At 68.3% G+C, this 41,835-nt stretch carries 36 protein-coding genes (1 of these 36 cut by a window edge); 31 read left to right on the forward strand and 5 right to left on the reverse strand.

Going from position 1 to position 41,835, the window contains the following annotated elements:
* The 10 genes from MKD38_RS25275 to MKD38_RS25320 all read left to right on the forward strand — a co-directional run.
* On the forward strand, window positions 1-111 hold the 3' end of the coding sequence (locus tag MKD38_RS25275) for an MFS transporter (protein WP_252681218.1). It extends 1,506 nt beyond the left edge of the window; the window shows 111 of its 1,617 coding nt (coding positions 1,507-1,617); its start codon lies beyond the left edge, outside the window; its stop codon occupies window positions 109-111.
* A 165-nt stretch (window positions 112-276) separates the two neighbouring features.
* The gene (locus MKD38_RS25280) at window positions 277-1,494 is read left to right on the forward strand and encodes an ABC transporter substrate-binding protein (protein WP_252681221.1); all 1,218 of its coding nucleotides are present in this window, start codon (window positions 277-279) and stop codon (window positions 1,492-1,494) included.
* 8 nt (window positions 1,495-1,502) lie between these two features.
* Window positions 1,503-2,276: an ABC transporter ATP-binding protein gene (locus tag MKD38_RS25285; RefSeq protein WP_252681224.1), complete on the forward strand. Its 774-nt coding sequence runs from the start codon at window positions 1,503-1,505 to the stop codon at window positions 2,274-2,276.
* Window positions 2,273-3,010: an ABC transporter ATP-binding protein gene (locus MKD38_RS25290; protein WP_252681226.1), complete on the forward strand. Its 738-nt coding sequence runs from the start codon at window positions 2,273-2,275 to the stop codon at window positions 3,008-3,010. Before MKD38_RS25285 ends, MKD38_RS25290 begins: the two co-directional genes overlap by 4 nt.
* Before the next feature lie 12 nt (window positions 3,011-3,022).
* Window positions 3,023-3,907, forward strand: coding sequence for a branched-chain amino acid ABC transporter permease (locus tag MKD38_RS25295; RefSeq protein WP_252681230.1), 885 nt, complete (start codon window positions 3,023-3,025; stop codon window positions 3,905-3,907).
* Window positions 3,907-4,950, forward strand: a complete 1,044-nt coding sequence (locus MKD38_RS25300) for a branched-chain amino acid ABC transporter permease (RefSeq protein ID WP_252681233.1) — start codon at window positions 3,907-3,909, stop codon at window positions 4,948-4,950. Before MKD38_RS25295 ends, MKD38_RS25300 begins: the two co-directional genes overlap by 1 nt.
* A gap of 83 nt (window positions 4,951-5,033) precedes the next feature.
* Complete coding sequence (locus MKD38_RS25305; protein WP_133095365.1) at window positions 5,034-5,339, forward strand: non-heme iron oxygenase ferredoxin subunit; 306 nt, start codon at window positions 5,034-5,036, stop codon at window positions 5,337-5,339.
* A gap of 11 nt (window positions 5,340-5,350) precedes the next feature.
* Window positions 5,351-6,631 (forward strand): NAD(P)/FAD-dependent oxidoreductase, encoded by a 1,281-nt coding sequence (locus MKD38_RS25310; protein ID WP_252681236.1) that lies wholly within the window; start codon window positions 5,351-5,353, stop codon window positions 6,629-6,631.
* Between the two features lie 13 nt (window positions 6,632-6,644).
* Window positions 6,645-7,934: an aromatic ring-hydroxylating dioxygenase subunit alpha gene (locus MKD38_RS25315; protein ID WP_252681238.1), complete on the forward strand. Its 1,290-nt coding sequence runs from the start codon at window positions 6,645-6,647 to the stop codon at window positions 7,932-7,934.
* Between the two features lie 37 nt (window positions 7,935-7,971).
* Entirely contained in the window at window positions 7,972-8,487 is a 516-nt protein-coding gene (locus tag MKD38_RS25320; RefSeq protein WP_252681241.1) for an aromatic-ring-hydroxylating dioxygenase subunit beta, read from the forward strand.
* Between the two features lie 51 nt (window positions 8,488-8,538).
* Here the strand turns inward: MKD38_RS25320 and MKD38_RS25325 are convergent, their stop codons facing one another.
* Window positions 8,539-9,069: a MarR family winged helix-turn-helix transcriptional regulator gene (locus MKD38_RS25325; RefSeq protein ID WP_252681244.1), complete on the reverse strand. Its 531-nt coding sequence runs from the start codon at window positions 9,067-9,069 to the stop codon at window positions 8,539-8,541.
* Between the two features lie 109 nt (window positions 9,070-9,178).
* Window positions 9,179-9,862 (reverse strand): ankyrin repeat domain-containing protein, encoded by a 684-nt coding sequence (locus tag MKD38_RS25330; protein WP_252681247.1) that lies wholly within the window; start codon window positions 9,860-9,862, stop codon window positions 9,179-9,181.
* Between the two features lie 218 nt (window positions 9,863-10,080).
* Between MKD38_RS25330 and MKD38_RS25335 the strand changes: the two genes are divergently transcribed.
* The 11 genes from MKD38_RS25335 to MKD38_RS25385 all read left to right on the forward strand — a co-directional run bounded on the left by MKD38_RS25335 (window position 10,081) and on the right by MKD38_RS25385 (window position 24,435).
* Window positions 10,081-10,548: a nucleoside deaminase gene (locus tag MKD38_RS25335; RefSeq protein ID WP_252681249.1), complete on the forward strand. Its 468-nt coding sequence runs from the start codon at window positions 10,081-10,083 to the stop codon at window positions 10,546-10,548.
* 336 nt (window positions 10,549-10,884) lie between these two features.
* Entirely contained in the window at window positions 10,885-11,094 is a 210-nt protein-coding gene (locus MKD38_RS25340; protein ID WP_111521099.1) for a hypothetical protein, read from the forward strand.
* A gap of 66 nt (window positions 11,095-11,160) precedes the next feature.
* Entirely contained in the window at window positions 11,161-11,856 is a 696-nt protein-coding gene (locus tag MKD38_RS25345) for an intradiol ring-cleavage dioxygenase (protein WP_252681252.1), read from the forward strand.
* Window positions 11,857-12,135: 279 nt separating this feature from the next.
* Complete coding sequence (locus MKD38_RS25350; RefSeq protein ID WP_116332003.1) at window positions 12,136-13,290, forward strand: TRAP transporter substrate-binding protein; 1,155 nt, start codon at window positions 12,136-12,138, stop codon at window positions 13,288-13,290.
* A gap of 18 nt (window positions 13,291-13,308) precedes the next feature.
* The gene (locus MKD38_RS25355) at window positions 13,309-13,938 is read left to right on the forward strand and encodes a TRAP transporter small permease subunit (protein ID WP_252681255.1); all 630 of its coding nucleotides are present in this window, start codon (window positions 13,309-13,311) and stop codon (window positions 13,936-13,938) included.
* A complete protein-coding gene (locus tag MKD38_RS25360; protein ID WP_252681258.1) occupies window positions 13,935-15,863 on the forward strand; it encodes a TRAP transporter large permease in 1,929 nt (642 codons plus the stop codon). Before MKD38_RS25355 ends, MKD38_RS25360 begins: the two co-directional genes overlap by 4 nt.
* Window positions 15,864-15,897: 34 nt before the next feature.
* Complete coding sequence (locus MKD38_RS25365) at window positions 15,898-17,364, forward strand: MFS transporter (RefSeq protein WP_252681261.1); 1,467 nt, start codon at window positions 15,898-15,900, stop codon at window positions 17,362-17,364.
* A 445-nt stretch (window positions 17,365-17,809) separates the two neighbouring features.
* Window positions 17,810-19,210, forward strand: coding sequence for an HlyD family secretion protein (locus MKD38_RS25370; RefSeq protein ID WP_252681263.1), 1,401 nt, complete (start codon window positions 17,810-17,812; stop codon window positions 19,208-19,210).
* A gap of 23 nt (window positions 19,211-19,233) precedes the next feature.
* On the forward strand, window positions 19,234-20,577 hold the full coding sequence (locus tag MKD38_RS25375; protein WP_252681266.1) for a hypothetical protein: 1,344 nt from the start codon (window positions 19,234-19,236) through the stop codon (window positions 20,575-20,577).
* A gap of 2 nt (window positions 20,578-20,579) precedes the next feature.
* The gene (locus tag MKD38_RS25380) at window positions 20,580-22,541 is read left to right on the forward strand and encodes a glycosyltransferase (RefSeq protein WP_252681269.1); all 1,962 of its coding nucleotides are present in this window, start codon (window positions 20,580-20,582) and stop codon (window positions 22,539-22,541) included.
* A 40-nt stretch (window positions 22,542-22,581) separates the two neighbouring features.
* Window positions 22,582-24,435, forward strand: coding sequence for an efflux transporter outer membrane subunit (locus tag MKD38_RS25385; protein ID WP_305882535.1), 1,854 nt, complete (start codon window positions 22,582-22,584; stop codon window positions 24,433-24,435).
* A gap of 27 nt (window positions 24,436-24,462) precedes the next feature.
* On the opposite strand, the gene MKD38_RS25390 is transcribed toward MKD38_RS25385, so the two are convergent.
* Window positions 24,463-25,635 (reverse strand): acetyltransferase domain-containing protein, encoded by a 1,173-nt coding sequence (locus MKD38_RS25390; RefSeq protein ID WP_371925747.1) that lies wholly within the window; start codon window positions 25,633-25,635, stop codon window positions 24,463-24,465.
* 13 nt (window positions 25,636-25,648) lie between these two features.
* On the reverse strand, window positions 25,649-27,820 hold the full coding sequence (locus MKD38_RS25395; protein ID WP_252681274.1) for a TonB-dependent siderophore receptor: 2,172 nt from the start codon (window positions 27,818-27,820) through the stop codon (window positions 25,649-25,651).
* Window positions 27,821-27,918: 98 nt separating this feature from the next.
* On the opposite strand from MKD38_RS25395, the gene MKD38_RS25400 reads away from it, so the two are divergent.
* Complete coding sequence (locus tag MKD38_RS25400; RefSeq protein WP_252681275.1) at window positions 27,919-28,341, forward strand: Fur family transcriptional regulator; 423 nt, start codon at window positions 27,919-27,921, stop codon at window positions 28,339-28,341.
* Between the two features lie 208 nt (window positions 28,342-28,549).
* A complete protein-coding gene (locus MKD38_RS25405; RefSeq protein WP_252681310.1) occupies window positions 28,550-29,362 on the forward strand; it encodes an EamA family transporter in 813 nt (270 codons plus the stop codon).
* Between the two features lie 19 nt (window positions 29,363-29,381).
* Here the strand turns inward: MKD38_RS25405 and MKD38_RS25410 are convergent, their stop codons facing one another.
* On the reverse strand, window positions 29,382-29,963 hold the full coding sequence (locus MKD38_RS25410) for a GNAT family N-acetyltransferase (RefSeq protein ID WP_252681279.1): 582 nt from the start codon (window positions 29,961-29,963) through the stop codon (window positions 29,382-29,384).
* A 78-nt stretch (window positions 29,964-30,041) separates the two neighbouring features.
* Between MKD38_RS25410 and MKD38_RS25415 the strand changes: the two genes are divergently transcribed.
* The 8 genes from MKD38_RS25415 (at window position 30,042) to MKD38_RS25450 (ending at window position 41,810) form a co-directional block, all read left to right on the forward strand.
* A complete protein-coding gene (locus MKD38_RS25415; RefSeq protein ID WP_252681282.1) occupies window positions 30,042-30,515 on the forward strand; it encodes a winged helix-turn-helix transcriptional regulator in 474 nt (157 codons plus the stop codon).
* A gap of 329 nt (window positions 30,516-30,844) precedes the next feature.
* Entirely contained in the window at window positions 30,845-32,164 is a 1,320-nt protein-coding gene (locus MKD38_RS25420) for a NarK family nitrate/nitrite MFS transporter (RefSeq protein WP_252681284.1), read from the forward strand.
* A gap of 71 nt (window positions 32,165-32,235) precedes the next feature.
* Complete coding sequence (gene nirB, locus MKD38_RS25425) at window positions 32,236-34,797, forward strand: nitrite reductase large subunit NirB (protein WP_252681287.1); 2,562 nt, start codon at window positions 32,236-32,238, stop codon at window positions 34,795-34,797.
* Window positions 34,798-34,823: 26 nt separating this feature from the next.
* A complete protein-coding gene (gene nirD / locus MKD38_RS25430; RefSeq protein ID WP_252681290.1) occupies window positions 34,824-35,207 on the forward strand; it encodes a nitrite reductase small subunit NirD in 384 nt (127 codons plus the stop codon).
* Window positions 35,208-35,271: 64 nt separating this feature from the next.
* Window positions 35,272-36,513 carry an NAD(P)/FAD-dependent oxidoreductase gene (locus tag MKD38_RS25435; protein WP_252681291.1) on the forward strand — a complete coding sequence of 414 codons (1,242 nt, stop codon included), beginning with the start codon at window positions 35,272-35,274 and terminating at the stop codon, window positions 36,511-36,513.
* Between the two features lie 40 nt (window positions 36,514-36,553).
* Window positions 36,554-39,277: a molybdopterin-dependent oxidoreductase gene (locus MKD38_RS25440; protein ID WP_252681295.1), complete on the forward strand. Its 2,724-nt coding sequence runs from the start codon at window positions 36,554-36,556 to the stop codon at window positions 39,275-39,277.
* A gap of 145 nt (window positions 39,278-39,422) precedes the next feature.
* Window positions 39,423-40,430 carry a tripartite tricarboxylate transporter substrate-binding protein gene (locus tag MKD38_RS25445; RefSeq protein ID WP_252681297.1) on the forward strand — a complete coding sequence of 336 codons (1,008 nt, stop codon included), beginning with the start codon at window positions 39,423-39,425 and terminating at the stop codon, window positions 40,428-40,430.
* A 234-nt stretch (window positions 40,431-40,664) separates the two neighbouring features.
* Window positions 40,665-41,810 (forward strand): MFS transporter, encoded by a 1,146-nt coding sequence (locus tag MKD38_RS25450; RefSeq protein WP_252681299.1) that lies wholly within the window; start codon window positions 40,665-40,667, stop codon window positions 41,808-41,810.
* Window positions 41,811-41,835: the final 25 nt, after the last annotated feature.

Here is a 41,835-nt window from a genome sequence, read left to right on the forward strand (position 1 = left end):
AGCGGCGACGTGTACTTTGGCCTCTGGTATCCGGTGGTCATCGCCGGACTCGCCTTCGTCATCGGCATGGTGTTCGTGCCGGAGACGCGCGGGCGTGACCTGTCCACCTGAGCGCTGCTGACAGTGCATTGACACGGCGGAGAGGTCCGCCCTTTTTACCCATAAATCTCCAGCATACTGAATTATTTCCGACGCGAGCGCGGCGATGGCGCCCGCGTCGGGCGAATGCAGCCATCGCCAACTTCCATCCCTTCGCGCAGACAAACTGGAGCCCCCATGTCCACCTCTCGCATTCTCCGCACCCTTGCCGCGTCGTCCGCCCTGCTCGGCCTGGCGCAGGCCGCGCCCGCCCTGGCCGACGCCAGCGGCGTGAAGATCGGCGTCATCACCGATATGTCCGGTTCCTATGCCGACCTGTCCGGCAAGGGCTCGGTCGTTGCCGCCCAGATGGCCGTCGAGGAGTTCGGCGGCAACGCGCTGGGCAAGCCCGTCACAGTGCTGTCCGCCGATCACCAGAACAAGGCCGATATCGCCTCGTCGCTGGCGCGCCGCTGGTTCGATACGGACGGTGTCGACATGGTGATCGACTTCCCCAACTCGTCGACCGCGCTGGCGGTGCAGGAAGTCGCGCGCCAGAAGCAGAAGATCGATATCGTCTCCACCGGCGGCGCCATGGCGCTGACCAACCAGAACTGCTCGCCCACGGGATTCCACTGGACCTGGGACACTTACTCGGTGTCGTATCCGCTGGTGCGCCGCCTGATCGACCAGGGCCGCAACAGCTGGTACTACATCACGGTGGATTACGCCTTCGGCCAGTCGCTGGAAGCCGACTTCCGCAAGGCCGTGGATGCCGGCGGCGGCAAGAACGTGGGCAGCACCCGCCATCCGCTCAATGCCAGCGATTTCAGCAGCCCGGTGGTCGCGGCCTCGGCCTCCAAGGCCAAGGTGGTGGTGCTGGCCAATGCCGGCAATGACATGATCAACGGCGTCAAGGCCGCCGGCGAGTTCGGCCTGATCAAGGCGGGGCAGACGGTCATCACCCCGTCCACCTTCATCACCGATCTCAAGAGCCTGGGCCTGCCCGCCGCGCAGGGCCTGACCTATGTCGATCCGTTCAGGCTCGACCTCGACGCGAAGTCGAAGGACTTCGTCGAGCGCTACTACAAGCGCCACAAGGCGTATCCCACGCACGGGCAGATCGGCGTCTATTCCGGCGTGCTGCACTACCTGAAGGCCGTGGAGGCCGCCAGGACCGTCGAGGGCCCCGCGGTGGCGGACAAGATGCGCGCGCTGCCGGTCAACGATGCCTTCGTGCGCAATGGCAAGGTCCGGATCGACGGCCGCATGGTGCACGACATGTACCTGGCCCAGGCCAAGACGCCGGCGGAATCGAAAGGCCCTTGGGACCTGGTCAAGTACATCGGCACGATCCCCGGCGACGAAGCCTTCCGCCCCCTCTCCGCCAGCGAATGCGCGCTGGTCAAGAAGTGAGCGCGCCCATGCCTGAGCAAGACGTGATCCTGCGCACGCAGGGGCTGACCAAGGCGTTCAAGGGCTTCACCGCCGTCAGCGATGTCAGCCTGTCGGTGCGGCGGGGCTCGATCCATGCGCTGATCGGGCCCAATGGCGCCGGCAAGACCACCTGCTTCAACCTGCTGACCAAGTTCCACGCTCCCTCGTCGGGCTCCATCCATTTCAATGGTGCCGACATCACCGCGCTGCGGCCGGCGCAGATCGCCCGCATGGGCGTGATCCGTTCGTTCCAGATTTCCGCGGTGTTTCCGCAACTGACCGTGCTCGAGAACGTGCGCATCGCGCTGCAGCGCAAGCTGGGCACGTCGTGGCATTTCTGGCGCGGCAGGCGCTCGCTGTCGCAGCTGGATGCGCGCGCCATGGAACTGCTGGACGACGTGGGCCTGGCCGGCTTCGCGCACCTGGGCACGGCCGAACTGGCCTATGGCCGCAAGCGCGCGCTGGAGCTGGCCACCACGCTCGCCACCGATCCCGAGCTGATGCTGCTGGACGAGCCCACGCAGGGCATGGGCCACGAGGACGTCGAGACAGTGACCGCGCTGATCAAGCGCGTGTCGGCGGGACGGACCGTGCTGATGGTGGAGCACAACATGAGCGTGGTGTCGTCGATCGTCGATCGCATCACGGTGCTGCAGCGCGGCGCCGTGCTGGCCGAGGGCACGTATGACGAGATCTCGCGCGACCCGCAGGTAAAGGAAGCCTATATGGGAACCACGGAAGACCAGCAGGAGGCCGCATGACCGCAACCGCCACCCCGGCCCTGGAATTGAGCGGCCTGCATGCCTGGTACGGCGAATCGCACATCCTGCACGGCGTCGAGCTGGCGGTCCAGCCGGGCGAAGTGGTGACGCTGCTGGGCCGCAACGGCGCGGGACGCACCACCACGCTGCGCGCCATCATGGGCCTGGCCGGCACGCGCAAGGGGTCGGTGCGCGTATTCGGCCAGGAAACCATCGGCATGAAGACGCACCGCATTGCGCCGCTGGGGCTTGGTTACTGCCCCGAGGAGCGCGCGATTTTTGCCAGCCTGTCGTGCGAAGAGAACCTGATGCTGCCGCCAGCTTTCGAGGCAGCGCCGGGCGCGACGGGGCTGCGCGAGCCCATGTCCGTGGCAGAGATCTACGAGATGTTCCCCAACCTGCATGAGCGGCGCAAGAGCCCGGGCACGCGCATGTCGGGCGGCGAGCAGCAGATGCTGGCGGTGGCGCGCATCCTGCGCACCGGCGCCAGCGTACTGCTGCTCGACGAGATCTCGGAAGGGCTGGCGCCGGTGATCGTGCAGAAGCTGGCGAAGATGATCGCCACGCTGCGCCGGCGCGGCTACACCATCGTCATGGTGGAGCAGAACTTCCGCTTCGCGGCACCGTTGGCGGACCGCTTCTTCGTGATGGAGCACGGCCGCATCGTCGAGGCCTTCGGTGCCGGCGAACTGGAACGGAAGATGCCCACGCTCAATGCCCTGCTGGGCGTGTAAGGAGACCTTGTCATGGAATTGTTTGGAGTGCCCCTGCCCGCGCTGCTGAGCCAGCTGCTGCTGGGGCTGGTCAACGGATCGTTCTACGCGATCCTGAGCCTGGGGCTGGCAGTGATCTTCGGCCTGCTCAACGTCATCAACTTCGCGCATGGCGCGCTGTTCATGCTAGGCGCGGTGCTGGCCTGGATGGGACTGAACTACCTCGGCATCAACTACTGGCTGATGCTGCTGCTGGCGCCGCTCGCGGCCGGCGCGCTGGGCGTGGTGCTGGAGCGCACCATGCTGCGCCACCTGTACCGCTTCGACCATCTGTATGGCCTGCTGCTGACGCTCGGCATCTGCCTGCTGATCGAAGGCTTGCTGCGCTCGGTCTACGGCGTCTCCGGCCTGCCCTACCCCACCCCGGAAGCGCTGACCGGTGTCAGCCAGCTGGGCTTCATGGTGCTGCCCAACTACCGTGCCTGGGTGGTACTGGCTTCGCTGACGGTGTGCTTCGCCACCTGGTTCATGATCGAGAAGACGCGGCTCGGCGCCTACCTGCGCGCCGGCACCGAGAATCCGCGCATGGTCGAGGCCTTCGGCGTCAACGTGCCGCTGCTGGTGACGCTGACCTATGCCTTCGGCGTTGGCCTGGCGGCGCTCGCCGGCGTGCTCGCCGCCCCGGTGATGCAGGTGTCGCCACTGATGGGGCAGAACCTGATCATCACGGTGTTCGCGGTGGTGGTGATCGGCGGCATGGGCTCGATCCTTGGCTCGATCTTTACCGGCCTGGGGCTGGGTGTGTTCGAAGGCATGACCAAGGTCTACTACCCCGAAGCTTCGGCGACCGTTGTCTTCGTCGCCATGGTCTGCGTGCTGCTGGTGCGGCCGGCCGGCCTGTTTGGAAAGGAGAAATGATGGCAAGCACCACTAACGCAACGCGGCCGCTGCTCGCGTATGGACTGCTGCTGGCGGCCCTGCTGCTCGCGCCCTGGCTGGGCGCCTACCCGGTGCTGGTGATGAAGCTGCTGTGCTTCGCGCTGTTCGCCTGTGCCTTCAACCTGCTGCTGGGCTATACCGGGCTGGTGTCGTTCGGCCATGCCGCCTTCTTCGGCGGCGCGGCCTACGCCTGCGGCTACGCGATGAAGTCGCTGCAGCTCACGCCGGAACTGGCGCTGCTGGGCGGCACCGCCTTCGGCGCCCTGCTGGGGCTGGTGTTCGGCGCGCTGGCGATCCGCCGCCAGGGCATCTACTTCGCCATGATCACGCTGGCGCTGGCGCAGATGTTCTACTTCTTCTGCCTGCAGGCACCGGTCACCGGCGGCGAAGACGGCATGCAGGCGGTGCCGCGCGGCGAGCTGTTCGGCGTGCTGCCGCTGGCGTCCGACCACACCATGTACTACGTCGTGCTGGCGATCACCGTGGCTGCCTTCCTCGGGATCATGCGCATCGTCGACTCGCCCTTCGGGCAGATCCTGCGGGCGATCAAGGAGAACGAGCCGCGCGCGGTCTCGCTGGGCTATGACGCGGACCGCTTCAAGCTGCTGGCGTTCGTGCTGTCGTCGGCGCTGGCGGGGCTGGCGGGGGCGCTCAAGACGCTGGTGCTGGGCTTCGCCACGCTGACCGATGTCCACTGGATGATGTCGGGCTCCGTGATCCTGATGACCCTGGTCGGCGGCATGGGCACCCTGTCCGGCCCGCTGGTCGGCGCGCTGGTCATCGTCGCGCTGGAGAACAAGCTGGGCGATGCGGGCAACGCGCTGGCGGCGATGACCGGGATCGGCTGGTTCGATACGTTGGGCGAGTCGGTGAGCATGGTGACAGGGCTGATCTTCGTGGTCTGCGTGCTGACGTTCCGCCGCGGCATCATGGGCGAGATCCTGGCGCGGTCGCAGGCACGTCCGACGCTGCAGCACAATGCCGCGGCCACGCCAGGGACGGCACGCACCAGCCAGGGTTAACGAGGATATTTCGCCCCCAAAACATCAGTACACTGATACTCATATACTCAGCATACTGACAAATTAGATTCACGGAGATGAACATGGCATGGATTCACATCGATGCGGCCGACACGCTGCAGAACGACGAGGTGATGCCGCTGACGCTGGGCGATCGCCAGCTTGCCGTCTATCGCAGCGATGACGCGTACTTTGTCACCGACAACGTCTGCACGCACCAGTACGCGCTGCTGTCGGACGGCTACCTGGAAGACGGCTGCATCGAATGCCCGCTGCACCAGGCCCGCTTCGACATCCGCACCGGCAAGGCGATGTGCGCGCCCGCCACCGGCGATATCCGCACCTACCCGGTCAAGATCGAAGACAGCCGGGTGTGGGTCGAGTTGTAAGGGAGCCGGTCATGACACAGCACACGCCCATCCTGATCGTCGGCGCCGGCCAGGCCGGGGCCATGGCCGCCGCCGCGCTGCGCGGCCTTGGCCATGGCGGCCGCATCGTCATGGCAGGCGGCGAACGGCACGCGCCATACGAGCGCCCGCCGCTGTCCAAGTCCGTGCTCGCCGACGCCGCACAGGACGGCAAGATCGGCGTGCACCCCGCCAGCTTCTATGCCGACCAGGGCATCGAGCTGCGGCTCGGCACCTGCGTCACCGCGCTCGATGCCGCGCGGCAAGTCGCGCACCTGGCCGACGGCAGCGCCATCGGCTATGGCGCCTGCCTGCTCGCCACCGGCGGCAATGCCCGCGCGCTGCCCGCGCTGCCGCCCGGCACGCCCCATGTGCATTACCTGCGCTCGCTGGACGACGCGGCGCGCCTGCGCGACGCCATGCAGCGCGCAGGCGAACTTGTGGTGATCGGCGGCGGCTTCCTTGGCCTGGAGACCGCTTCGACCGCTGCAGGCATGGGCCTGAAGGTCACGCTGGTCGAGAGCGCGGACCGCCTGCTGGGTCGCGCGCTGCCGCCGGAGCTTGGCGCATGGCTGGCGGATCGGGTGCGGGCGCAAGGCGTGACCCTGCGTCTTGGTTGCGGCATCGCTCACTGCGAGGTCCAGGGCGATGGCGTGCAAATGCGGTTCGACGACGGCTCCGCGCTGCCCGCTGCGCTGGTGGTGGTCGCGATTGGCCTGACACCGGAAGTGGCGCTCGCCGCCGGCGCTGGCCTGGCGCTGCATTCGCAGAATGGCGGCATCCAGGTCGACGAAAAGTGCCGCACCAGCGCGCCGTCGATCTATGCCGCTGGCGACTGCTGCAGCCAGTACCAGCCGCTGTTCGGCGCCGAGATGCGGCTCGAGTCCTGGCAAAGCGCCAATGAACAGGCGCGCATCGCGGCGGCGGCGATGCTGGGCGTGGCGGCGGAGCCCGCGGCGCTACCGTGGTTCTGGACCGACCAGTTCGGATGCAACGTGCAGATGCTCGGCGCCGCGCATCCGGATCTCCGCTATGCCTGGCGCGGTATCGCGGCCCACGATGCCGCCGCCCCGAAGTTCATGCTGCTCGGCACCCGACACGGCCGCCTGCGCCATGCCATTGCCGTGAATGCCGGCGGCGACCTGCGCCAGCTGCGCGCACTGGTCGGACACGACGTCTCGGCGCACCTGGCACGCCTGTGCGACGACACATTGCCGCTGCGGCAGGTCGTGCGCGAACGGCAGGCGGAAGCAGACAGCTCCATCACACTCTGAGAGGACCCCACACATGTACCAGACACAAGCGGTGATCCAGCACACGCTCGGCAAGAAGAACCCGGCACTGGATGAATGCCGCTGGCCCGAGGACGGGCTGCACTACATCCCGGACTGGGTCTACACCAGCCAGGCCGTCCATGACCTGGAACTGCAGAAGATCTTCCGCGGGCGCTCGTGGAACTATGTCGCGCTGGAAGCCGAAATCCCGAACGCGGGCGACTTCAAGCGCTCGTATGTCGGCGCGACGCCGGTGGTCGTGTCGCGCGCCGAGGACGGCTCGATCAACGTGTTCGAGAACCGCTGCGCGCACCGCGGCGCCGAGTTCTGCCGCCACAGCCAGGGCAACACCAAGGAATTCGTCTGCCCTTACCACCAGTGGTCCTATGACCTGAAGGGCAACCTCCAGGGCGTGCCGTTCAAGCGCGGCGTGAATCGCGCCGGCGGCATGCCTAAGGATTTCCGCAACGAAGACCACGGGCTGGTGAAGCTGCACGTAGCGACGCGCAACGGCGTGATCTTTGCCTCCTACGCGCCCGACATGGAAAGCCTGGAAGACTACATGACGCCGGAGATCCTGAAGGACTTCGACGTGGTCTTCAACGGCAAGCCGCTCAAGGTGCTTGGCTATTACAAGAACGAGCTGCCGTGCAACTGGAAGATGTACCACGAGAACCTGAAGGACCCGTACCACGCCACGCTGCTGCACTCCTTCCTGGTGGTGTTCGGCCTGTTGGTGGCTGGCAATGAGTCGGCCATGATCGCCGACCCCGTGCATGGCCGCCACGGCACCATGGCATCGGCCAAGAAGGAAGACAAGTACGCGGCCGTCAGCGACGAGAACAAAAAAGAGATGCGCTCGTACCACGAAGGCATGCGCCTGGAGGACGAGCGCTTCCTGGAGTACGTGCGCGAGTTCGACTCGCCGTGGTCGGTGACGATGCAGACGATCTGGCCGAACCTGATCGTGCAGCGCGAGATGAACACGCTGGGCGTGCGCCAGATCGTGCCCAACGGCCCCGACAGCATGCTGATGCTGTGGACCATGTTCGGCTACGAGGACGACACCGAGGAAATGACGCAGCACCGCCTGCGCCAGGGCAACCTGATGGGCCCCGCCGGCTTCCTCGGGCTGGAAGACAACGAGGCGATGAAGTTCGTGCAGGAAGGCGTGCGCCGCTCCAGCAGCGACCTCAACGTGCTCAAGCTGGACGCGCAGCAGATCGGCACGTCTAGCTCGCTGATCTCCGAATCCGCGATCCGCGCGATGTACCAGTACTACCGCGGCGTGATGGGGTTCTGAACGCGGCCTGACGGGAATCCAAAAGCCTATGAAACCGATGAACTACTCCCTCTATCGCGAGAGCACCCTCGGCACCGCGCGCGCGATCGAACTGCGGCTGGAGATCGATGCCTTCCACGCGGACTATTGCGCGGCACTGGACGCCGGCATGGTCGAGCACTGGCCGGGCTTCTTCACCGACGATGCGCTCTACCGCATCACCGCGCGCGAGAACGCCGAACGCAACCTGCCGGTCGGGCTGGTGTATGCCGAAGGCATCGGCATGATGCGCGACCGCGCCGCGGCGATCGCCAGTACGCAGATGTTCGCGCCGCGCTACAACCTGCACCTGGTGACCAATACCCGGGTCAGCGATGAAACCGCCGACGGCGACATCGTGGCGCAGGCCAATTTCATGCTGTTGCAGACGCTGGTGGAGGGGCCCACCACGATCCATCTCGCCGGCACCTATCACGACCGCTTCCGCCGCCAGGGCGGCAGGCTGCTGCTGCGCGAGCGGCAGGTGGTGTATGACACCACCATCATCGCGAACGACCTGGTCTATCCGGTCTGAGCCACATCGTCATGCAACAAGGCGGGCCTTTGCGCCCGCCCCTTTTTTCGCCTACATGCTTCGCAATACCGTGCGACTGTACTGGTTATTGGCTTCCACCAGCGTCGCCAGCAAGTCCATGAAGACCTCGCGCTGCGCCGGCTTCAGCGGCGCCAGCATGCGTTCCTGCGCGCGCGCCATGTCGGCACGCAGCGACGTGACCACGCTCTTGCCTTCGCGCGTCAGGTGGACGTGGCGCGTGCGCCTGTCCGCAGGGTTTTCGTGCCGCTCGACCAGGCCGCGCTCTTCGAGCCGGCGCACCACATCCATGGTCGTGGTGCGGTCAAGGCCCACTTCCTGCCCCAGCGAGGTCTGGTCCAGTCCGGGCAGGACCGACAACACGGTCAGGATGGCGTACTGGACCGGCGTGACATTGGGCGACTTGCATTCCTCGAAGAACATCGCCACGTGGATCTGGTGAAGCCGCCGCACCAGAAACCCGGGACGTGCCCAGAGGAGCTCCTTGGCCGGATCCGCTTCCGGCGCCGCAGTTGCCGGGCTGCCGCTTCCACTCGTTGCACTGCGCTTTGCTCTCGAAGCCATCGCCTTCACCATTTTGTATGCACACTGACAGTATATATGAGGCAAGGTCACGGCGATCCTCCCAAATCGGTCGCAACCCATGGCACAAAGGTCCCTGAACGCCGCGGCGTCAACGCGCGCCGGCGTCGCGAAGAATGCGCTCGATCTGCGTATAGCCGCGCTGGCGCGCATGCTGCAGCGGCGTGACGCCGTCGCCGTCGGCCAGGTTCACATTGGCCCCGGCCTGGACCAGCAGGCGCACGATCTCGGTATGGGCGGCGCCGCCGTTGCCGAGGATGATGGCCTCGAGCAAGGCGGTCCACTTGAGCCGGTTCACGTGGTCCACCGCCACGCCGGCCGCGATCAGCATGCGCACGGTCTCGACATGGCCGCGCTCGGCAGCAGGGATCAGCGCGGTGCCGCCGTAGCGGTTGGTGCTGCGCAGGTCGGCGCCGTGCGCCAGTGTCAGCCGCAGGATCTCGTTGTGGCCGCGCGCGCCGGCATACAGGTAGGGACTGTCGTGGATCGCGTCCTGCGCGTTCACGTTGGCGCCGGCATCGATCAGCACCTGCGCCGCCTGCACGCGGTTGTGGTGCGTGGCCAGCAGCAGCGCGGTGCGTCCCTGCCCGTCGCGCGCGTCGATGCTGGCGCCCTGGGCCAGCAGCGCGCTGACCTGCGCGGCGTCGCCGCGCGCCGCGGCCTCGCGCAGTTGTTGCTCGGGCGTTGCGCTCGCGGCGGCGGGAACGGATGTCAGCATGGCGATGAACAGGGACAGGGACAGGGACAGGGAAATGAACAGGCGCGCCACCAGCATGTGGAATCCTTCAGGGATACATCGGCCGCATTCTGGCACGCCGCCCGCGCCACGCGAAGTTAAGGATTCGACTGCGCGCCAGTGCCAACGGCAATAGCAGCCGGCGCCCGAATACGCTCTATAACAACCCGCGCCACCGTGTCCGCGCACGCTGTCCTATAGTCGCGAGGCCCGCATCATGTCCGCCTGCGCGGGCCAGGCCTGACCGGAGACAACGCGTGTCGACAACCGAAGCCTATCTGCTGGATTCCATCCGCCTCGCCATGGAGAACGTGCGCGAGCGCAATACCTGGCCCTTCGGCGCCGTGGTGGTCAGGGACGGCACGGTGCTGGCCCGCGCGGTCAACGAAGTCGATGCCACTTGCGACCCCAGCGCGCATGCCGAGATGCAGGCGGTGCGCGCCGCCAGCCGCGCGCTGGGCAAGCCCGACCTGAGCGGCTGCACCGTGTACGCCAGCGGCTATCCCTGCCCGATGTGCCTGACCGCGATGTACCTGGCCGGGGTCGAGGCGGTCTACTACGCGTATTCCAACGAGGACGGCGCCCCTTACGACCTGTCGGCCGAGCGCGGCTACGTCGAGCTGGCCCGTCCGCTCGAGCAGCGCGAGATGAAGCTGGCCTACGTGCCGGCCCGCGACCACGGCGTCGACCTGTATGAAGCCTGGCGCGCGCGTCAGGCCCGGTAAGGGCGATATAGGGCATGACCGGGAGCGGACGGCTGCCGCTCCCTTTGCCCACGATGCAGGCATGGCCATCGCCTTGTCACGTGGGCCGGCTAGTATGGGAATGACGGCGCTGCGACAGTGGGTCACATGTAACGGCCGGCGGCAGCGAGGAACCGCGCGCGGAGCCTCCCGTCAAACCAATGGATTGCGAGACACCGGCAGCGCTGCTGCATTGCAGCGCAACATGTGCAGCGCATGTGACCCCGTCGTCCCGACGATCGTATTACGCCTCCCCGCCGGCGCGATGTCGCCGCGCAGACTCCCAGCAAACGCCCCCCTCTAGCCAAGGAGACGAACGTGCTGAGCCCGCATGAACTTGCCACGCTGCTATTGCTGAGCGATGGCCCCGATTCCCTCGATTCCACCGATTCCCGCCAGATCGATCCCATCGACCTCAAGGCCCTGGTCGACAAGCGATTCGTTCACCTCGAAGTCCTGCACGGCCGCCGCCAGGCGCCGCGCATCACCAGCCACGGCTATTCCATGCTCAAGGCCATGGGACGCTGAGGCGGCGGCCCTGGCCAACGCGCGGCAAGCGCCGTCCGGCCCACTCGCAACAGCACGGAGGCCACCATGACCACGGACCCGGCGCCTGATGCCGGGGTCCCGGCAGATCCCGACGCGGCGCGCCGCCGCTTCCTGCGCGACCTGGGCCTGATGGCCGCGGCCGGCATCGCGCCCGGCACGGCGGCGGCGGCAACGCCCGCGGCCTGCCTGCTGACGCCGGCCGCCACCGAAGGCCCGTTCTACCTGGACGATGCCCTGGTGCGCGCCGATATCCGCGACGGCCGTCCCGGCCAGCCCGTGCGGCTGCGCATCCGGGTGGTTGACGCCGGACGCGGCTGCGCGCCGGTGCCGGGTGCCCTGGTCAGCATCTGGCACTGCGATGCGCAGGGCCATTACAGCGGCGAAGGCCAGGCCGACCGGCAGGCGCGTTTCCTGCGCGGGGTCCAGCCGGCGGACAGCGACGGCGTCGCCACCTTCACCTCGATCTATCCCGGCTGGTACGCGCCGCGCGCCATCCATATCCACTTCAAGGTGCTGCTCGGGCGTGCGGAAGCGCTGACCAGCCAGCTGTATTTCAGCGACGCGCTCAACCGCGAAGTCCTGGGCAGCCATCCGGCCTACCGTGCGCACGGCGTGCCGGCGCGCGCCACCGTGCAGGACCCGATTGCGGGGCCGCGCCCCAACCTGATGGCAGTGCGCGAGGCCTCCGGCGCGCCGGGGATGCTTGAAGCCAGCTTCACGGTCGGCATCGCGCGCGCCTGAGCCGGCGGCACGCCGCTCGTGCGCGGCCACGAAGTGCGCCGGCGCACACCGCGCGGGTAATCCCTAGATTGTGGTTGCCTGTGCCTTTCCTACCATGAAGGGAATCACGGGCCACCTGCCCGGCATCCCTGCCCGTCGGCAGGCCTGCCGCGCGTCCGCTGGCCCCGCATGCTCCAGTTTTTCCCGACTTTTCCGGTGTTCGCGTCAGTGGCGAGTAGCCTCGGTCCCCACGGCCGGCATGCTCGCGGGTAGTCCCACACTCATCAGAGGGAGACGGTCATGGCATCCAGGGCGAGGAAATCAGAGGGACGGAGCAGCGGCCAGGGCAGCAGCGTATCCCGGCGCGGCTTCCTGGGCGGCGCCGCCGGCGCTGCCGCGGGGGCGGCCGCGATGGGCTTCCCGGCCATCGTCAAGGCGCAGGGGCCGGTCACGATGCGCTGGCAGAGCACCTGGCCGACCAAGGACATTTTCCACGAGTTCGCCGGCGACTTCGTCACCAAGGTGAACGACATGTCGGGCGGCGACCTCAAGATCGAACTGCTGCCCGCGGGCGCGGTGGTCAAGGCCTTCGACCTGATCGACGCGGTCAGCAAGGGCACGCTCGACGGCGGCCATGGCGTGATCGCGTACTGGTACGGCAAGAACTCGGCGCTGGCGCTGTGGGGCTCGGGCCCGGCCTGGGGCATGGACCCGAACATGCTGCTGGCCTGGCACAAGTACGGCGGCGGCAAGGAACTGCAGCAGGAGATCTACCGCAGCCTGAACCTGGACGTGGTGTCGTTCCTGTACGGGCCGATGCCGACCCAGCCGCTGGGCTGGTTCAAGAAGCCCATCACCAAGCCGGAAGACTTCAAGGGGCTGAAGTTCCGCACCGTCGGCCTGTCGATCGATATCTTCACCGGCCTGGGCGCCGCGGTGAACGCGCTGCCGGGCGCCGAGATCGTGCCGGCGCTGGACCGCGGCCTGCTCGACGCGGCGGAGTTCAACAACGCCAGCTCGGACCGCGCGCTGGGGTTCCAGGACGTGTCCAAGATCTGCATGCTGCGCAGCTTCCACCAGTGCTCGGAGCAGTTCGAGATCCTGTTCAACAAGAAGCGCTACGACGCGCTGCCGGCCAAGCTCAAGGCGCTGATCGCCAACGCGGTGGACGCGGCCTCGGCCGACATGTCGATGAAGGCGATCGACCGCTATTCCAAGGACTACCAGGCGCTGCAGCAGCAGGGCGTGAAGTTCTACGCCACCCCCAACTCGGTGCTGCAGGCGCAGCTGAAGATCTGGGACGAGATCGTGGCGCGCAAGGAAAAAGAGAACCCCATGTTCAAGAAGGTCAATGATTCGATGAAGGCCTTCGCACAGCGCTCCACGCGCTGGCAGAACGATACCAACGTCGACTACCGGCTGGCCACCAGCCATTACTTCTCCAAGCGCGGCTGAGCCCCCGGGACGCGCGCCGTGCAACGCCTGCTGCTGGGTATCGACTGGCTCAGCACCTTCGTCGGCCAGGCCGCCTCGTGGCTGATCATCGGGCTCACGCTGATGATCAGCTACGAGGTGTTCTCGCGCTATGCGCTGGGCGCGCCGCACGCCTGGGTGTTCGACGCCAGCAACATGTTGTACGGCACGCTGTTCATGCTGGCGGGCGCCTACACGCTGGCCAAGCGCGGCCACGTGCGCGGCGATATCCTCTACGGCTTCCTGTCGCCGCGGATGCAGGCCGGCATCGACCTGGTGCTGTACCTGGCGTTCTTCTTTCCCGGCGTGATCGCGCTGGCCTGGGCAGGCATCGACTTCTTCGAGGTCTCGCTGGCGCAGAACGAACACTCTTCCATCGCCGCCGACGGTCCGCCGATCTATCCGTTCAAGGCAGTCATCCCGGTGGCCGGCGCGCTGCTGCTGCTGCAGGGCGTGGCCGAGACCATCCGCTGCGTCATGTGCCTGCGCAGCGGCTACTGGCCGCTGCGCGAAGGCGATGTCGAAGAAGTCGACGTCGACAAGCTCAAGGAGATGGTGCAGGGCACGCCCACGGCCGAGCTGGCCGAATCCCCGCCCCCGCGCGACCAACCGCCGGGAGCCGGCCGATGAGGAAAGAACTGTGGTTCGGCGTGTCGCTGATGGTGCTGATCATCGGTGGCGTGGCGTGGTTTATGCCCGCACCGGGGGACTGGACCAGCGGGCACCTGGGCCTGCTGATGCTGGCGCTGATCGTGGTGGCTATCATGCTGGGTTTTCCCACCGCGTTCACGCTGATGGGCATGGGCGTGCTGTTTGCCTGGCTGGCCTACCGCCACGCCAACCCTGAAATCGCGGTACAGCAGACCCTGGACCTGATGGTGCAGCGGGCCTATGCGGTGATGACCAACGATGTGCTGATCTCGGTCCCGCTGTTCGTGTTCATGGGCTACCTGGTCGAGCGCTCGAACCTGATCGAGAAACTGTTCCGCAGCCTGCACCTGGCGCTGGCATGGATCCCGGGCTCGCTCGCGGTGGCCACGCTGGTGACCTGCGCGATCTTCGCCACCGCCACCGGCATCGTCGGCGCGGTGGTCACGCTGATGGGCCTGCTGGCCTTCCCCGCCATGCTGCGCGCTGGCTACAGCACCTCGCTGTCGGCCGGCGCGGTGACCGCCGGCGGCTGCCTGGGCATCCTGATCCCGCCGTCCGTGCTGCTGATCGTCTACGGCGCCACCGCGGGTGTGTCCGTGGTGCAGCTCTATGCCGGCGCCTTCTTCCCCGGCCTGATGCTGACCGGGCTCTACGTGCTCTACATCGTGCTGCTGGCCAAGCTCAAGCCCGCGCTGGCGCCGCCGCTGCCGGAAGCCGAACGCGTGGTGCCGCTGCCGCCGGTGGCGCGCACGCTGCAGGCGCGCGGCGCCACCCATGCCCTGCCGGCGCTGGGCGCGGGCCTGATGCGCGCACTCAAGGGCCCGCGCAATGCCGAGGTGCCGAGTGCCGTGTTCGCGCGCCAGCTCGGCATCGTGCTGCTGCCGGCGCTGGCGACGGCGCTGGTGATGGGGACGATCTACAGCGCGGTCACGGCGCCGGCCGCGAGCATCGCGGTCGAGGCGCCATTGTCGCTGGGCGGCGCGGAGGAAAGCAGCGCGGCGGTGGACGACCTGGCGGCGCCGCCATCGGAAGAACCGGCGGCGCCGGCCGCCGCGGCACCGGCCACGCCTGCCGCACCGGCCACGTCCGCCACGCCCGCCGCCACCGAGGCCGAGGCACGGCCGCCATCGACGCCTGCCGCCGCGGCCGTCGCGGCACCGCGCTGGTTCTGGATCACGCTGGCGGTGGTGGGCCTGCTGCTGGTGTATTTCTACTGGCGCTTCAGCTTTGCGCGGGTGGAAATCTTCAAGATGCTGCTGACGTCGTTCTTCCCGCTGGCGCTGCTGATCCTGGCGGTGCTGGGCTCGATCGTGTTCGGGCTGGCCACGCCCACCGAGGCCGCCGCGGTCGGCTCGCTCGGCGGCGCGCTGCTGGCCGCCGCCTACCGCCAGCTGAACTTCGGCGTGCTCAAGGAATCGGTGCTGCTGACCGCCAAGACCAGCGCCATGGTGTGCTGGCTGTTCGTGGGCTCGTCGATCTTCTCGGCCGCGTTCGCGCTGCTGGGCGGGCAGGCGCTGGTCGAGCAGTGGGTGCTGTCGATGAACCTGTCGCCGGTGCAGTTCATGATCCTGGCGCAACTGATCATCTTCCTGCTGGGGTGGCCGCTGGAATGGACCGAGATCATCATTATCTTCATGCCTATCTTTATCCCGTTGCTGGACAACTTCGGCATCGATCCGCTGTTCTTCGGGCTGCTGGTGGCGCTGAACCTGCAGACCGCGTTCCTGTCGCCGCCGGTGGCAATGGCGGCGTTCTACCTGAAGGGCGTGGCGCCGCCCCATGTCACGCTGAACCAGATCTTCCTCGGCATGCTGCCATTCATGGGCATCCAGGTGATAGCGCTGGTGCTGCTCTACGTCTTCCCTGAAATCGGCCTCTGGCTGCCGACCGTGCTGTACCGCTGAGCGGCGCGGCCCTCGTTTCCTATACTGGTTGGCGATGCCAACCGATACCGCCGTCGCCAGCCCGCCGCCCGATACCGCCTTCCGCACCGACATTCCCGGGCGGCTCGACCGTCTGCCGTGGTCGCGCTGGCACTGGCGCGTAACGATCGCGCTGGGCATCGCGTGGGTGCTCGATGGCCTGGAGGTCACGCTGGTCGGCTCGGTCGGCGCGGTGCTGGAGCGGCCCGATACGCTGGGATTGAGCGCGACCGAGGTGGGCTGGTCGGGCTCGCTCTACATCGCCGGCGCCGTGCTGGGCGCACTGGTGTTCGGCCGCATGGCCGACCGGCTCGGCCGCAAGCGACTGTTCCTGGCCACGCTGGCGGTCTACATGGTGGCCACGCTGGCGACCGCGTTCGCGCCCGACTTCGCCTTCTTCGCCGCCTGCCGCTTCTGCACGGGCCTGGGCATCGGCGGCGAATATGCCGCCATCAATTCGGCCATCGACGAACTGATCCCGGCGCGCGTAAGGGGACGCGTGAACCTGGCCATCAACGGCAGTTTCTGGCTGGGCGCCGCGCTGGGCGCGGGGCTCAGCCTGGTACTGCTCGATGCGCGCGTATTCGGCCCGGTGTGGGGCTGGCGCGCCTGCTTCGCGCTCGGCGCGGTGCTGGCGGTGGCGATCGTGCTGGTGCGCCGGCATGTGCCGGAGAGTCCGCGCTGGCTTGCCACGCACGGCCGGCTGGACGAGGCCGAGCGCATCATCGCCGCGATCGAGGCCGAAGTGCGCGCCAGCCGTGGGCCGCTGCCGCCGGTATCTCCCGATTGCGCGGCGGTGGCGATGCGCCGCCGCGCCGCCCCGGGCGTGGGCGAGGTCATGCGCCTGCTGCTGCGGCGCTTTCGCCAGCGCAGCCTGATCACGCTGGCGCTGATGGTGGCGCAAGCCTTCTTCTACAACGCCATCTTCTTCACCTATGCGCTGGTGCTGTCGCGCTTCTACGGCGTGCCGGAAGCACGGGTGGCGCTGTATATCTTTCCGTTCGCGCTCGGCAACGCGCTGGGCCCGCTGCTGCTGGGCCCGCTGTTCGACCACGTCGGGCGCCGGCGCATGATCGCCGCCACCTACGTGCTGTCCGGCATCGGCCTCGCGCTGACCGGCTGGGCATTCGTGCAGGGCTGGCTCGACGCGCGCACACAGGCGCTGTGCTGGTCCGCGGTGTTCTTCCTCGCCTCGGCCGCGGCCAGCTCCGCCTACCTGACCGCGAGCGAGGTGTTTCCGCTCGAAATGCGCGCGCTGGCGATCTCGGTGTTCTACGCCGTGGGCACCGGCACCGGCGGCTTTATCGCGCCGCTGCTGCTGGGCGCATTGATCGAGAGCGGCAGCCGCGAAGCGGTGGCGGCGGGCTACGGCTTCGGCGCGGCGCTGGTGATCGTGGCCGGGCTGCTGGCCTTGCGCTTCGGCATCGATGCCGAACGCCGTCCGCTGGAGCATATCGCGCCGCCGCTAGGCAGCGACGATTAGCGCATCTGCGCGAGCCCTCCGCAATGCCGTATTAAGCAGTGCTACAGCCTCCTCTTACACATTCTTACAGCAAGCGAAGGGGCAACTGACTAGCCTTAACTCACCCGCGGCGGCCTGAGTGCGTGAATCTTTGCTTCAGCGGGCCGCCATGTCTTGGCCAATCCACTGGCCATTGTTCAACTCTGCCTGGATGAAGCCGGGCAACTCTACGGGCTGCACGCCGCTGCATGCGGTATGTCGGTCCGATTGCAAGGTGCGCCGATACGGCCCAGCCACATCGCGCGTGCTGCAGACAACAAGCTGAATTGGGGACTTGCAAGCCGGGCCACGCGCGACAGCCCTTGCGCGACGCCACACGCTTGCCTGACGGATACGCTCGCCCGGCATCCATGCGCCGGATGCCGGCGGGGATGCTTTTTGACTTTGCTTGCCGGAGAACAACACCATGGCCGACCAGCGCAACAACCCGCCGCCGCGCCCCCACTCACTGACCCCGGCCCCGCTGCGCCAACCCTCTGGCGACGGGCTGGTGCAGCGCCCGCAGCCGGTCGCCGTGCCGCTGTGGCATATCGTGCCGCGCATGGCGGGCTACGGCGTGGTGCTGTTCATCATCTGGGCCGTGCTGACGATCATGTTTCCAAATGTGTTTACGCGCTCGTCGGAACGCGCGGTGGTGAACAACCCGGTCAGCCTGGTGACATCGCCGGTGGAAGGCGTGGTGATGAAGCAGATGGTGGCCGCGGGCCAGCCGTTCACGGCCAACCAGGCGCTGATGGTGGTGCAGAACCCCAACATCGACCGTTCGCTGCTGGTCGACCTGACCGGCAAGAAACTCGACAACCAGCAGCGCTATGACTCGGCCAAGGCGCGGCTGGAAAGCAACCGCCGGCTGATGGCCGCTACCGATCAGGACCTGCAGCGCTACAACGGCGCCGCGCAACGCGAGCACGCCGCGCGCGTGCGCGCGCTGGAAGCGCGCCTGGCATCGGCCAAGGCCCAGGAAGACCAGCAGCAGGAAGTGGTCAACCGCAACCAGGGCATGCAGTGGGCCGGCGCGGTCAGCGAGGCCTATACCAACGCCTCGCGCTACCAGCTGTCGATGCTGTCCAACGCCAAGGCCGCGGCCAAGGCCGAGCTCGACAACGCCATCGGCGAAAGCCAGGCGTCGCGCAACAAGATCTATGCGTCGTCCACCGACGGTCCCAGCGCCACGCTCGCGCAGCGCCGCCAGGTGCTGGGCGCGGAAGCGGCCCAGCTGACGGCAGAGCTCGAGCAGCTGGAAGCCTATGGCAAGTCCGTCGACACAATGATCGCCACCGAGCAGGAACGCATTGATCGTCTCTCCAACCTGGAGATCCGCTCGCCCGAACCTGGCACCATCGAAGACCTGATCGCGCAGCCAGGCACGCGCGTCGCCGCCGGCGCCACGCTCGCGCGCGCCAGCAACTGCGCGCAGACCAGCGTGGTGGCGGTATTCCCGCGCAGCCTCAGCGACAACCTGCTGCCCGGTGCGCGCCTGAACGTGCAGGTCGACGGCGTGCCCACGGCGCTGCCGGCCTCGGTGGCCGAGGTGCTGCCGCGCGCGCCGGATGGCGACCAGGCGCGCTACTTCGTGCCGTTCCCGCCGATCGAGAAGAACGAGATCTATGTCATCGCCAGGCTCGACCGCCCGCTGGGCAACCTGCCGGCAAAGGCCGGCGCGGCGTCCGGCAGCGCGGCAGCGCCCGCTACCGCGGGCACGGCCAAGGCGGCGGCGCCGGCGCAGTCCGGGCACTGCGGCATGGGCCGCTGGGCCCGCGTCACGCTGAACCAGAGCTGGCTGGGCCAGTTGCGGGCCTCGCTGTAAGCGCCCGCGCCAAGGAGAGCCGGATGCGATTGCCGATTTCGACCGCACGCCTGCCTCGCCTGGTCGCCGGCGCGCTGCTTCACGCCGTGCTGGCGCTGGCGCCGATCGCGGCGCGTGCCGCGGATCCCGCGCAGCAGGCCATGCTGGCCGAAGGCTGCAAGGCACTGGCCGATCAGGTCAGCCGCGCCGGCGGCAACGGCGCGCTGTTCCTGCCCAGCTACGAGCCCGCGCCCGGCGGCGAGCCGCTGGCGCCGGCGCTGCGCAATGCCGCCTTCGTCTACGACAACGCGCTGGCCGGCATTGCGCTGGTGGCGTGCAAGCGGCCCGCGGAAGCGCGCCGCATTGCCGATGCGGTGCTGCAGGCCACCCGCCAGGACCGCCACTTCCGCGACGCGCGCTTGCGCAACGCCTATCGCGCGGGGCCGCTGCCGGCAGGACCGGCGCCGTTGCCCGGCTGGTGGGACGAGCCCAGCAAGCGCTGGTTCGAAGACGCCTACCAGGCCGGCACCGCCACCGGCAACGTGGCCTGGGCCGCGCTGCTGCTGCTGGCGGTGCATGACGCCACCCGCGATGCGCGCTATCTCGACGGCGCCGCGGCGCTGATGGGCTGGGTGCATGCCACCGTGCCTGATCCGGCCGCGCCGGCCGGCTATATCGGCGGCTTCTTCGGCCATGAGCCCAAGCAGATCCGCCAGGGCTGGAAATCGACCGAGCATAACGTCGACACCTATGCGGCCTTCAGCTGGCTGGCCAGCCTGCGCAACGATCCGCGCTGGCGCGACGGCGCGGCGCGCTCGCGCGGCTTTGTCAGCGCCATGTGGCAGCCGCGCGAGGGCCGCTTCATCATCGGCACGCACGACGACGGGCGCGCGCCCAATGCCGGCCCGTCGGCGCTGGACGCGGTGCTGTGGCCGCTGATCGCCTTCCCCGACCCGCCGCAGGACTGGCGCCGCAACCTGGCCTGGGTCGAGGCCAGGCACCGCGCCGGCGCCGGCTACGGCTTCAAGGGCAGCCCCGACGGGATCTGGACCGAAGGCACCGGACAGGCCGCGCTGGTGCTGCAGGCCGCCGGACAGGCGCAGCAGGCTGCGCCGCTGTGGCCGCTGCTGCGTGCGCAGCGCGCGCCGTCCGGGATGCTCTATGCCACGCCGCAGGCGCGCGTCAGCACCGGGCTGTCGATCGGCCCCACCTCCACCACGGAGGACTTCCACTACTTCCACCTGCCGCACCTGGGCGCCACCGCGTGGGCGGTGCTGGCCGCCGCGCGCTGGAACCCGTTCCGCCCGGGCGGCTGCCTGGAGCCATCCTGCCCGCCGCCGGCGATTGCTGCCGCCGGCACCGCCAGTGCCACCCCCGACAAGGACTGACGATGTTCGCCCTCTTCCTGGAAAACCAGACGCTGCTGGTCATCAACGGCGGCGTGCTGCTGGCCATGGTGCTGCTGTCGCTGCTGTGCCGGCACGAGCGGCCGGCGGACCGCATCCTGTTCGGCGGCGTCACCGCGCTGCTGCTGGGCGTGTACCTGACCTGGCGCATCCGCGAAACCCTGCCCGACTGGCAGATGACCTTCGCCAGCGTATGGGCCCATGTGTTCTTCACCTTCGAATGCATCACGCTGGCCTATACGCTGCTGTCGATCGTGGTGCTGGCCCGCACCAGCAACCACACGCCCGATGCCGACGCGGGCGAAGCCGCGCTGCGCCGCGCGCAGCAGGTGCCGCCGGTGGACATCTTCATCGCCACCTACAACGAAGGCCTGGAGATCCTGGAGAAGACCATCGTCTCGGCGCTGGCGATCGACTATCCGGACTTCCGCGTCTGGGTGCTCGACGACACCCGCCGCGACTGGCTGCGCGAGTTCTGCGAGCGCGTCGGCGCCAACTACGTGACGCGTCCCGATAACGCCCACGCCAAGGCGGGCAACCTCAACAACGGCCTGCGCCACAGCGCCGCCGCCGGCGGTGCGCCCTACATCCTGGTGCTCGACGCCGACTTCGCGCCCCATCGCAACATCCTGCTGCGCACCGTGGGCCTGTTCGGCGACCCGCGCGTGGGCGTGGTGCAGACGCCCCAGTTCTACTACAACGCCGATCCGATCCAGTACAACCTGCGCGCCACCGAATGCTGGGTCGACGAGCAGCGCGCCTTCTTCGACGTGATGCAGCCGGCCAAGGACGCGTGGGGCGCGGCGTTCTGCATCGGCACCTCGTTCGTGGTGCGGCGCGACCTGATCGATCTGATCGGCGGCTTCCCCACCGGCACGGTGACCGAGGACATCCACCTGACCTACCGGCTGCTGCCGCACGGCTATATCACGCGCTGGCTCAACGAGCGCCTGAGCGTGGGCCTGTCCGCCGAGGGCTTGCCCGAGTACATCAGCCAGCGCAGCCGCTGGGGGCTGGGCACGATCCAGGTGGCGCTGACCGCCGACGGGCCGCTGCGCGGGCGCGGCTACACCGGCATGCAGCGCCTGCACTATGTGCACGGGTTGCTGCACTGGCTGTCGCGCCCGTTCACGCTGATGCTGCTGGCGGGGCCGCTGCTGTACTGGTACTTCGGCGTCTCCACGCTGTACGGCGAGCCGCTGCAGTTCCTCGCTTACGGCCTGCCTGCGCTGGTGGCGTACTGGGCGTACAGCATCTGGATCACCGGGCAGCGCGCGCTCCCGATCTTTACCGAGGTGACGCAGATCGTCGCGGCGCTGGCGGTGACCGCGTCGCTGGTCAGCGCGATGTTCAAGCCGTTCGGACGGCCGTTCAAGGTCACCAACAAGGGGCTGGACCGCTCCAAACTGGTGATCCACGGCAAGTTCGCCGCGCTCTACGCCGGCTTGCTGGGGTTCTCCGCGCTGGGGCTCGGCCGTGCGCTGATGGTGGACCCCGACGCGCAAGGGCTGGCCTTCAACACCATCTGGACCGGCGTCGCGCTGATGCTGTACCTGGCCTCGCTGCTGGTGTGCGTGGAGTTGCCGCGGCCGCGCAAGGAAGAGCGCTTTCCACACCATGCCGCCGCGCTGCTGCGCGTCGACGGGCGCGAGTACCGCGTCGCCACCAGGGACCTGTCCTGCAACGGCGTAGCCGTGATCACGCCGCTGGCGCCGGCGTTCCGCCCCGGCATGGAAGGCGCGCTGTGGCTGGCGCAGACCGGCTGGATCCCGTGCCGCGTGGTACGCCGCGACGGCCAGCTGCTGGGGATCTCGCTGCATACCAGCATGGCCGCGCGCCACGCGCTGATCCGGCTGCTGTTCACCGATCCCGCCCACAACATTGCCCGACAGGGGCAGCCCAAGCTGGCGATCTCGCGCTTCATGCGGCGCGCGCTGATGGGCTGACCTCCTGCTGCTCCCAGTCTTTCTCTCTCCGGAACCATCCATGCGAAGCCTGCCCCGCCCCCGCCGCCATGCCGCCCTGCCACCACGCCTGCTGCTGCCTGGCGCGCTGGTAATGGCGCTTGCCGCGTGCACGCTGGAGCCGCAATACCAGCGCCCCGAAGCCCCGGTCCCGTCGGCGTGGCCCGACGGCGCGGCCTACCGCACCTCGCAGGCCAAACCGGCCAATGGCACCGCGCAGCCGGGCCAGCCGGCGCAGCGCCCCGGTCCCTCCGCTGCCGACCTCGGCTGGCGCGATGTCTTCGTCGACCCGCAGCTGCGCCAGCTGATCGAGCTGGCGCTGGCCAACAACCGCGACCTGCGCATGGCTACGCTGGCCATCGACGAAGCGCGCGCGCTGTACCAGATCCAGCGCGCGGCGCAGTTCCCCACCGTGGAAGGCAGTGCCGGCATGGTGTCGCAGCGGCTGCCGCAACGGCTGCGCGCGGCGGGACAGTCGCCGCAGATCACCACCTACAACGCCGGCATCGGCCTGACCGCGTTCGAGCTGGACTTCTTCGGCCGCGTGCGCAGCCTCAAGCATGCCGCGCTGGAGGAATACATGGCCACCGAAGAGGCGCGCCGCAGCGCGCAGATCAGCCTGGTGGCCGAAGTCGCCAGCGCCTACCTGACGCTGCGTGCCGACCGCGCGCTGCTGCAGCTGTCGCAGGACACGCTCAAGACCCAGCAGGACGCGGCCGAGATGGTGCGGCGCGGGCGCCAGGTGGGCGCGATGGCGCAACTGGACCAGCATCGCGCGCAAACCCAGGTGCAGACCGCGCAGGTGGGCGTGGAGCAATACACCCGGCAAGTCGCGCAGGACGAGAACGCGCTGGCGCTGCTGATCGGCGGGCCGCTGCCCAAGTCGGTGACCGATGCCGGCGCGGCGCCCGCCAATCCGAATGCCCCGGCGCCGGATCCGCTCGACGCGCGCATGCTGATGCGCGAGTTCCCCGAAGGGCTGCCCTCCAGCGTGCTGGTGCGCCGGCCCGACATCCTCGACGCCGAGCACCGGCTCAAGGCCGCCAACGCCAATATCGGCGCGGCGCGCGCGGCGTTCTTCCCGCGCATCTCGCTGACCGGCGCGCTCGGCGTGGCCAGCAGCAGCCTGGCCGGGCTGTTCTCGGGCGGCATGGCGTGGGTCTTTGCGCCGCAGCTGACGGTGCCGATCTTCGATGCTGGGCGCAACCGCGCCGGCCTCGACGCGGCCAACGTGCGCAAGGACATCAATATCGCCAACTACGAGAAGACCATCCAGACCGCATTCCGCGAAGTGGCCGACAGCATGGCGGCACGCGCCACCTACGAGCGCCAGGTGCAGGCGCAGGAAGCGCTGGTGCGCGAAGGCAGCGAAACCCGTCGGCTGTCGGAGATGCGCTTCAAGAACGGCGTGGACGACTACTTCGGCGTGTTCGACGCGCAGCGAGAGCTCTTCACCGCGCAGCAGGCGCTGATCACCTACAAGCTGGCCGGGCTGACCAGCCGCGTATCGCTGTACAAGGCGCTGGGCGGCGGCTGGCGTGAACTGACCGAGGCCGCTCCGGTAGCGAGCGGCGGGACCAATGCGGCGCCCGCTGCCCGGCCGCAAGCCGCGGCGCGGCCCCAGGTCGCCGCGCAGCCTCAGGCCGTGGCGCAACCGCAAGCCGTCGCGCGACCTCAGGCAGTGGCGCAGCCGCAAGCTGTCGCGCAGCAACAAGCCATTGCGCAGCCGCAAGCCGTCGCACAGCAGCAGCCGGTCGCGCAGCCTCAAGCCGTCGCACAGCAACAACCCGTCGCGCAGCCGCAGCCCGCGACGCAACCGCAGGCGCCGGCCACGGCGACGGTGCAGCCGGCCGCTGCCGCCACTGCACCACGCTAAGGCTCGCGCGATGGGGCGCGGCGCTGGTCAGAAGTACTTCAGCCAGCGCCAGTCCCGCCGCGTCGCCTTCAGCGCCGCGAACCAGCGCACCGCCGGCCACAGCAGCAGCGCCAGCACCATTGCCGCCAGCCACAGCTGCCAGACATGGTCCAGGCCGAACACGCGCCCCTGGTTCAGCCCCCAGCGCTGCACACACAGCTGGTACAGGCCCTGCAGCACATACAGGTGCAGCAGGTAGAAGAACATCGGCACCGCGCCGAACACGGCCAGGCAACGCGCCGCCCGGCCGCCCTGCACGCGCTCCAGCCACAGCAGCAGCAGGCAGCCGGTGCCCAGCGTCAGCAGCAGGAACAGCAGCGACGGCGGGTACTTGATCACGTTGAGGAAGCTCATCGCGGTATGCAGCGCATCCGCGCCGGGCATCCACTTCTGTTCCTGTCCGTAGCCGTTGAGCGCGCGCAGCCACGCAAACCCTGCCAGCCCCGCCAGGCCGCAGGCGGCCAGCCTCAGGTGGCGCGCAGGGGCAGGCATGGCTGCGGCAAACCACGGCCCCGCCGCATAGCCCAGCGCGATCACGCCGATCCACGGCAGCACCGGATATGAGGTGCGCACGCGCAGGCCATCGGCCACCTCGATCCAGGTGCGGTCGTGCAGGATCGCCCAGGGCACGTGCCAGGCACTGTCAGCCGCGAAGTGCAGCGGGCTCAGCAGGTTGTGCCCCGCCACCAGTGCCACGCCTGTCGCGACCAGCGCCGCGCGCGGCAGCCACACCAGCGCGGCCAGCGCCATCATGCTCAGGCCGATGGCCCAGATCACCTGCAGGTAGATCACCTGCGGCGGCAGGCGCCAGGTCCAGGCAAAGCCCACCAGGGTCAGCTCCAGCAACACCAGGAACAGGCCGCGCCTGAGCAGGAAGCCGCTGACCGCGCGCCGGTCGTGCCCGGCGCTGCCGTAAAGCCAGGCCGAGACGCCCGCCAGCGCGATGAACACCGGCGCGCACAGGTGGGCCAGCAGCCGTGAAAAGAACAGTGCCGGCGAGGTGGCGGCGACATCCATCGGATCGGCGACCGGCACGTGCAGGAAGAACATGTCGCGCACGTGGTCCAACAGCATGATCAGCATCACCAGCCCACGCAGCGCGTCGATCGACAGCAGCCGGTGGGGCGGGCCAAGGGCAGTCCGCGCCAAGGATGACGGCATCATCGTTCCCTGCTCAGTAGCTCAGCTGCACGCCCAGCCGCACGCTGCGGCCCGCGCCTGGCGCCACCCACAGGCTGCTGTACGAGCTGGCGTAATAGGTCTTGTCGAACAGGTTGCCGAGGTTGAGCGACACGCGCACGCGGCGGCTGTATTGCCAGTAGCCGTGCAGGTCCACCAGCACATAAGCGGGCAAGGAGAAGCTGTCCTGCACGTCGCCCGGGCGTCGTCCGACATAACGCAAGCCGGCGCCTGCGCCATAGCGCTGCCCCACCGGCGCCGCGTCCTCATACATCGCCAGCAGGCTGGCGCTGGTACGCGGCACGTTTGACAACGGCGTGCCGGGGGCAAGGCGGGTGTCCTGCGTGATCTCGGCATCGGTCAGCGCGAAGCTGCCCGAGACGCGCCAGTGCGCGCCGAGCTGCCCGGCCACGTCGAGCTCGACGCCGCGGCTGCGGGCCTCGCCTGCGGCGACATAGAACGAGGGATCGGCCGGGTCGGCGGCCAGCACATTGCGCTTGCGGATCTCGAACACGGCCAGCGTGGCGCCGGTGCGGCGGTCGTCGCTGTCCAACTTGATGCCGGCCTCCAGTGCGCGGCCGCGCTCTGGATCGAACGGCTGGCCGGCGGCGTCGGTGCCGGCATTGGGGCGGAACGACTGGCTGGCGTTGGCGAACAGCGACAGGTTGTTGCTGGCCAGGTAGCTCACGCCCACGCGCGGCGACACCGCGTTGTGGTGCTGCGTGGTGCGGGTGCCGCGCAGGTGGTCGTCCAGCGACTGGCTGAAGCTGTCGAAGCGCACGCCGGCCAGCACGCGCCAGCGCTCGCCCAGGCTCAGCTGGTCCTGCGCGTAAGCGCCGACATTGTGCTGGCGCTCGTAGGTGTCCATGTTCCAGGCCAGCGGCGGCGCCGGCTGGCCATAGACCGGGTCATAGATGTCGATCGCGTACGGCGCCGCGGCGCTCGGGTTCCTGCGCAGGATCGCCATGGTGTTGCCAAAGCGGTAGGCGTCGACGCCCAGCAGCAGTTCATGCCCGACCGGGCCGGTATTGAACTTGCCGGTCACGCTGGCCTGCAGCGAGACATCGTCGGACTGGAAGTCGCGGTAGCGGTGCTGGCGCCACAGCGTGCGGCCGTCGGCGGCAAGCGCGGTGGCCTCGCTCGAATGTCCCGCCAGCGCGCCGCCGCGGTATGAAAGGCCGAGCCTGCCCTGCCACTGCGGCGAGAACTGGTGCTCCACGCTGAGCTGGTGCGACTGGCTGTCCAGGCGCAGGCTGCCGTCGCCGGGCTCGCCCAGGAAGCGCGAGCGCGGGATGCGGCCCAGCTGGCCGTTGACGGCGACCACGCCGCGGTCCATCGGCGTGGTGTAGCGCTGGAATTCCGCTGCGTACTGCAGGATGGTGTCGTTGCCGAGCATCCACGTGATCGACGGTGCGACCAGGTAGCGCTGGCTGTGGATGAAGTCGCGGGTGCTGCCCTGGTGGTCAGCCACCGCGATCAGCCGGCCGGCGATGTCTTCGCCCAGCGGGCCGGTGACGTCGGCGGTGGCGCGGTAGCCGTCGCGCGTGCCCAGCTCGAAGCCGTAGCGCTGCGCGGGCCGGAACTGCGGCTGGCGCGTGACCACGTTGAAGGTGCCGCCGGGCTCGCTGCTGCCGTACAGCGATGAAGTCGGGCCCTTGAGCACCTCGACGCGGTCGATGGTGGCCGCGTCCAGCGGCGCGGTATAGCCGCGGTTGGCGGCGAAGCCGTTGACCAGGTAGCCGGCACCGGTGTTCTCGTTGCCAGTGAAGCCGCGCATCGCAAAGTTGTCCCACAGCCCGCCGAAGTTGTTCTGGCGCGCGACGCCACTGACGTAATCGAAGGTCTGGTCGAAGCGGGTCGCGGCAAGGTCGTCGAGCATGGCGCGCGGCACCACGCGCACCGACTGCGGGATCTCGCGCAGCGGCGTGTCGGTGCGGGTCGCGCCCGAGGCATCGGGCGGGTTGTATGATGCGGTGGCCGTGCCGGTCACCGAAACGGTTGGCAGCGTAATATCGGAGGCCTGCGCGGGTTCGGCCGCGTCGGCCAGGCCGGACATCGCCAGCATCAGTGCGGCCAGTGGCCGCCGCGCCGGCAACGGCCGGCATACCACGCGCAGGAAGGAAAGCGGCACCGGGTGCCGGGCACGGCTGGGCTGCGCAAGCAGCATAAGGAACACCCCAAAAAAACGAGTCGCCGCGGCGGCCATCCGACTGGCAAACCGCGGCGACTCATTAATGATAATAGATTCTCACTAAGATTCTAGGCATGGAACGCATGACCCGTCAACGTGGCGCCGTGATCGACGCGCTGCGCGAAGCCGGCCGGCCGCTGAGCCCGGCCGAGATCCTGGCCGCGGCCCAGCGCCAGGTGCCGTCCCTGGGCCTGGCCACGGTCTATCGCAATCTCCGTGCCCTGCTCGACGATGCGCAGGTGCACGCGGTGGAATTGCCCGGCCAGGCGGACCGTTATGAATTGGCGGAGGAACCGGGCGCGGTGACGCATCGCCACTATTTCCAGTGCCTGACGTGCGACCGAGTGTTTCCGCTGGAAGGGTGCCCCGGCCACCTGGAAGAGATCACGCCGCCCGGCTTCGTGGTGGAGCACCACGAACTGACGCTGCTGGGGCGCTGCCCGGATTGCGCCGGCAAGCCCGGCAAGCGGCGCAAGGCCGCGGCGCGCCAGCACTGAGCCGCAGCCTGGCTCCTCGCTCCGGCCGCACGCGGCGCAACTGTACTGAGCCGCCTGCACGCACCTGTATATGGCGCCCGCGCCGCGCTTGCCGCATGATGCGGCAGCATTCGCACCGGCCCCAACCTCGATACAGGACCCGACCTTGCAGCACGCCACCGCCCACCGCCACTCGACCCTGATCGCCGTACTGGCCCTGACCGGCTCGATGGCCTCGCTGTGCATCGGCACCTCGTTTGCCAAGAGCCTGTTCTCCGCGCTGGGCGCGCAGGGCACCACGGCGCTGCGGGTGAGCTTTTCCGCGCTGATCCTGCTGTGCGTCTGGCGCCCGTGGCGCATGCCGCTGACCCGCGCCAACGCGCGCGCGATCGCGCTGTACGGCGCGGCGCTGGGCGCCACCAACCTGCTGTTCTACATGTCGCTGCGGACCATTCCGCTGGGGCTGGCGATCGCGATCGAGTTCACCGGGCCGCTGGCGGTGGCGGTGCTGTCGTCGCGGCGCGCGATCGATTTCCTGTGGATTGCCTTTGCCGTGACCGGGCTGCTGCTGTTGCTGCCGGTCGGCGCTGCCGCCGGCACGCTCGATCCGGTCGGCATCGGCTATGCGCTCGCCGCCGGCGTGGGCTGGGCACTGTATATCGTGTTCGGGCAGCTGGCGGGCAACGCCCACGGCGGGCAGGCGACGTCGCTGGGGCTGACCATGGCCGCACTGGTGGTGCTGCCGTTCGGGCTGGCGCACGCGGGCACCGCGATGTTCAGTCCGACGCTGCTGCTGTTCGGGCTGGCGGTCGGCATCCTGTCGAGCGCGATTCCCTATTCGCTCGAGATGGTCGCGCTCAAGCGCCTGCACCGGCGCACCTTCGGCATTCTGCTGAGCATGGAGCCGGCCATGGGCGCGCTGGCCGGCCTAGTGTTCCTGCATGAACAGCTGAACACGGTGCAGTGGCTGGCGATCGCCAGCATCATCACGGCCTCGGTCGGCTGTACCATGACTTCGCGCGGCAAGCGCGAAGCCGGCTGAGGCTTGAGCGCGCTGCCGGTCAGCGCGCGCTGAACCAGTCCGCCGGCAGCCGTTGCGCGCTGCGCGCCGGCTGGGCCAGCGACAGCGAGACTTCATGGAGGAAGCTGTCCTCCGGGTTGCGGCGGCTGACAAAGCCCAGCCCTTGCAGGATCGCGAGCATGCGCCGGTTCTCGCTGAGCACGTCGCCGCGCAGTCCGTGCAGCCCGGCCGCGCGCGCCAGCTCGCACAGCCTGGCGATCAGGCGCCGGCCCAGCCCCTGCCCCTGCCAGGCATCGGCCACCACCACCGCGAATTCGGCAATCTGACCGGACACGACATATTCCGCGCTGGCGACGATGGTCTGGCTGCCGTCCGCTCCAGGCGCGACCACCACCAGCGCCACGCCACCGTCGCCGGGCGCGGCCAGGCCGGCGACGATTTCGTCCACCACGCGTCCACCGGTCAGGAAGCGGAAGTAGCGGCTCTCCCGCGACAGCGCGTCCACCATCGCGCGCAGCGCCGCGCCATCCTGAACCCGGGTGCGGCGCAGCGTCACCTGCGTGCCCCGTCCCGCCGTCCAGCTTTCTGTCACGCCGCCGCGCGCCAAGCCCTGGAGATCCATGCTGCCACCCTCTGGATTCATAATTTGTAGCCAGAGTATAGGAGATAACCTGACTTTTGCAAATGAAGTCAGCATGCTATGCTTCACGGCATCATGACCACCACTGCGTCCGATCTCCGCCATTGCTCGATCGCCTCCACGCTGTCGCTGATCGGCGAAAAGTGGACGATCCTGATCCTGCGCGACGTTTTCCACGGCGTGACGCGCTTCGACGACTTCTTGCGCCGGCTGGAATGCTCGCCGGCGGTGCTGTCGGCGCGGCTCAAGACGCTGACCGATGCCGGCCTGCTGCGCAAGGTCGGCTACCGCGAACCCGGCGAACGTGAGCGCTTCGAGTACCGCCCCACCCGTGCCGCGGTCGAGCTGCTGCCGGTGCTGGTCGGCCTGATGCAATGGGGCGACTGCCACATGGCGCCCGACGGCGGCCCGGTCGAAATCCGCTCGCGCGCCAACGGCAAGCTGGTGCGCGCGGCGCTGGTCGACGAGGATGGCGCCGAGGTGTCGCCGCGCGACATGCAGATCATCCCGGTGCAGAAGCCCTCCGGCGGCTGACGCCCCGGCCTTCCTTGCCGCCGGTGCCGCACCGCACCAGCGCAGTCCACCGCACTGCACCATGAGCGTGCCGCGCACCACCCGCCCGCCCCACCACAGCGCATTCCACCCGCTTGCGCCTCCACCAGCAGGCCTGCACACGCCATTGCCCGTCACATAACAAGCTGGCACACCCCTTGCGTAAAAGGGTCCGGGCCCGTCAACGGCGACCGGCCCACCCCCACATACACAGCCCCTATCCCATGTAGCGGCTGTCAGGACAACGGCGTCCCCTGAACCGGCTTCACGGCCGGTTTGCGGGACGCCATTTGTTTTTGGAGCAAGTGACGATGACCGGCAAAGCCACCCGCATCGAGCTGCTGAGCTTGAGCACCCCGCAGATGCGCGCCTTCCACCTGACCTGGATGGCGTTCTTCGTCTGTTTCTTCGCGTGGTTTGCCTGCGCGCCGCTGATGCCGGTACTCAAAGGCGAGTTCGGCCTGAGCGCCGGCCAGATCGCCAACATCAATATCGCCGCGGTCGCGGTGACGATCCTGGTGCGCCTGGTGATCGGCCCGATGTGCGATCGCTTCGGCCCGCGCAAGACCTATACTGGCCTGCTGGCGCTGGGCGCGCTGCCGGTGCTGGGCGTGGCGCTGGCGCAGAACTACGAAACCTTCCTGGTGTTCCGCCTGCTGATCGGCGCAGTCGGCGCCAGCTTCGTGATCACGCAGTACCACACCTCGGTGATGTTCGCGCCCAACGTGGTCGGCACCGCCAACGCGGCCTCGGCCGGCTGGGGCAACGCCGGCGGCGGCGCCGCGCAGGCGCTGATGCCGCTGGTGCTGGCGGCAGTGCTGATGATGGGCGCGGACCACGCCTTCGGCTGGCGCATCGCGCTGCTGGTGCCGGGCGTGCTGATGCTGGTGATGGCGGTGGTCTATTACCGCTTCACGCAGGATTGCCCGGAAGGCAACTACTCGGACCTGCGCGCGCAGGGCCTGGAGATCAGCGGCAAGGATGGTGGCAAGGGTGGTGGATGGGCCAGCTTCCGCGCCGCCAGCGCCAACTACCGTGTGTGGCTGCTGTTCATCACCTACGGCGCCTGCTTCGGCGTGGAGATCTTCATCCACAACATCGCCGCGATGTACTACGTCGACCAGTTTGGCCTGAGCCTGAAGGCCGCCGGCATGGCCGCCGCAAGCTTTGGTTTGCTGGCGCTGTTCGCCCGCGCGCTGGGCGGCTGGCTGTCGGACAAGGCGGCGCGCCGGCGCGGCCTGGATGCGCGCGCCACGCTGCTGTTCGTGCTGATCCTGGGCGAAGGCCTGGGCCTGCTGTGGTTCGCGCAGGCCGGCAACGTGGCCATGGCGGTGGTGGCGATGCTGCTGTTCGGCCTGTTCACGCACATGGCATGCGGCGCCACCTATGCGCTAGTGCCCTTCATCGACCGCAAGGCGCTGGGCGGCGTGGCCGGGATCATCGGCGCGGGCGGCAACGTCGGCGCGGTGGCCGCGGGCTTCCTTCTCAAGGGCCTGGGCAACGTGCAGCAGACCCTGACGGTGCTGGGCGTACTGGCCACCATCGCCGCGCTGTGCGCCATCGCCATCCGCTTCAGCGCCGAGCACAAGGCCCGCGAGCAGGCGCTGTACGACAGCGCGCTGGCCAACTGAATGCCCTATCGCCCCACAGCACTACAAGCACCACAAGCAGCAAAGACTGACTACCGGACAAGGAAAGCATCATGAAACTGATCATCGTCGGCCACGGCATGGTGGGTCACAAGTTCCTGGAATCGCTGGCGCGAGCCGGTGCGGACAACCTGGAAGTGACCGTGCTGTGCGAAGAACCGCGTCCCGCCTACGATCGCGTGCACCTGTCCGAGTTCTTCTCCGGCAAGTCGGCGGAAGACCTGTCGCTGGTGCCGGCGGGCTTCTTCGAGCAGCACAACAACATGCTGCTGCGCCTGAATGCCCGTGCGGTGGAGATCGACCGCGCCGCGCGCACGGTCAAGGTCTCCACCGGCGAGACCTTGTTCTATGACAAGCTGGTCCTCGCCACCGGTTCGTACCCGTTCGTGCCGCCGGTGCCGGGCAAGGACCGCAAGGACTGCTTCGTCTATCGCACCATCGAAGACCTCGAAGCGATGCAGGAATGCGGTGCGCGCTCGAAGACCGGCGTGGTGGTCGGCGGCGGCCTGCTCGGCCTGGAATGCGCCAAGGCGCTGCGTGACATGGGCCTGCAGACGCATGTGGTGGAATTCGCGCCGCGCCTGATGGCGGTGCAGGTCGACGAAGGCGGTGGCCGCATGCTGCGCCAGAAGATCGCCGGCCTGGGCGTGACCGCGCATACCGGCAAGAACACCGTCGAGATCGTCGACGGCGAGGAAGGCACCCATCGCATGGTGTTCGCCGACGGCACGCATCTGGACACCGACATGATCGTGTTCTCCGCCGGCATCCGCCCGCGCGACGAGCTGGCGCGCGCCAGCGGCCTGGAAGTCGGCGCGCGCGGCGGCATCTCGGTCGACAACAACTGCCGCACCTCGGACCCGGACATCTACGCGATCGGCGAATGCGCGCTGTGGGACGGCAAGATCTACGGCCTGGTGGCCCCGGGCTACGACATGGCCCGCGTGGCCGCGCGCCACCTGCGCGGCGAGGCGGCCGAGTTCGGCGGCGCCGACATGAGCACCAAGCTCAAGCTGATGGGCGTGGACGTGGCCAGCATCGGCGACCCGCACGGCACCGTGCCGGGCGCGCGCATCTACCAGTTCAGCGACGACCGCAAGGAGGTCTACAAGAAACTGGTGGTGTCCGATTGCGGCAAGTACCTGCTGGGCGGCGTGCTGATCGGCGATGCCAGCGAGTACGGCACGCTGCTGCAGATGATGCTCAACAAGATCGAGCTGCCGGAGTCGCCGGAATTCCTGATCCTGCCCGACAGCAGCGGCAAGGCCAAACCGGCGCTGGGCGCCGACGCCCTGCCCGACACCGCGCAGATCTGCTCGTGCAACAACGTCTCGAAGGGCGAGATCTGCGCCGCCGTCTGCGATGGCTCGACCAGCATCGGCGCGCTCAAGACCTGCACCAAGGCCGGCACCGCCTGCGGCGGCTGCGTGCCGCTGGTGACGCAGATCATGAAGGCCGAGATGAAGAAGCAAGGGATGGCGGTCAACAACCATCTCTGCGAGCACTTCCCGTACTCGCGCCAGGAGCTGTATCACCTGGTGCGCGTGGGCCAGCACAAGAGCTTCGACGCGCTGCTGCATGCGCACGGCAACGGCCTGGGCTGCGATATCTGCAAGCCCACCGTGGGCAGCATCCTGGCCTCGTGCTGGAACGAGTTCGTGCTGAAGGAAGAGCACGCCAGCCTGCAGGACTCCAACGATTACTACCTGGCCAACATCCAGAAGGACGGCACCTACTCGGTGGTGCCGCGCATGCCGGGCGGCGAAGTCACGCCCGAAGGCCTGATCGCCGTCGGCCAGGTCGCGAAGAAATACGGCCTCTACACCAAGATCACCGGCGGCCAGCGCGTGGACCTGTTTGGTGCGCGTGCCGAGGAACTGCCCTATATCTGGGAAGAACTGATCGCGGCCGGCTTTGAATCCGGGCATGCCTACGGCAAGGCGCTGCGCACGGTGAAGTCGTGCGTGGGCTCGACCTGGTGCCGCTATGGCGTGGGCGATTCGGTCGGCCTCGCGATCGAGCTGGAAAACCGCTACAAGGGCCTGCGCGCGCCGCACAAGATCAAGTTCGGCGTGTCCGGCTGCACCCGCGAATGCGCCGAGGCGCAGGGCAAGGACGTCGGCGTGATCGCCACCGACAAGGGCTGGAACCTGTACGTGTGCGGCAACGGCGGCATGAAGCCGCGCCATGCCGAGCTGCTGGCGAGCGACCTCGACCACGACACGCTGGTGCGCTACATCGACCGCTTGCTGATGTTCTACGTGCGCACCGCCGACCGCCTGCAGCGCACCAGCGTCTGGCGCGACAACCTCGAGGGCGGCCTGGACTACCTGAAGGCCGTAGTGCTCGACGACAAGCTGGGCATCGCCGCCGAGCTGGAAGCCGAGATGCAGCACGTGGTCGACACCTATGAAGACGAGTGGAAGAAGGCCGTGACCGACCCCGAGACGCGCAAGCGCTTCCGCCATTTCGTCAACAGCGATCGCCGCGACGACAACCTGGTCTTCATCGAAGAACGCGGCCAGATCCGCCCGGCCACGCCGGAGGAACGGAACTTGCAACGCTCCCGGCTGAGCCACATTCCCGTGGTGTCCATTCCCGCGAAAGCCGCCTGACCGTGCCCGCAAACAAGGAGAACGTGATGAGCCATCCCCACCATCCCGAAACCTGGACCGCCATCTGCACCGTACGCGATATCGTGCCCAATACTGGTGTGTGCGCGCTGGTCGACGACCGGCAGGTTGCGGTCTTCCGCATCGGCCGCGGCGACGAGGTCTACGCCATCGACAACTTCGATCCCAACGCGCAGGCCGCGGTGCTGTCGCGCGGGCTGGTCGGCAACCTCGGCGAACGGCTGGTGGTGGCCTCGCCGATCTACAAGCACCACTTCGACCTGCGCACCGGCGAATGCCTGGAGGCGCCCGAGCAGTCGGTCAACGCCTACGCCGCGCGCGTCTATGACGGCAAGGTGTGGATCGCCGCCGGCGTGGATGTGCGCGAGGCCGAGGAAGAACTCGCCGCCTGACTCTGCCTCCCAGCCCCGATCGATGCTGCCCCTGTCCACCTGCCCTGCCAACGGAGATGCCGGCATGACGCCTTCCGCCAACCCTCAAGCCCGGCCGCGCCTGGTCGTCGTCGGCAACGGCATGGCCGGCATGCGCACCGTCGAGGAACTGCTGCGCCTGGCGCCGGACCTGTACGACATCACGGTGTTCGGCGCCGAGCCGCACGGCAACTACAACCGCATCCTGCTGTCGCCCGTGCTGGCCGGCGAGAAGACGGTGGCGGACATCATGCTGAACACGCGCGAGTGGTATGAAGAGAACGGCATCGAGCTGCTCGCCGGCGATCCCGTGGTCTCGATCGACCGGCCGCGCCGCGTGGTGCGTTCCGCCTCGGGACGCGAGGTGCGCTATGACCGCCTGCTGCTGGCCACCGGCTCCAAGCCGTTCATCATTCCGGTGCCGGGCCACCAGCTCGATGGCGTGATCGCGTTCCGCGACATCCAGGACGTCGAGACCATGCTGCAGGCCGCGCGCAACCATCGCCACGCGGTGGTGATCGGTGGCGGCCTGCTGGGGCTGGAGGCGGCCAACGGCCTGCTGCGCCAGGGCATGGACGTGACCGTGGTGCACCTGGCCGACTGCCTGATGGAGCGCCAGCTCGACAAGCCCGCCGCCACGCTACTCAAGGGCGCGCTGGAACGCAAGGGCCTGCGCTTCCTGCTGAGCGCGCAGACCGCGGAGATCCTCGGCAGCGAACGCGTTACCGGGGTGCGCTTCAAGGACGGCAGCGAGATTCCCGCCGACCTGGTGGTGATGACGGCCGGCGTTCGCCCCAATATCGAACTGGCCGCCGGCGCCGGCCTGCACTGCGAGCGCGCCATCGTCGTCGACGACACGCTGCAGACCTACGATCCGCGCATCTACGCCGTCGGCGAGTGCGTGCAGCATCGCCAGGCCACCTTCGGCCTGGTCGCGCCGATCTGGGACCAGGCGCGCGTGTGCGCCGCGCACCTGGCCGGTGCCGGCCATCGCCGCTACGTGCAGCAAGCCACCGCCACCAAGCTGAAAGTCACGGGCGTCGACCTGTACTCCGCCGGCGACTTCATCGGCAGCGAAGGCAGTGAAGACCTGGTGCTGCGCGACGCGCGCCGCGGCGTCTACAAGCGATTGGTGCTGCAGGACGGGCGCCTGGTCGGAGCCGTGCTGTACGGCGACGTGCAGGATGGTGCCTGGTATTTCGAGCTGATCCAGCAACGCACACCGGTGGCGGCGCTGCGCCAGCGCCTGCTGTTCGGCAAGGCGCAGTGCGAAGCGCTGGCTGCCTAGCGTCACCCAAGCCCATATAACGCCCCCGCACGGAGAACGCGTGAACCTGTCCGACATCCCGGTTGTATCCGCAACCCTGACCACTACCACCGCCACCACGTGCCCGTACTGCGGCGTCGGCTGCGGCGTGCGTGCCTCGGTGCGCGCCGACGGCCAGGTCGAGATCGCGGGCGACGCGCAGCATCCGTCCAACCAGGGACGGCTCTGCGTCAAGGGCTCGGCGCTGGGCGAAACGGTCGACCTGGACGGCCGCCTGCTCCATCCCAAGCTGCGCGACGCCGACGGCCAGTTGCGGCAGGTATCGTGGGACCACGCGCTCGACACCGTGGCGCAAGGCTTCACCGACATCATCCGCCGCCATGGTCCGGATTCGGTCGCGCTCTACGTCTCGGGCCAGCTGCTGACCGAGGACTACTACGTCGCCAACAAGCTGATGAAGGGCTTCATCGGCAGCGCCAATATCGACACCAACTCGCGCCTGTGCATGTCGTCGGCCGTGGCCGGCCACAAGCGCGCCTTCGGCGAGGACCTGGTGCCGGGCAACTACGACGACCTGGAACTGGCCGACCTGGTGGTGCTGGTGGGCTCGAACACCGCTTGGTGCCATCCGATCCTGTTCCAGCGCCTGTCCCGCGCCAAGGAAGCGCGCCCCGAAATGAAGATCGTGGCGATCGACCCGCGCCGCACCGCCACCTGCGAACTCGCCGACCTGCACCTGGCGATCCGGCCGGGCACCGACGTGTGGCTGTTCAACGGGCTGCTGAGTTACCTGGCGCGTGAGGGACATGCCAACACCGCCTTCGTCGCCGCCAGCACCGCAGGGCTGGATGAAGCCCTGCAGGCCGCTGACGCCGCCTGCGCCGATCCGGCTGCCGTGGCCCGCGCCTGCAAGCTGAACCTGCGGGACGTGCTCGACTTCTACGCATTGTTCGCGCAGACCGGAAAGACCGTGACGGCCTTCTCACAGGGCGTCAACCAATCGTCGGCCGGCACCGACAAGGTCAACAGCATCATCAACTGCCACCTGCTCACCGGCCGTATCGGCCAGCCGGGCATGGGCCCGTTCTCGTTGACCGGCCAGCCCAACGCGATGGGCGGGCGCGAGGTCGGCGGCCTGGCCAACATGCTGGCCGCGCACATGGAACTGGCCAACCCGCTGCATCGCGAGGTCGTGCAGGACTTCTGGCAATCGCCCGCGATCGCCGACCGCCCTGGCCTCAAGGCAGTGGAGCTGTTCGAGGCCATCGAAGCCGGCCGCGTCAAGGCGGTCTGGGTGATCGCCACCAACCCGGTGGTGAGCCTGCCCGACGCCGACCAGGTGCGCCGCGCACTGGCCAGGTGCGAACTGGTGGTCAGCAGCGACATCATCGAACGCACCGACACCAACGCCGCCGCGCATGTGCTGCTGCCCGCGCTGGGCTGGGGCGAGAAGGACGGCACCGTCACCAACTCGGAGCGCCGCATTTCGCGCCAGCGCGCCTTCCTTCCGACGCCGGGCGAAGCGCGCGCCGACTGGGACATCCTGTGCGAAGTGGCACGCCGCATGGGCTTCAGCGGCTTCGACTATGCCGGGCCGCACCAGATCTTCGACGAACACGCGCGCCTGAGCGCATGGCGCAATGATGACGCGCCGCGCGCATTCGATATCGGCGGACTGGCCGGCCTGGACCCGGTGCGCTATGACGCGCTGGAACCGGTGCAGTGGCCCGTGCCCGCGCAGGGCGCGCAGGATGCGCGGCGCTTGTTCGGCGATGGCCGCTACGCGCACGCCGATGGCCGCGCCCGCTTTGTCGCCACGCCGCCGCGCGCGCCGGCCCATGCGCCCGACGACGACTTCCCGCTGATCCTGAACACCGGCCGCGTGCGCGACCAGTGGCACACCATGACGCGCACCGGCAAGTCGGCCAAGCTCGCCGACCACCTGCCCGAGCCCTTTGTCGACATGCACCCGCAGGACGCGCTGCTGTGCGGCGTGGGCGAAGGCAAGCTCGCGCGCGTCAGCACCCGCTGGGGCGCGATGGTCGCACGCGTGCGGCATGGCGGCGGCATTCCGCGCGGCAGCGTGTTCGTGCCGATCCACTGGAACGGACAGTTCAGTTCCGACGCGCGCGTCGGCGCGCTGGTCAATCCGGTGGTCGATCCCGTTTCCGGCGAGCCCGAGTTCAAGCACACGCCGGTGCGGGTCGAGCCGTTCGGCGTGCACTGGCATGGCTTCATGCTGAGCCGCCGCGCGCTACCGGCCGAAGCGCTGACCTACTGGACGCGCGTGCAGGGTCGCCAGTTCCAGCGCTATGAATTTGCCGGCCGCGACACCGTTGCCGATCGCACCGCCTGGGCCCGCGCGCTGCTCGGGGTGACCGATCCGGATGCAGACTGGCTGGAGTACGAAGACCGCGCCGCCGGCGTGTACCACGCGGGCCACGTCGTCGACGACCGGCTCGAGGCCTGCGTCTATGTGTCGACACGTCCCGAGCTGCCGTCGCGCGCCTGGCTCGCCGGCCTGTTCGGACGCGAGCGTCTGGAAGACGCCGACCGCATCGGGCTGCTGCTCGGACAGCCGATGGAGAAAGGCGCCGACACCGGCCCGACGGTGTGCTCCTGCTTCGGCGTCGGGCGCAACACCATTTGCGATGCCGTGCGCAAGCACGACCTGAAGACGCCCGCCGAGATCACGGCCTGCGTCAAGGCCGGCGGCAACTGCGGCTCGTGCGTGCCGGAGCTGAAAAAACTGCTGGTGGAGGTGCGCGTGGCCGAGGTGGCCTGAGCTTTTGCCAGACTGATCTTTCACCATGCATTAGGCATCCTTCACGAGAACCAGATTGCTGTCGCAGCGGCTTGCCGCCATGCTAGCCGCGCAACCCTGACAAGCCGCCCCGGACCCACGGCGCGGCACCTATCTGGAGACAGCAATGAAGGATGCGAAGTATCGGCTCGCCGGGCCGCGATGGCTGGCGGGCATGCTGGTAATGGCTTCTGCCATGGCAGGCGCCTCAGGCGCGGCAGCGGCCGATGCCTATCCGGCCAAGCCGATCACCCTGGTCGTGCCCTACTCCGCCGGCGGCCCGACCGATGTCGTCGCGCGCACGCTGGCGCAGGCGATGTCGCAAGACCTTGGCCAGAGCATCGTGGTGGAAAACCGCACCGGTGCCGGCGGCACCGTGGCGGCCGCCTTCGTCGCCCGCGCGCAGGCCGACGGCTATACGCTGCTGATCCACCACAACGGCATGGCGACCGCGCCGGCGCTGTACAAGAAGCTGTCGTATGCGCCGCTGAAGGACTTCGACTACGTCGGCCAGGTGGCGGACGTGCCGATGACGCTGATGGGTCGCAAGGACCTGCCGGCGAAGACGGTGCCGGAACTGATCCGGTACGTGACGCAGAACAAGGACAAGGTGTCGCTGGCCAATGCCGGCCTGGGCGCCGTGTCCCAGCTGTGCGGGCTGCTGTTCGAACAATCGGTGCACGTCAAGCTGAACGCCATTCCCTATCAGGGCGCGGGTCCCGCGCTGACCGCGCTGCTGGGCGGCCAGGTCGACCTGCTGTGCGACCAGACCACGGCCACCCTGCCGCATATCCAGGCCGATCGCGTGCGCTTGTTCGGCGTTACCACGCCGGCACGGATCAAGGCGCTGCCGCAGGCCCCAACGTTGCAGGAAGGCGGGCTGAAAGGCTTTGACGTCAAGGTATGGCACGGCATCTACGCGCCCAGGGGCACGCCGCCGGCCGCCGTCGAACGCCTGACCAAGGCATTGCAGAAGGGGCTGAAGGATCCGGCCGTGATCAAAAAACTGGACGGACTTGGTGCGGAAATCGTTCCGGTCGACAAGCAGACGCCGGACGGGCTGCGGACGCTGCTGAAGGCGGAAAGCGACAAGTGGCAGCCGCTGTTGAGGTCGATGAAGGTCGAGGCGGACTAAGCCAACGCGCCCTTTCCCGGCAATACGTTAGAATCTCTGCATCTTCCTGGCGGACTTTCCTGGTCCGCCCATCCCGCCTGACTGGTGCCCCCGGGCACCGCTTCCGTCTGCGCCCGACTCCGCGGCGCGGCTCAATTCCCCCGATTTAGCTGGTTTAAGCCATCGATGTCGTCGCGTTGCGCCGTCTCGACGCGCGCTTCGCGCTGTCCGTCATCTCGCCCTCGGAGTTCCCGAATGCCATCGCCGTTCCTTCTGCCCGTCCTGGCCCTTGCCGTCTGCATGGTCGGAGCAGCGGAGTTCATGCTCGCACCGATGCTGGCCCCGCTCGCATCGGCCTTCAACACGTCCCCGGCGTATGCCTCGGGACTGGTCTCGGCCTATGCCTTGTCCTACGCCGCGGCGGCGCCGTTGATGGGTTGGCTCTCGGATCGCACCGGACGTCGCGGCGTGCTGCTCGCTGCCATGCTGCTGTTCGCGGTGGATAGCATTGCGCTGACGCTAATGCCGACACTGCCGGCCGCCATGGCCCTGCGAATTCTGGGTGGCCTGTCCGCGGCCGCTACGATCCCGACCGTCTTCGCCCTGATCGCCGATCGGATACCGCCGGCGAAACAAGCCGGCGCCATGGGCGGTGTCATGCTTGGCATGACGGCGGGAATTGCAGCTGGGCCCGCCGTGGCTGGTTTGCTGGTGGAGGCGTGGGGGTGGCGCGCGCCGTTTCTGTTGATCGCCGGAAGCTGCCTTGCGGCCTTCGGACTAGGCTGGTGCGTGATTCCGCGCGATCTACCACGCGCCCGCATGACCAAGGCGTCGTCCATCAAGACGGCAAGCGCTGGCATCTTCCGCCTTCTGCTTGCAAAAGGCGCATGGAATGGCAGCGCAGTGGCGGTCTACGTCTTTGCGGGAGAAGCACTGCGGATGCGATATGGGCTCGAGGTGGGAGCCGTCGGCATTGCCGTTTCCGTATTCGGTCTGGGGCTGGGAATCGGCAATATGCTGGCAGGGCATTGCAGCCGGCGTTACCAGCGCGAAGAAAACACCCTGGTTCTCGCTACCGTGGTGCTCGCCTGCTCCATGACATTTTTCCTGACGGCCGCGATCGCTCTGCCGGTGGCGCTGGGATGCCTGCTGGTCTGGGGAGCGGCGCTGGGCATCGCGGCACCTGCCAGCACCGCCATCCTCGCGCAGCGGGCCGGTGCAAACAAGGGAAAGGTGCTGGCGCTGTCGGAAAGCGTCAATAACGTGGCCGTACTGGCGCTGTTGCCGGTCGCTGCAAGCGCGTCGGCAACATACGGTGTCACGCCTGCCGCGGCATTGCTCGGTGGAATCTGCCTGGCGGGCGCCATCCTGAGTGCCACTGTCCAGCGTCGGAGGGTCTAGCAAGGAAGTGCGAGCGCGCCCTCGA

The sequence above is a fragment of the Cupriavidus sp. WGlv3 genome (assembly GCF_023952475.1).
GTDB lineage: Bacteria > Pseudomonadota > Gammaproteobacteria > Burkholderiales > Burkholderiaceae > Cupriavidus > Cupriavidus phytorum.

What these genes read in the sequence shown, in the direction of transcription:
- MKD38_RS25315 (WP_252681238.1), top strand. Translation starts at nt 6,645, where the DNA reads ATGTACCAGACACAAGCGGTGATCCAGCACACGCTCGGCAAGAAGAAC.
- MKD38_RS25305 (WP_133095365.1), top strand. Translation starts at nt 5,034, where the DNA reads ATGGCATGGATTCACATCGATGCGGCCGACACGCTGCAGAACGACGAG.
- MKD38_RS25415 (WP_252681282.1), top strand. Translation starts at nt 30,042, where the DNA reads ATGCTTCACGGCATCATGACCACCACTGCGTCCGATCTCCGCCATTGC.
- MKD38_RS25410 (WP_252681279.1), bottom strand. Translation starts at nt 29,963, where the DNA reads ATGGATCTCCAGGGCTTGGCGCGCGGCGGCGTGACAGAAAGCTGGACG.
- MKD38_RS25390 (WP_371925747.1), bottom strand. Translation starts at nt 25,635, where the DNA reads ATGCCGTCATCCTTGGCGCGGACTGCCCTTGGCCCGCCCCACCGGCTG.
- MKD38_RS25400 (WP_252681275.1), top strand. Translation starts at nt 27,919, where the DNA reads ATGGAACGCATGACCCGTCAACGTGGCGCCGTGATCGACGCGCTGCGC.
- MKD38_RS25435 (WP_252681291.1), top strand. Translation starts at nt 35,272, where the DNA reads ATGACGCCTTCCGCCAACCCTCAAGCCCGGCCGCGCCTGGTCGTCGTC.
- MKD38_RS25280 (WP_252681221.1), top strand. Translation starts at nt 277, where the DNA reads ATGTCCACCTCTCGCATTCTCCGCACCCTTGCCGCGTCGTCCGCCCTG.
- MKD38_RS25395 (WP_252681274.1), bottom strand. Translation starts at nt 27,820, where the DNA reads ATGCTGCTTGCGCAGCCCAGCCGTGCCCGGCACCCGGTGCCGCTTTCC.
- MKD38_RS25295 (WP_252681230.1), top strand. Translation starts at nt 3,023, where the DNA reads ATGGAATTGTTTGGAGTGCCCCTGCCCGCGCTGCTGAGCCAGCTGCTG.
- MKD38_RS25290 (WP_252681226.1), top strand. Translation starts at nt 2,273, where the DNA reads ATGACCGCAACCGCCACCCCGGCCCTGGAATTGAGCGGCCTGCATGCC.
- MKD38_RS25320 (WP_252681241.1), top strand. Translation starts at nt 7,972, where the DNA reads ATGAACTACTCCCTCTATCGCGAGAGCACCCTCGGCACCGCGCGCGCG.
- MKD38_RS25325 (WP_252681244.1), bottom strand. Translation starts at nt 9,069, where the DNA reads ATGGCTTCGAGAGCAAAGCGCAGTGCAACGAGTGGAAGCGGCAGCCCG.
- nirD (WP_252681290.1), top strand. Translation starts at nt 34,824, where the DNA reads ATGAGCCATCCCCACCATCCCGAAACCTGGACCGCCATCTGCACCGTA.
- MKD38_RS25385 (WP_305882535.1), top strand. Translation starts at nt 22,582, where the DNA reads ATGCGAAGCCTGCCCCGCCCCCGCCGCCATGCCGCCCTGCCACCACGC.
- MKD38_RS25285 (WP_252681224.1), top strand. Translation starts at nt 1,503, where the DNA reads ATGCCTGAGCAAGACGTGATCCTGCGCACGCAGGGGCTGACCAAGGCG.
- MKD38_RS25345 (WP_252681252.1), top strand. Translation starts at nt 11,161, where the DNA reads ATGACCACGGACCCGGCGCCTGATGCCGGGGTCCCGGCAGATCCCGAC.
- MKD38_RS25375 (WP_252681266.1), top strand. Translation starts at nt 19,234, where the DNA reads ATGCGATTGCCGATTTCGACCGCACGCCTGCCTCGCCTGGTCGCCGGC.
- MKD38_RS25365 (WP_252681261.1), top strand. Translation starts at nt 15,898, where the DNA reads ATGCCAACCGATACCGCCGTCGCCAGCCCGCCGCCCGATACCGCCTTC.
- MKD38_RS25380 (WP_252681269.1), top strand. Translation starts at nt 20,580, where the DNA reads ATGTTCGCCCTCTTCCTGGAAAACCAGACGCTGCTGGTCATCAACGGC.
- MKD38_RS25350 (WP_116332003.1), top strand. Translation starts at nt 12,136, where the DNA reads ATGGCATCCAGGGCGAGGAAATCAGAGGGACGGAGCAGCGGCCAGGGC.
- MKD38_RS25405 (WP_252681310.1), top strand. Translation starts at nt 28,550, where the DNA reads ATGGCCTCGCTGTGCATCGGCACCTCGTTTGCCAAGAGCCTGTTCTCC.
- MKD38_RS25420 (WP_252681284.1), top strand. Translation starts at nt 30,845, where the DNA reads ATGACCGGCAAAGCCACCCGCATCGAGCTGCTGAGCTTGAGCACCCCG.
- MKD38_RS25370 (WP_252681263.1), top strand. Translation starts at nt 17,810, where the DNA reads ATGGCCGACCAGCGCAACAACCCGCCGCCGCGCCCCCACTCACTGACC.
- nirB (WP_252681287.1), top strand. Translation starts at nt 32,236, where the DNA reads ATGAAACTGATCATCGTCGGCCACGGCATGGTGGGTCACAAGTTCCTG.
- MKD38_RS25360 (WP_252681258.1), top strand. Translation starts at nt 13,935, where the DNA reads ATGAGGAAAGAACTGTGGTTCGGCGTGTCGCTGATGGTGCTGATCATC.
- MKD38_RS25300 (WP_252681233.1), top strand. Translation starts at nt 3,907, where the DNA reads ATGGCAAGCACCACTAACGCAACGCGGCCGCTGCTCGCGTATGGACTG.
- MKD38_RS25445 (WP_252681297.1), top strand. Translation starts at nt 39,423, where the DNA reads ATGAAGGATGCGAAGTATCGGCTCGCCGGGCCGCGATGGCTGGCGGGC.
- MKD38_RS25330 (WP_252681247.1), bottom strand. Translation starts at nt 9,862, where the DNA reads ATGCTGGTGGCGCGCCTGTTCATTTCCCTGTCCCTGTCCCTGTCCCTG.
- MKD38_RS25310 (WP_252681236.1), top strand. Translation starts at nt 5,351, where the DNA reads ATGACACAGCACACGCCCATCCTGATCGTCGGCGCCGGCCAGGCCGGG.
- MKD38_RS25450 (WP_252681299.1), top strand. Translation starts at nt 40,665, where the DNA reads ATGCCATCGCCGTTCCTTCTGCCCGTCCTGGCCCTTGCCGTCTGCATG.